Below are 54495 nucleotides of genomic sequence, written 5' to 3'. Positions count from 1 at the left end.
TGACCCAGGTTCTCCAGCTTCGACTCCTGCAGGCTGGTGGCGATCGAGATGACCGCGGCCCGCTCCGGCAGACCCGCCTTCTTCGTCGCCGCGATGATCGCCTTGGCGTTGCCGGTCTGCTCACCGTTCAGGGTGATCTTCGACTGGGCGCCCTGCACACCATGCGGAATCAGCTTGCCCTTGTCCACGCCCGGCTTGTCGGCCTGCACAGCGACCGGCTTACCGGCCACCGGGGTGGCGTCGGCGTGCGCGGCGACCGGACCGGCGAACACGCCACCGGTGAAAGCCAGACCAGCAATGCCCAGAACGCTCTTACGCATGATCGTGTTCATGGTGAAGCTCCATTCGGGGGTCGGCGCACACACCGGTGGGGGCCGGCACGTGCGCAAGCACCGTCAGGCGCTCAAAAAGCTGAGGGGGGAAAGTCTCTGCCCGGTGCCAGCCGCGGGGCGGGGCCTCTTCGCGGCGCCGGGACCATGTGTAACGACCGCCGGCCCGCCATCATTCCGGGGGCCCGTCCCATCGGCCCGCTCGAGCGGGCCAGGTACTCGGTCGTACGGGAGATGTAACGACCCCGAGGCCCCGACGATTCCGCCGCCAGGATGCCACCGGTCACACCCAGAAACGGACATCCGACACCAGACCGGCCGGCCCGGGCAGGGCCGGAACGGACAACCGGCACCAGATCCCCGATGTGGCGGTATCCACGCCCGATCGGACACCGCCACACCGGGGACGCGATGTGGATCGCGCCCACCCAGCACGCGGAAGCTCGACCTGGCGCCGACGGGCGGACCCCGCCCACGACGGGGGTGTGGCCCACCGTGACCGGCGCAAGGATCAAGCCTGACCGCCCGGAGCCGGGCACGGCGGCCACACCCCACGCAACAACGAACCCGGAAGACACGGAACCGGCCGGCCCCCATGAGACAGGGACCGGCCGGTCACGGAAAAGCTCAGCTCACCAGAGCTGCTGGACGATGTCCGCCGCCTGCTCCTCCCACTGCGCGTAGGCGTACGGGAAGGCGGAGACCTGGACGGTCTGCGCCGCCGCGGTCAGCGGCAGCTGCTGCCACCCACCCACGTTCTTCAGCGCGTTGTAGAACGCCTTGGCGGAGTAGTCGGGGTCGGTGACCTGCTCCGGCAGGCCCCAACCGGACGACGGACGCTGCTGGAACAGGCCCAGCGAGTCGTGGTCGTTGGCGTCACCGAGGTGACCCAGGTTGTACAGCTTCGACTCCTGCAGCGAGGTGGCCACGCCGATGACGGCGCCCCGCTCGCCCACGCCGGTTTCCTTGGCCGCCTTCACGATGGCCTTGGCGTTGTCGAGCTGCGCGTCGTCGAGCGGGATGCGCGACTGGGCGCCCTCCACCCCGTGCGGGATGAGCTTGTCCCGGCTCGGCTTCTCGGCGGCCGGCTGGTTCACCTTGTCGGCGCCGGTGGTCAGCCCGGACTCGACGGTTTCGGTCTTCTTGCCGGTTGCCAGGTCGGTCTTCTTGCCGGTTGCCAGGTCGATGGCAGCGACTGCGCCCGCATGGGGTCCGCTGGTCACCGGCGCGGCGATGGCGGAGGGGCCGAACGCCAGGGCGCCGATCGCGCCGACGCCCGCGATGCTCAGCGCGGCCTTGCTCTGCGGAATCTTCGCGATCTTGCTTTGCGTTGTCTCCACGATGGCGGGAAGCCGTCGAGAGAAGTCCTGCTTGGTCTTGGCGATGGCGGGGAGCCATCGGGTGAAGTGCTGCTTCACGATGGTTGCCCTTTCGATCGTTACGACGCGCTCCGGGGTGAGCGCCCCTCGGGGGAACTACCGGCCGGTACCGGGTTTGCGGTCCGGCGCTACGGGGGACACAACCAGCTACGCGTGTCGGTCATTCCGGAAATGCTGAGGGCCGCAGCAGCCGCGGCCCAGGTCACGAGGGGTATCGGACGAGCCGGCCGGAGGCGACCCTGGCGGGCGTGAAGCACCCATCCGGGGACAGACCGGCCAGGCGGCCACGAGCGGGGAAGTTCCGGGAGTCGGTCAGCGGCTGGCGGGCGTACCGAACCGGACCAGGACGTGCCAGAGCTGCTTGAGGTGCTGAAGGGTGACCTCCGTCGGACCGCGGTCCGCCCAGCGCCTGGGCTCCGCGACCACCGACGCGGCCGCCCGCCCGATCAGGGCGGCGTGCACCGGCTCCCCGGGCTGGGCGAACTCCGCGTGCACGCGGGCAGCCAGCGGTGGGATGGCCGGTCCGCGGAAGTCCGGGTCGATCCCGTCCACCGGCAGCTCGAAGCCGGTGTGCCAGAGCAGCGGGAATCCGTGCCGCCGGGCGATGCCGGCCAGCGTCCGTCCTGCGTCGGTGTCCCGGAACGACGGGTCGGCCACCAGCGCCTCCACGTCCCTCGCCAGGCTCAGCTCGCCGTGGATCTGCGCCTCGACGTAGTCGTCGAGCGCCCGCCCCGGGGCGCCGGGCCGCGCCGACTCCCGCTCCCGGCGCCGCACCAGGGTACGGAGCAGTGCGGCCGTGTCCATGCCCGCCACGCCGAGGCTGACGCCGGTCCCGGCGGTGGCCTCCAGCAGCGCCGCGAGCACCGGCTCGACCACGTCGACGGTGCCCAGGTCCTTCGGGCCGAGGTGGCTGTCCCCGAAGCAGAGGGTGGCCCGGCCGAGGACCTCGGGACGCAGCCGCAGGTGGCAGGAGCCGAACCGGGGGCAGGCGCCATCCGGGTGATCCAGCAGGTTCAGGCCGCCGTACTTGGGGCGGTCGGCGGGAAGTACGTCGCCGCTCTGGTAGGCGCCGCCGAACAGGGTCTCCTCCCAGCGGTCCCGGTCCCCGCCAGGAAAGGCGGTCAGGCCGCCGTTGGAGATGCCCGTCTCGAACTGGCTGCGGTAGACGTCCTCCTCGTCGAGGGCGGTCGCCACCGTGCGGCCGTCGCGCAGCAGGCGGTCCGGGTGGAAGTTGAGCGTCAGCCGGCCGTGCGCGGCGATCGCGGCGGTCACGTCCTCCGGCCGGTACGCGGCGCCGGAACCGGCCAGGTGCCGGGCGATGACGGCGAGCGCGGTCGGCCGGTCCCGCAGGGCGACCTGCCGGACATGCCGCAGGGCGGCGGTCTGCGCCGCGGTGAGGGCGCGTGGGTCGGCCTGTGCGGCACGGGGGATGGACACGGCCCGAGTATCGACAGCGTCCCCCTCGGGCGCACCTCAATTCCGGCCGTCCGGAGCGGTCAGGCCTCGCGGTCGGTACCGAAGCCGTCGAGACTGGCCCGCTCGTCCAGGCTGCGTAGCTCCTGGAAGACGGTGAGGTGCAGGCCCGCCGGGCCGTCGAGCCGGGCGTTGAGCGACTGCCACGGGGTGACCGTGGGCGGGGCCACCTCGGTGGCGCCCGCGGCGACCAGCCGCTCGGTGACAGCCGGACCGTCGTCCACTTCGAACGCGACCCGGATCCGCGGGGCGACCTGCCGGCCGACCTCCACCTCGTCGATCATCCGCTTCTGCGCAGGATTTGCGATCTCCAGCGTGGCCCGGCCCGCCTCGAGGATCACCACGCGGGCGCCGTCCCCACCGGAGAGCGCGGCCTGTTCGGGCAGGCCGAGGGCGTCGCGGAAGAAGGCGACCGCGGCGTCATAGTCGTCGGCCTCCACGACCAGGCGCAACTGCCGGACGGTCGGCGGCCGGTCGGCGGGATCATCGGTCATGCCACCCGATGCTAGTCCCGGGCCGGTGGGTCCAGCCGGGCGAGGAAGCGGTGGTTGTCCGGCGTGCCGGCGAGCCGACGGAGGAGTTGGTCGATGGCCTGGTGTCGGTCCAGTGCGGACAGCGCGGAACGCAGGCCACGCAACCGGTGCAGCTCGGCGCCGGTGACGAGCAGCTCCTCCCGGCGGGTGCCGGACGGTCGGACGTCGACGGCCGGGAAGGTACGCCGGTCGGCCAGCGACCGGTCCAGCCGCAGCTCGGCGTTGCCGGTGCTCTTGAACTCCTCGTAGATCAGCGTGTCGGCCGCGGATCCGGTCTCCACCAGGGCCGAGGCGAGCACGGTCAGCGAGCCGCCCTCCTCGACGTTGCGGGCAGCGGCGAGCAGCCGCTTCGGCGGGTTCAGCGCTGCCACGTCGACGCCGCCGGAGAGCGTACGCCCGCCCGAGCGGACGGCGAGGTTGTAGGCGCGGCCCAGCCGGGTCAGCGAGTCGAGCAGCACGACGACGTCGTGCCCCAGCTCGACCAGGCGCTTCGCCCGCTCGATCGCCAGCTCCGCCACCGTGGTGTGGTCCTGCGGCGGACGGTCGAACGTGGCCGCGATGACCTCGCCCTTCACCGACCGCTGCATGTCGGTGACCTCTTCCGGCCGCTCGTCGACCAGCACCACCATCAGGTGGCACTCCGGGTTGTTGCGGGTGATCGCGTTCGCGATCGCCTGCAGCACCATCGTCTTACCCGCCTTCGGCGGGGAGACGATCAGCGCCCGCTGGCCCTTGCCGATCGGCATGACCAGGTCGATCACCCGGGTGGTCAGGATGTGCGGCTCGGTCTCCAACCGCAGCCGCTCCTGCGGGTACAGCGGGGTCAGCTTGTAGAACTCCGGCCGCCGCCGCGCCTCCTCCGGCTCCATCCCGTTGATGGTGTCCAGCCGGACCAGCGCGTTGTGCCGGCCCCTTGGCGGCTCGCCGCTGCGTACGGCCCCGGTGACCAGGTCGCCGCGGCGCAGGCCGTACTTCCTGAGCTGGGACATGGGGACGTGGGCGTCGTCCGGGGAGGGCAGGTAGCCGCGGACCCGGACGTAGGCGTGGTCGCCGTCGGTGTCGACGATGCCGCTGACCGGGGTCAGGGCGGTGGATTCGGTGGTCATCGGGTGCCTCTCGGGTGAGGTGGCGGCAGCCGGCGACTGATGTCCGGCGGCGGGGAGCGAGTGACGGACCGGGCGAGTGCCGGTCAGGGGTTCGCGGTGATGGGCGGAGCGCAACGGGAAGGGACGGCCGGGCGGTGCGCCATACCCGGGAAGGGACGACTTCGCGGCGCGCCGGCGATCGGCGCGGCGGGAGGTGCCCACCGGGCGCGGGATGGCCCAGCCGGAACGGTCGGAGCAGCGGCGTCACGCCGAAGAAAATTGGAGCGGGACTCGCGGAATCGACACCCCGGGACGGTGGTGGACCGAGTGGAATGGAGTGAGGAGGACTCCGGGCGGCTTCGTCCGCCGGCATCCGGGTCCTCCTCGCAGGGTAACCGGGGGCGCCCTCCCCGGCAAGCAGGTGGCCCGACAGCGGCCCGTTGGGTCGACACCGGAGCCGGCGTTACGGAGACCACGTCTGCTGGACGCACCACGACGAGCGCCACGCGCTCGACGCCGTCACGCGCTTCACCGCCACCGGACTCCGGCTCGGCCACAAGGTCATCTGTTTCACCGACACCTTCACCCGCGAGCGCTACGGGCACACCTCGAGGACGCGGGGGTGCCGACCGAGACGGCTGTCGCCGTGGGCCAGCTGCGCATCGTGCCCGCGCTGGAGAGCTACGTGAGCCTGCTGTCGGGCGGCCGGCTCGCCACCGAGCCGATGATGGAATCCCTCGCCGACGCCGCCACACTCCCTGGCGGCGCGGTCCCGGCCGTAGGGCGGGCGGTCAGTGGCCCCGGGCCAGCCATTCGTCCAGGTGCGGCGCCTCGGCGCCGATCGTGGTGCTGTCGCCGTGGCCGGTGTGCACGACGGTCTCCACCGGCAGGGTGAGCAACCGGGTCCGGATCGACTCGATGATGGTGCCGAAGTCGCTGTAGGAGCGGCCGGTGGCGCCCGGTCCGCCGGCGAAGAGGGTGTCGCCGGTGAAGACCACGCCGAGGGCCGGGGCGTGGAAGCTGCACGCGCCGGGGCTGTGCCCGGGGGTGTGCAGCACCCGCAGGGCGGTGCCGGCCACCTCGACGGTCGCGCTGTCGGCCAGCTCGCCGTCGGGCGGCGTGTCCGGGTGGACCAGGTCCCAGAGCACCCGGTCGGCCGGGTGCAGCAGCACCGGCGCTCCGGTGGCCCGGGCCAGCTCCGGCGCGACGCGTACGTGGTCGTCGTGGGCGTGGGTGGCCAGGACGGCGACCACCCGGCGGTCGCCGACGACGCGCAGGACGGCCGCCACGTCGTGCGGCGCGTCGACGACGACGCACTCGGCGTCGTCACCGACCACCCACACGTTGTTGTCGACGTCGAAGGTCTGTCCGTCGAGGGAGAAGGTGCCCGAGGTGACGGTGTGGTCGACGCGGGCGGTCATGGGAAGACCACCACCGAGCGCAGCACGTCGCCGTGGTGCATCCGGGTGAACGCCTCCTCGACCTGGTCCACGGCGATCTCCTCGGTGACGAAGGCGTCCAGATCCAGGCGGCCCTGCAGGTAGAGCTCGGTGAGCACCGGGAAGTCCCGGCTGGGCAGGCAGTCTCCGTACCAGCTGGACTTGAGGGCGCCGCCCCGGCCGAAGACGTCCAGCAGCGGCAGCTCCACCTTCATCTCCGGGGTGGGCACGCCGACCAGCACCACCGTGCCGGCCAGGTCCCGGGCGTAGAAGGCCTGCTTCCAGGTCTCCGGGCGGCCGACCGCCTCGATCACCACGTCGGCGCCGAAGCCGCCGGTGGCGGCGCGGATCGCCTCGACCGGGTCGTCGTCGGAGGCGTTGACGGTGTGCGTGGCGCCGAACTTGCGCGCCCAGTCGAGCTTGCGGGAGTCGGTGTCCACCGCGATGATCGTGGTCGCCCCGGCGAGGGCGGCACCGGCGACCGCGGCGTCGCCGACGCCGCCGCAGCCGATCACCGCGACCGAGTCGCCCCGGGCGACCTGGCCGGTGTTCATCGCCGCGCCGAGCCCGGCCATCACGCCGCACCCGAGCAGGCCCACCGCGGCCGCCCGGGCCGCCGGGTCGACCTTGGTGCACTGCCCGGCGTGGACGAGAGTCTTCTCGGCGAAGGCGCCGATGCCCAGCGCGGGCGACAGCTCGGTGCTGTCCGTGAGGGTCATCTTCCGGGCGGCGTTGTGGGTGTTGAAGCAGTACCAGGGGCGGCCTCGGCGGCAGGCCCGGCACACCCCGCAGACCGCGCGCCAGTTGAGCACCACGAAGTCGCCGGGCGCCACCCCGGTGACCCCCTCCCCCACCTGCTCGACGACGCCGGCCGCCTCGTGCCCGAGCAGGAACGGGTAGTCGTCGTTGATGCCGCCCTCGCGGTAGTGCAGGTCGGTGTGGCAGACCCCGCAGGACTGGACGCGGACGACCGCCTCGCCCGGCCCCGGGTCCGGCACCACGATCGTGGTGACCTCCACCGGCGCGCCCTTGCGCCGCGACACGACTCCTCGGACTTCCTGGCTCACGGTGCCTCCTTCGTTCGCGACTGCGCGGCTCGCAGGCCCGGCTCACTCCTCGCGCTCACGTGCCCTCCTGCCTGCGACTGTGATCACGCTCCCCCGCGAACCTACCGCCGGGCGCCGTCGTCGGCCCAGCGCCGATCGGCGGGTTAGCACCGCCCGTACCGGGTAGGCCGGGGCACGGTTCTCCGGCACCGACGGGAGTGGTCATGAAGCTGACGCATGCGCCGCTGCGGGTCAGCATCGGCGCGTTTTTCCTGAATTCCGGGCTCAGCAAGCGCAGCCTGGAGGGTGAGGCCGCCGAGGCGATGCACGGCATGGCCGTGGGGGCGGTCCCGCAGCTGCGGCAGCTGGACGCCGCCCGGTTCGCCAAGCTGCTGTCCCGGAGCGAGATCGCCCTGGGTGCCGCACTGCTCACCCCGTTCGCGCCGTCGTTCCTGGTCGGGCTGGGGCTGGCCGCGTTCGGCGCCGGGCTGATGCAGCTCTACCTGAAGACGCCGGGGCTGCGGGAGCCGCGCAGCCTGAAGCCCACGCAGGCGGGCATCCCCCTCGCCAAGGACGTCTGGCTGGTCGGCGCGGGGCTGACCCTGGTGCTGGACTCGCTCACCCACCGACGCCTGAGCCGCTGACCGGGCCGGCCACCGACGGTCAGGTGCCCGCCACGGCCGGGACCGGCGAGGTCACCCGCTCGGCGGCGTACCGGCGGCGGGCGGCGTTGCGGTAGCGCAGCACCTGCACCGCCCCGAGGCCCCAGAGCAGGTACTGCACGGCGAAGGCCCAGCGGAAGGCGTCCAGCGGCGGGGCGGACCGCCCGGCGGGGGTGGCCAGGTCGAGGACCACGCCGACGGCCAGGATCAGGGCGATCGAGGCGACGAAGCCGCCCACGTTGACGATCCCGGTGGCGCTGCCCATGCGGTGCACCGGATTGGACGTGCGCGCGTAGTCGAAACCGATGACCGAGCCGGGTCCGTTCACCGCCAGGACAACCACCAGCGTCACCAGCAGCCAGTGCGGCGCGCGTCCCGGCCAGACGAGCACCACGGCCCAGACGACGGCGGTGGCCGCGGTGATCGCGAAGACCACGACCGAGCGGCGGAACGGGTGCCGGGCGCACAGGTGCGCGATGACCGGACCGCAGACCAGCGCGGCGACGGTCATCAGCGTGAGCAGGGCGGCGGCGGTGGTGGGTGAGAGGCCCTGGCCCTGCACCAGGAACGGGTAGCCCCAGAGCAGCGCGAAGACCGCGCCGGAGAACTGGGTGACGAAGTGGGTCCAGAGGCCGAGGCGGGTCCCCGGCTGGGCCCAGGCCGCGGCGAGCTGCCGGCGTACGGTGGCCAGGTCCGGGGCGGCGGTGGCGGCGTGCTCGGCATGCGGGGTGTCCCGTACCGCCACGAGCACCAGCAGCAGCACGGTCGCGCCGAGCGCGGCCGCGGTGAGGAAGGCGGGCGTCCAGCCGGCGTGGTGCAGCAGCGCCACCAGCGGTACGGCGCCGAGGACCGCGCCGAGCTGTCCGACGGTGCCGGTGAGCTGCACCAGCAGCGGGTTGCGCCGCCCGGGGAACCAGAACGCCACGATCCGCAGCACGCTGATGAAGGTCATCGCGTCGCCGAGGCCGACCAGGACCCGGGCGGCGACGGCGAGCCGGACATCGGTGGCGACGGCGAAGCAGAGCTGCCCGGCCACCATCAGCGCCCCGCCGGTGAGCAGCAGGCGGCGGGAGCCGAACCGGTCGAGCAGCACCCCGACGGGGACCTGCATGGCCGCGTACACGGCGAGCTGGGCGACGGAGAAGGTGGCCAGCGCCGAGGCGTTGATGTGGAAGCGGTCGGCCGCGTCCACCCCGGTCACGCCGAGTGAGCTGCGGTGGAACACCGCGGCCACGTACGCGGCGAGCGCCACCGCGAAGACCAGGACAGCGGGGCGGCGGGGCTGGGCGGCGGGGGTCACCGCAGCGTCCGCAGCACCGTGGCGGCGTTGTCGATGTGGGCGCCCACGGCGTCGAGCCAGGCCTGCGGGTCGTCGCCGTCGAGGGCGGCGAGCTGGCCGGCGTGCTCGGTGAGGACCACCTCGGCCCAACCGGGCGAGAGCCGGAAGCTGGCCTCGCCCATCCGCACCTGCCGGTCGCGCAGGCGGTGGTACAGCTCGGCGAGGATCTCGTTGCCGGCCGCCTCGACGACGGTGGCGTGGAAGGCCCGGTCGGCGGCCATCAGGGCGGTGACGTCGCCGGCGGCGTGCGCCTGGCGCATCTCGGTGAGCCAGCGGGCAAGGTCGGCCCTCAGCTCGGCGCGGCGCGGCCACACCCGCTCCGCGGCGTGCAGCTCGACCAGCCGGCGGGCCTCGATGACGTCCGCGATCTCGCGGGCGGAGACCGGCCGGATCAGCGCGCCGCGCTTCGGGTAGAGGGCGACCAGCCCTTCCGCCTCCAAGCGGAGCAGCGCCTCCCGGACCGGGGTGCGGGAGACCCCGGCCGCCTCGGCGATCTCGCCCTCGCTGATCAGCGAACCACCCGGGTAGACCTGCTCCAGGATCGCCCGCTTGAGGTGCCGGTAGGCCCGCTCGGCGGCGGACGGCGCGGCGGTGCGCGGCGAGGCGGTGGGATGCGTCATGTATCTATGATGCTTCCCAGCCGGCGTGGCCGTGGCGCCCGGCACCCGAAGGTGGCGCACGCCACGCGGCACCGGGTCAGCCGGGTCGCAGCGTGACCAGGCCGTCCTCGCCGAGGACGAACCGGGTCCGGTACGGCGCGCCCAGCCCGTCCAGCAGCTCGGCCAGCCAGCGGGCCTCCTCCCGCCCCGCAGGCTCGAGTCGCATGCGGCGCATCCGCACCGGGGCGAGCCGCAGCCGGCGCACCTCACCGGTGTCGGCGTCCAGCGTGGCCAGGTGCAACAGTCGCAGCTCCGGCCGGTACGACTCCTGCCCGCCGATCCCCTCGTAGTCGTCGATCAGGTCGCCGCAGCCGTACAGAACGAGCCGGCCCCGGTGCCGCTCGACCGGGCGTGGGTGGTGCGACGAGTGCCCGTGGACCAGGTGCACGCCGGACTCCACGAGCCGGTGCGCGAACCGGACATGCTCGTCCGGCACCGGATAGCCCCAGTTCGACCCCCAGTGCACGGAGACCACCACCAGGTCCGTCGGCCCCGCCTCCCGCCCGATCCGGTCGGCAAGCGCCCCGGCCGTCGCCTCCGATGCCTCGGGCAGGTACGCCACGCCGGGCCGCGCGCCGGTCGCCGCCCACTGCGGCGGGATACCGCTGGAGGGGACGCCCACCGACCAGACCAGCAGCCGGCGGCCGCCGTCGAGCGGCACCCGCGCCGGCTGCCACGCCTCGTCCTCGTTCCGACCCGCGCCGGCCGGCGCGATCCCGGCCCGCCGCAGGCCGTCCAGGGTGTCGGTGAGCCCCTCCGCGCCGAAGTCGAGGACGTGGTTGTTGGCCAGCGCGCAGACGTCGAGGCGGGCCGCGGTGAGGCAGCCGATATTCTCCGGCTGCATCCGGTAGTGGATGCCCTTGCCCGGGGCGTACTCGCCGCGCCCGGTCACCGCCGTCTCCAGGTTGACGATCCGCACGTCCGGGCGCAACTCGTCGAGGAGGCGCAGCGCCGCGCCCCACGGCCACTCCGGCGGAGCCGGGCGCGGGACGGGTCCGGCTACGGACTCGGCCAGCTCGACGTAGCGACGGGCGTCGGTGACCGCCTCCTCCCGCAGCCCGGGCGGGCCCGGCCGGGGCAGGATCTGGTCGACGCCGCGACCGGTCATCACGTCGCCGGCGAGCAGCAGGGTCACCTCGGCCACGGGGTTCGTCTTCCCCGTCCAGGCGGATCCCGCACCTGATCGGGCCCGGGAGTTGCGCCGGCCGCGGTCGAGTGCTGAGCGGGGCACCTCGTCGACCTGCCACCGCCGGGTACCGGAAACCCCGTGGGCGGACCCTGTCCTGCCCGCACTGCGCCTTCTCCGGCCACCGTGACCTCGTCGCGGCCGCCAACATCGCCACCGCCCGCGGAGGCCCGCCCCACCCACCCGGTGGGGAGTCGCCCGCCCGACGGGCGAGGATCCACAACACCCACCGCAAACCCGGTGAACGTCAGTGGACACCGCACTATCGTGTGGGCGCAACTGGCGGGCCTGCGGCGAGGAGCTGTCTCGTGACCACCAGCACCACACACGTCCGCTCCTGGTACCGGCCGATGCGGGCCCGCCGCCCGGACGAGGAGCACCGCGTCGCCACCCCGCTGGAACTCTTCTTCGACCTCTGCTTCGTGGTGGCGGTGGCCCAGGCCTCCGGCAGCCTGCACCACGACCTGGCGGAGAACCACCTCGGGCACGCGGTCAGCAGCTACCTGATGGTCTTCTTCGCGATCTGGTGGGCTTGGATGAACTTCACCTGGTTCGCCTCGGCCTACGACACCGACGACGACGTCTACCGAGTCACGATCCTGGTGCAGATCGCCGGGGCGCTGATCCTCGCCGCCGGCGTGCCGCGCGCGTTCAGCGAGGCGGACTTCACCACCATCACCTACGGCTACGTGGTGATGCGGCTCGCCGCGATCGTCAACTGGCTGCGCGCGGCGGCTGGCGACCCGGAGCGGCGGTCGACCGCCACGGCGTACGCGGCGGGTGTCTTCGTCGTGCAGCTGGGCTGGCTGCTGCGGCTCGCCCTGCCCGACGGGTTGACCCTGCCGGCCTTCTTCGTGCTGGTCCTCGCCGAAGTGCTCGTGCCGGTGGTGGCCGAGCGGCTCGGGAAGACCAGCTTTCATCCGCACCACATCGCCGAGCGGTATCAGCTGTTCACCCTGATCGTGCTCGGTGAGGCGATCCTGTCCATCTCGGTGGCGATCCAGAGCGGGGTGGACGCCGGTAACCCGGAGCTGTGGTGGCTCGCCGCGGCCGGCGCGGTGATCGTCTTCGCGCTCTGGTGGCTCTACTTCGACCGGCCGGGCCAGCTGCCACCCGGCTCCCTGCGCGGCTCGCTGTTCTGGGGCTACGGCCACTACCTGATCTTCGCCGCGATCGCCGCGGTGGGCGCCGGCCTCGCCGTCGCGGTCGACCACGACCTGCGCGTCGCCCACGTCTCCGGCCGGACCGCCGGGTACGCCGTGGCGGTGCCCGTCGCGGTCTACCTGCTCACCCTCTGGGCGCTGCACCTGCACTGGAAGCGGGGCATCGACCTGGTGCTCTTTCCGATCGCGGCCCTGCTGGCGCTGGTCGCGCCGTGGCTGCCGGCGCCGGTGCCGGTGCTCGCCGGCCTGCTGTTCGTCCTGGTGGCGGCGACGCTCCTGCTGCGGCACCGCGGGGCGGCCGACCGCACCGCCTGACCGGGCGGGCCGACTCGCGCGACGGCCGCCGGGGGGCCGACAGCGGCTCAGGGTCGGTCGGCGTCCGCCCAGAAGTCGCGGAGCAGCGTGTGGAACTCCTCGGACCGCTCGATCTGCGGCATGTGCCCGGTGTCGGCGAACAGGTGGGTCCGCGCCCGGGGCAGCCGGGACCGGGCGGCGGTCAGGTGGGCGGCGGGGAGGATCAGGTCCCGGTCGCCCCAGACCACCAGCGTGGGGAGGTCCAGCGCGGCGACCGCGTCGAGCAGGTCGGCCCGCCACTGTGGTCGTACGCCCCGCCAGGTGCCGAGGCTGCGGACCAGTTCCAGCATCACCCGGGCGGCGTGCGGCTGCCGGGCCACCGCGAGCGCGGTCGCGATCCGCTCCTCGGTGGCGTACGCCGGGTCGCGGAAGATCGCCAGCTCGGTGCGGCGGGCGATGGCCGGGTGGGGACGCAGCAGCAGCCGGCCGAGCGGGCGCAGGGCGAGCAGTCGCAGCGCGACGGTCACCTCGCGGCCGAACCCGGCGCTGTTGACCAGCGCCAGGCTGGCCGCCCGGGACGGCTCGTCGGCGGCCAGCCGCATCGCCACCGCCCCGCCGAGGGAGTTGCCGACCAGGTGCGCCGGCCGGTCGACCCCGGCCGCGTCGAGGAACTCCGCGACGGCCGCGGCGAGCGCCGGCAGGGTGTGCGGGGCGTCCAGCGGCGCGGAGCCGCCGTGGCCGGGCAGGTCGACGCTGACCACCCGGTGGTCGGCGGCCAGCAGCTCGTGCTGGGCGGTGAAGTCGTCGAGGGTGCGCCCGATGCCGTGCAGCAGCACCACGGCCGGTCCGGTGCCCGAGATCCGGCAGCGCACCCGCCGGCCGGCCACCGTCAGCTCGTCGGCGGGCGGCAGGGAGACCGTCACGCCTGCTGCCCGCCGGTGGCCTCGGGGGTCAGCGGTCCGACCGCCGGCCGGGGCGCGGGCACCGGGTCCGCCGCGGGCGTGGGCGCCGGGGCGGGCTCCGGCCGGGACGTCGACCGGGCCCCGGGGCCGCCCGCGCTCCGGTTGGCACCGGCGACCAGGACCCGGTGGTAGGAGGCGGGGGCGAGCCGGGCCAGCAGATCCGGCAGCTTCGCCGACCAGCCGATCAGCACCCGACCGCGGCGGCGTTCCACCCCGCGCAGGATCACCTCGGCGGCCTTCGCCGGGTCGATGGAGAGCAGCTTCTCGAACTGCCTGCGGCCGGCCTCGTACTCCTCCCGGGAGACGCCGCTGCCCACCCGGGCGCTCTGCGCGATCCGGGTCCGGATGCCGCCGGGGTGCACCGAGGTGACCCCGACCCCGTCGTCGACCAGCTCGTGCCGCAGCGCCTCGGTGAAGCCGCGGACGGCGAACTTGCTGGCCGAGTAGGCAGCCTGCCCGGCGGGGGCGATCAGTCCGAAGAGGCTGGAGACGTTGACCAGGTGGGCGCCCGGCTCGGCCTTCAGCGCGGGCAGCAGCGTGTGGGTCAACCGGACCACGGCCCGGAAGTTGATGTCGACGACCCAGAGGAACTCGTCGAGGGTGACCTGGTCGAACCGGCCGCCCAGGGCGACGCCGGCGTTGTTGACCAGCAGCCGGATCCGGGGGTGTGCCCGGCGGATCTCCGCGGCCACCCGGTCGGTCGCGTCGGCGTCGGCGAGGTCGACCAGATGGGTGTCGATCCGCCGGTCGGGGTGGGCGGCGCGGATCGCGGCGACCACCGCGTCGAGCCGTTCGGCGTCCCGGTCGAGCAGGACCAGGTCGGCGCCGCGCCGGGCGAGGGCGTGCGCCAGTGCCTCGCCGATGCCGCTGGCCGCGCCGGTGACGACGGCGGTGCCGCCGGGGAAGACGAAGTCACGCATCCGGTGCTCCTCTGGGTCAGGCGACGGTGGTGTCGGCGGGCATGCCCACGGCGGGATCGGCGACCGGCTCGGCCGGAGAGTCGTCGGTCGGCCCGACGGCGCGGGAGAAGCGGACGCCCTCGTCGGCGAGCCGGCCGTGCCGCATCAGCAGCACGTCGCGGGGATAGTTCTGGTGCAGCCGCCAGGGCGCCGTCGCGCCCTGCTTGGGCAACTGGTCGACCGCGCGCAGCACGTACCCGGACTTCAGGTCGATGATCGGCTCCAACTCGCCGGAGGTCGGGGCGACCGGGGTGACGATCTGCTGGCCGGTGACGTCGAGGTGGCGCAGCAGCCGGCAGACGTACGTGGCGACCAGGTCGGCCTTGAGCGTCCAGGAGGCGTTGGTGTAGCCGATGGTCATGGCGAAGTTCGGCACGCCGGAGAGCATCATGCCCTTGTACGCGACGGTTTCCGCGAGGTCGACCTCCTGCCCGTCCACCGCGAGGGTCATGCCGCCGAGGGCGAGCAGGTTGAGGCCGGTGGCGGTGACCACGACGTCGGCGGGCAGTTCCTCGCCCGAGGTGAGCCGGACGCCGTGCTCGGTGAAGGTGTCGATGGTGTCGGTGACCACCGCCGCCCGCCCGGCCTTGACCGCGTCGAACAGGTCGCCGTCGGGGACGACGCAGAGCCGCTGGTCCCACGGGTTGTAGCGGGGTGAGAAGTGCCGGTCGAGGTCGTAACCGACCGGGAGCCGGCCCTTGGCGGCGCGGCGCAGCAGCTTCTTGACCACGCCGGGGGCGCGCCGGCTGAGCTGGAAGTTGGCCACCCCGAGCAGCACGTTCTTCCAGCGCACCACCGAATACGCGGCCGTCGCGGGGAGCCAGCGCCGCAACGCGTCGGCCAGCACGTCGCGCGACGGCAGCGCGATGACGTACGTCGGTGAGCGCTGGAGCATGGTGACGTGGGCGGCCCGCTCGGCCAGCGCCGGCACCAGGGTGACCGCGGTCGCGCCGCTGCCGATCACCACCACCCGCTTGCCGGTGTGGTCCAGGTCCTCGGGCCAGTGCTGCGGGTGCACCAGCTGGCCGGCGTACCGGTCGACGTCCGGGAAGTCCGGGGTGTAGCCCTCGTCGTAGCGGTAGTAGCCGGAGCAGGTGAAGAGGAACGCGCAGGTGAGCACGACCTCCTCGCCGGTGTCGTCGCGGCGGGCGTGCACGGTCCAGCGGGCGCGGGCGCTGTCCCACGCGGCGCGGACGACCCGGTGGTGGAAGCGGATGTGCTGCTCGACGCCGTGCTCGCGGGCGGTGTCCCGGACGTACGCGCGGATCGAGTCGCCGTCGGCGATCGCCTTCGGGTTCGTCCACGGCTTGAAGGAGTAGCCGAGGGTATACATGTCGGAGTCCGAGCGGATGCCCGGGTAGCGGAACAGGTCCCACGTCCCGCCGATCGCCCCGCGGGCCTCGAGCAGCGCGTACGTCTTCTCCGGACAGTTGCGCCGCAGGTGCACGGCGGCGCCGATGCCGGAGAGCCCGGCACCGACGATGAGGACGTCGACGTGGTCGGAAGCCATGGCATCTCCCGTTCGCGGGGCAGTGGACCGGACACTATCCACCGCCGTCGACGCCAGTCAACACCCTGTCGAGTCGAATCGACAGGGTGTCGAGCGGGTGTAGCATCAGCCGTCATGACCGCCGCCCGCACGCCCGCCGGAGCCGCGCCGACGCGCGGGCGGCGACCGGGCCGCTCGACGGGCGACGACCGGGAGCTGGCCATCCTCGGCACCGCCGAACAGCTGCTGGAGCAGCGCGCCTTCGGCGACATCTCCATCGACGACCTGGCCCGGGGCGCCGGCATCTCCCGGCCGACGTTCTACTTCTACTTCCCGTCCAAGGACGCGGTGCTGCTCACCCTGCTCGACCGCGTCATCGAGGAGGCGGATGCGGCCGCGGGCGACGTGCTGGACCGCCTCGCCGAAGACCCCCGGACCAGGTGGCGGGAGGTGATCAGCCGGTTCCACGCCACCTTCGGCGGCCACCGGGCGGTGGTGCTGGCCTGCGCCCAGGTGCGCGGCACCAACGCCGAGGTGCGCCGGCTCTGGGCCACCGTGCTGGAGCGCTGGGTGCACGCCGTCGAGACCGCCGTCGAGGGGGAACGCCGGCGCGGGGCGGCCCCGGACGGGCTGCCCGCCCGGGACCTCGCCATCGCGCTGAACTCGATGAACGAACGGGTCTGGTACGCCACCTTCGCCGGCGACGGCCCGGCCGTGGCCGAGCGGGACGTGGTGGACGTCCTGCTCGACGTCTGGCTGACCGCGATCTACCGCACCACGACCCCGCCGCCGGCTCAGCCGGTCTGAGTTGGCTCAGCCGGTCTGCACCCGGCTGAAGTCCATGATCCAGTTCGTCTCCCAGGTGCGCTCGCCGTCGGTGGAGAAGGCCTGCTCCCAGCGGCAGGAGGTCGGCGTGATGCGGGACCAGATGAACCGGCAGCGGACCGGCCCCCCCTCGTCGGTGTCGTCGGCGTAGAAGGTGCCCACCCCGTCGACGAACCGGCCGACCACCGGCGGTAGCTCCAGGATCCCCCGCCGGCTGTGCATCCAGTAGATCGACCAGAGCCCGCTCGCCGGGTCGAGGATCCGCACGGTCGAGCCGGAGAAGCCCCGGGTGGCACACCGCATCTCGTCGAAGCTGCCGCCGCCGTCGAAGAACCGGTGCGCCACCGAGGTGCCCGGGAACTCGTCCCACTCGTCGCTGCCGACGTGCCGCTCGACCAGCCGCCGGTTGGCCACGTCCCAGGTCCCGACCAGGAAGTCGAAGTCGCCCATCACCAGCCCACCGGCCCCTCGACGCGGGTGTCGGCCAGGTAGCCGGCCAGGTCGGGCCGGTCGGGGGCGAGGAGGTGGCGGACCCAGGCGGTGCGCTCGTGCTCCAGGACCCCCAGCTCCCAGACGCAGCCCACGCCGGGGCGGGGCATCGGCACGAAGTGCGCCGGGTCGTCGTCCGGGCAGTCCAGGGCGGGCTGGCCGGCGACCGCGATCCGGCACTCCACCACGTTGTCCCAGAACCAGCTGTACGCCAGCAGGTAGGCGCCGCTGTCCGCGCCCCGGTGCAGCACCACCCAGCTCGCCGGCGGGGTGCTCCCGTCCGGCTCGGGCAGCAGCTTGGGCAGGAAGGCGTACGCGGCCTCCACCACCTCCGGTTCGAGCCGGCGGTCGGGCTGGTCGATGTGGTAACGCTTGACGTGCCGACCGGCGACCTCGACGGTCCCCGGCACGGTCAACTCCTTGTCGCGAAAAGCCATGCCGGGACGGTAGAACGTCTCCCCTGACAGCTACTGTCAGGGGATGCGGGCCAGTCGTCTCCTGTCGATCCTGCTGCTGCTCCAAGCCCACGGTCGGCTCACCGCCGCCGACCTGGCGCAGCGGCTGGAGGTCTCCGTCCGGACCGTCTACCGCGACGTGGAGTCGCTGCACGCCGCCGGGATCCCGCTCTACGGCGAGGCCGGACACGCCGGCGGCTACCGGCTGGTCGACGGCTGGCGGACGCGGCTGACCGGGCTCACCGCCGAGGAGGCGGACCGGCTGCTCTTCGCCGGGCTGCCCGGGCCGGCCGCCGAGCTGGGCTACGAGTCGGTCGTCGCCACCCTCCAGCTCAAGCTGCGGGCCGCGCTGCCGCCGCCGCTGGCCGACCGGGCCGCCCAGCTCCAGCAGCGTTTCCACCTGGACACCCCCGGCTGGTACTCCGACGGCGACCCCTCGCCGCACCTGGCCCCCACCGCCGACGCGGTCTGGCGGCAGCACCGGATCCAGGTCCGCTACCGGAGCTGGCAGGGCGAGGTGGCCCGCACGCTGGAACCGTACGGCCTGGTGCTCAAGGGCGGCCGCTGGTACGTGGTGGCCGCCCGCCCGGAGCGCGCCGAGCCGGCCACCTACCGGGTGAACCAGATCCTCGAACTGACCACCCTGGACGAAACCTTCGACCGGGCCGCCGACTTCGACCTGCCGGCCTGGTGGCGGGCGCACGTGGTGGAGTTCCGGGCCCGCCTGCACCGCGACGAGGCAACCATCCGACTCTCCCCCCGTGGGCGGGACCGGCTGCGGGAGATCTGCAGCGACGCGGTGGTCGCCGCGGTCGACGCCAGCGCCGGACCGCCGGACGACGCCGGCTGGGTGCGGGCGGTGGTCCCGATCGAGTCGCTCACCCACGCCCACGGTGACCTCCTCCGCCTCGGCGCCGAGGTGGAGGTGCTCTCCCCCGCCGAGCTGCGCGCCCGCCTCGCCGACACGGCCGCCGCGCTCGCCGCGCTCTACGCGCCGACGCACCCGCCGGCCGGCATGCCGGCCCCAGCCGCGGCTGCTGACCCATGGGTCGAGCCCCGCCGATCCGCCATGAACTGATCGGCCGGCCAGCGCGCGCTGCTCCCGGCGCCGCCGGGTGCCGGGAGCAGCCGAGGCCGCACAGCTCCGGCGGGGCCACCCAGGACCTGGTGAGACCGTCGGCGGAGAGCCAGACGCCCCTGCTGTCCGGCCAACCGGTCTGCACGTACCCGCCGGGCACCGGCTCGGCGGCCGCGCCGGGGCCGAGGGTGGTGGGGCGGACGGTCCGCCCACCGTCGCGGTGCCCGGGGTGCGCTGCCACGACTCGCCGGCGTCGGCCTGCGCGACGTCCTGCGCCTCGGCGTAGTCAACCGTCATCGCGTATACCTGGGCCACCAGGCGGGCCGCCGAGGCGGCGTACACCTGCCTGATCTGTTCCTGTGGGTCCACATCGTCCCCTCCCGTGTCCGATCGCTGCACCCGGTACGACCGGCCAGCGGGCGGCGAGGTGACATTCTCACCGGAACACCGATGAGTCCCCGACCGACCCGACGTTGTACGTCACGACAGCCGTTACCGAGGCCAGGGAGGCCGATCATGGACTGGAAGCTCGAACTCGTCGTGGTGCCCGTCTCGGACGTGGACCGGGCCAAGGCGTTCTACCTGGACCAGACCGGGTTCCGGCTGGACGTGGACCACTCCGCCGGCGAGGACTTCCGCGTCGTGCAGCTCACCCCGCCCGGCTCCGCCTGCTCGATCGCGCTGATGCGCAATCCGGATGCCGCCGGCTCGGTGAGCGGGCTGCACCTGGTCGTCGCGGACATCGACGCGGCGCGGACGGAGCTGGTGGACCGGGGCGCGAAGCCCGGCGAGGTCTTCCACTTCGCGGCGGGCGGTGTGCAGAGCGCCGGGCCGGACCCGGAGCGCCGCGACTACGGCTCCTTCCTGTCGCTGCGGGACCCGGACGGCAACGAGTGGCTGATCCAGGAGGTCGGCCGGGCCGGGGCGGCGGAAGCGTGACGGCCGACCTCGACACCGCGCCGACCGATCCCGACTTCGCCGCGCTGACCGAACGCCACCGGCGCGAGCTGCACGTGCACTGCTACCGGATGCTCGCCTCCTTCGACGACGCCGAGGACGCCGTCCAGGATACGTACCTGCGGGCCTGGCGGGGACGGGACGGCTTCGACGGCGCGCAGGTCCGGGCCTGGCTCTACCGGATCGCCACCAACGTCTGCCTGGACCTGCTGCGCCGGAACGGCCGGCAGCCGCGCGCCGCGCGGTCGTACGCGGAGGTGCCGTGGTTGCAGCCGTACCCGGACCGGCTGCTGGACCGGGTCGCGCCGGGTGACGAGCAGCCGGACGCGGTGGCGGTGACCCGGGAGACGATCGAGCTGGCGTTCCTCGCCGCCATGCAGGTGCTGCCGGCCCGGCAGCGGGCCGCGTTCCTGGTCCGTGACGTGCTCGGCTGGTCGGCGGCGGAGACGGCGGAGCTGCTGGAGACCAGCGTGTCGGCGGCGAACAGCGCCCTGCAGCGGGCCCGGGCCACCCTGCAGGCCCACCTGCCGGCCCGCCGGGCCGACTGGGCGGGCAACCCGGTCGACGAGCGGGAACGGGAGCTGCTGGCCCGGTTCATCGACGCCCACGAACGCTGCGACGCGGCCGCCGCGCTCGCCGCCGCGGCGCCGGACCTCCGGATCACCATGCCGCCGCAGCCGATGTGCTTCGACGGCGTCGCGGCCATCGCGCCGCTGCTGGAGCGGGCCTTCGGGCCGGAGCGGGAGGGCGACTGGCGGCTGCTGCCGACGTACGCCAACCGGCTGCCGGCCGCCGCGAGCTACCTGCGGCGGCCCGGCGACCCGGTGTTCCGCGCGTTCAAGCTGGACGTGCTGCGGGTGCGGGACGGGCGGATCGCCGAGATCACCACCTTCGGCCACGCGCTGTTCCCCGCGTTCGACCTGCCGGCGGTGCTCTGAAGCCGGTCGGAGCCACGCGTGCCCGACGAGCGGGCGAAGCCGGGCGTGCAGCAGCGGCCAGAGCTGCCTGCCGATCATGCGCAGGTACGCCCGGCGCGCGGGTCGAACCGCGTTCGGCAACCTGGCCGCCCGCTCCGACAATTCGCGCTGCGCCGGCGACCGGCGACGGCATGATCGAGGCATGGAGCGACGACCGCCGCGAGGGCACCGCATGGTGCCGCACACCGCCGACGTGCGGATCGAGGCGTGGGCGCCGGACCGGGAGGGCTGTGTGGCAGAGGCGGTCACCGCAATGGTCGACACCTTCGTGGATCCCTCCGGCGCGACCCCCGAGGCCGACGTCGAGTTCCACGTACCGCCCGGCGACGACCCGGACCTGCTGGTGGGCGTACTCGATGAGGTGATCTTCCGGATGGAGACGGAGGGCGAGCTGCCGCTCACCACCGAGGCGCGGTCGGCCGACGACGGCGGCCTGCTGGTGCGGTGGAGCATGACCGGCACCGACGCGGTGGAGCTGGTGGGCGCGGTGCCCAAGGCGGTGTCCCTGCACGAGTTGCGCTTCGGCCCCGACGGGGGCGGCTGGTCCTGCGCGGTGACGCTGGACGTGTGACGCCCCTCAGCCCTTGACCACGCCGAGCGGGACGAGCCGGGCCACCCGCCGGCACAGCCCCGCGCCCTCGGCCGCAGCCACCACGGCGGTGATGTCCTTGTATGCGGCGGGCATCTCCTCGGCCAGCCCTCGCCGGGACGCTCCGCGCACCGCGATGTCCTGCGCCTCCAGCTCGCGCCGTGGGTCGTGACCCCGCTCCGCCTTGGTGGCCTGCTTGCGGCTCTGCACCCGGCCCGCGCCGTGGCAGGTGGAGGCCCACGCCGGCGCGCCGGGGACGCCGGTGAGCACGTACGAGCCGGTCCCCATCGAGCCGGGGATGAGCACGGGCTGGCCGACCTCGCGCAGGTCGTCCGGCAGGTCATCGTGGCCGGGCGGCAGCGCCCGGGTGGCGCCCTTGCGGTGCACGCAGAGCCGGCGCGCCGCCCCGTCCACCTGGTGCGTCTCGATCTTGGCGAGGTTGTGCGAGATGTCGTACACCAGGTCCAGGCCACGGCCGGTGACCCGCTCGAACACCTGCCGGGCCGCGTGGGCGAGCAGCTGCCGGTTGGCCCGGGCGTAGTTGGCCGCGGCGGCCATCGCGCCGAGGTAGGCCCGCCCCTCGTGCGAGGAGACGGGCGCGCAGGCGAGCTGCCGGTCGGGCACGTGGATGCCGTACCCGGGCATCGCCTTCTCCATCTCCCGTACGTAGTCGGTGCAGATCTGGTGGCCCAGCCCGCGCGACCCACAGTGGATCATGACGCAGACCTGACCGGCACGCAGTCCGAAGGCGGTGGCCACCGCCTCGTCGTAGACCTCCTCGACGGCCTGCACCTCGAGGAAGTGGTTGCCGGAGCCGAGGCTGCCGACCTGGCGCGCGCCACGCTCCACCGCCCGCTCGCTGACCTGGGCCGGGTTCGCGTCGTCGACCGCGCCGTAGTCCTCGCAACGGTCCAGGTCCCGTTGGACGCCGTAGCCGCGCTCGACGGCGTACCGGGAGCCGCCGCGCAGCACCCCGTCGAGTTCGGCGCCGTCGGGCAGGTGCCACACTGCGCCCTTGCCCATGCCGCGCGGCGTCGCGTCGCCAAGGCCGTCCATCAGCGCGTCCAGTCGGGGCCGCAGCTCGGCGCGGTCCAGGTCGGCGGTGAGCAGCCGCACGCCGCAGGAGATGTCGAAGCCGACCCCACCCGGGGAGACCACCCCGCCGGTCTCGACGTCGGTGGCGGCGACGCCGCCGATCGGGAAGCCGTAGCCCCAGTGCACGTCCGGCATCGCGTACGAGGCGCCGACGATGCCGGGCAGGGTGGCCACGTTGGCCACCTGCTCCAGCGACTTGTCGGCTCCGGCGTCCGGCAGCAGCGACCCGGACGCGAAGACCACGCCCGGTACCCGCATCGGATCATGCCGATCGATCCGGAACCGGTACGTCGACTCCTCGACCAGCTCCATGCCGGGCGGGCTACCCGCCCCCTGGTGGATTACACCCGGTCCGGTTGAGTTCGTCCGGTCAGGTAGTGCGCCAGCATGCCCCAGCGATACGTGGACTACCCGAGCATCGCCGTCGTCACGGGCGCGGACTCCGGCATCGGCAAGGCCTCGGCGGCGGCGCTCGCCGGGGCCGGCTTCGACATCGGCATCACCTGGTACGGCGACCCGGAGGGCGCTTGATCCCTCCGCCGGGCACGGCGGGCCCCACCCCTCGGTGGAGGCCGGCTGGGTGGGTCGGTGGCGGGCCACCCCACCTGCGCGCTGCGGCGCGCTCTCCGACTTCTGACCGGTACGCGGCGCCCGCGCCCGCGCGGGCGCCGCCACCGTCCGATGCTCACCTCATCGGCGAGATGGAGGCCCGCTGGATGTACGCGACCTGCGCGCCGAAGGCCACCAGCGCCACCGCCACCCCGACCGCGATGCCGACCGTCGGGGTGGCGCCCGCCAGGCCGGTCAGCAGCGTGGCGCCCAGCCCGACCAGCAGCGCGTTGACCGCCCCGACCATCGCCGCCGTGGTGAGCAGCAGGTGCCAGTGGCCCGGCCGGCTGCCGACCGCCGCCCAGACGGCGCGCTGCGGGCCCCCGCCGACGACCGCGTCGGCGAAGAACTCGTGCTCGCCCGCGAACTGCCGGTGGTAGTAGGCGCGGATGCGCTGGATGCGCCGGAGATCCAGCGAGTTCTCCACCATGTTCTGCACCAGCCGGCCGAAGGTGAACAGACCGGTGATCACCAGGGTCGGCACCACCGCGCCGAGGTACGGCTTGAGCAACTGCCCGCTGGACGAGACGAAACCCAGCCCGATCAGCGCGGCGGAGAGCATGGTCAGGAACACCGTGGCCCGGCCGACCGACTCGGCGATCGTGGCGCCGCGAGAGGTCTGCAGCACGAAGTGCTCGGTGGTCAGGGCGGTGAGCAGCGCCTGCTCCCGTGCCTGCTCGTCCATTCCGCCGCCCTTCGTGCCGGTTACGGTCACGATACGAAGATCCGGGCTGCCGGCGTGGGCGAACGGGCGCGACGACGGCGCTGGCGCCCGGGCCGCCGGGACGGCCGCCGGCGGGTGGACGGACAATGGGTCCGGTCGCGGCCCTCGCCGCGCACCCTCAGCAACTCGGAGCAATGGGAGGCCGGTCCAGCGTGTCGGACACCGCGGAACAGCAGTCGGCGGCGCCCGTCGGCGGGCGGGAGCTGCGCGCCGACTGCACGCGCTGCTTCGGGATCTGCTGCGTCGCGCCGGCCTTCTCCGCCTCCGCCGACTTCGCCCTCGACAAGCCCGCCGGGCAACCCTGCCCGAACCTGCGTGCGGACTCCCGCTGCGGCATCCACCGCGACCTGCGCCAGCGCGGCTTCCCCGGCTGTACGGTGTTCGACTGTTTCGGCGCCGGCCAGCAGGTCGCCCAGGTCACCTTCGGCGGGCGGGACTGGCGGGCCGACCCGTCGACCGCGCGCCGGATGTTCGACACCTTCGCGGTGATGCGGCCGCTGCACGAACTGCTCTGGTACCTGACCGAGGCGCTGGCCCTGACCCCGCCCGGCCGGCTGCGCGACGACCTCACCCGGGCGCTGGAGGAGACCGGCCGGCTCGCCGACGGCACCCCGGAGGAGCTGCTCGCCCTCGACGTCGACGCCCACCGGGGGCGGGTCAACGCGCTGCTCTCCCAGGCCGGCGAGCGGGCCCGGGCCGGCCGAGCGGGCGCGGACCGGCGCGGGGCGGTGCTGATCGGGGCGGACCTGCGCCGGGCGGACCTGGCCGGGGCGAACCTGCGCGGCGCCTGCCTGATCGGCGCGGACCTGCGCGGCGTGGACCTCGGCGCGGCCGACCTGACCGGCGCGGACCTGCGCGGCGCGGACCTGCGCGGAGCCGACCTGAGCAGGTGTCTCTTCCTGCACCAGTCCCAGCTCGACGCCGCCCGCGGGGACCACCGCACCGTGCTGCCGGCGGCGCTGCGCCACCCCGCGCACTGGTCGCTCACCGTGACGCCGGCCCGCCCCCGGACCGGACGCCGGCGGGGCTGACCCCGGTACCGCCGCCGCGGGCGGTGACGTTTCGCCGCGGTGCCGTCGGGTAGCCGGAACTGCCGCCGCACCACCGTGTCGGCGGCCGGCGGCACCCAGGGAGGCGACCGTGGGATATCGGGCACGGCAAGGCAAGCAACCGGCCGATCCGGCGCACGCCGAGGACGAGGGCGGTCAGGCCCGGTTGGTCCAGGTGGGGGCGGACACCGACGTCCCGGCGCCGGACGACGGCGCACCGAAGCCGGACCTGGTCACCGAGGACGACGGTTCCGGGGTGGCCGGCGGGGCGTCGGGCAGCAGCTCGGGCGGCTCCGGCCTGCCCGGGCACCCGGACGCGCCCCGCTGAGCGGGCCCGGGCGGACGACGTTTGCCCCCGCCGGACACGGGCAGGAGTGCGACATGACGAGTGAGAAATCCCTCGGCCGCGCGGCGACCGACGAACCCGACGGCGCGACCGCGTACGAGGCGTCGCTGCGACCGCCGGGCGACTCCCTGCACACGACCGACGACACCGGCGACGACTTCGCCGACCTGCCGGCCGAGGAGGCGCGACCCGCTCGGGAGACCAGCCGGGCCGGCTACGACGTCGACGCCGTCTCGGGCACCGGCGAGCCTCCGAGTCCCGAGGAGTGACCCGGCGGCCGGCCGGCGGCGTCAGTCGAGGCCGATCGCGCCAGCCGGGCGGCGGCTGTCGGTAACAAGGTCGATCCGCTACGTTGTCCATCGATCGGGTTCGACACAACCCGTCTCCTCACCGGGCGGCGGCCACCTCGGCGCGGGCCTCGGTCATACCCCGGTTGGCCAGCGCGTCGGCCCGCTCGTTCTCCGGGTGGCCGTTGTGCCCCTTCACCCAGAGCCAGGTCACGTCGTGCCGGGCGCAGGCGGCCTCCAGCCGCTGCCACAGGTCGGCGTTCTTCACCGGCTGCTTCGCGGCGGTCAGCCAGCCGTTGCGCTTCCAGCCGGCCAGCCAGCCGGTGATGCCGTTGCGCACGTACGTGCTGTCGGTGTGCAGCCGGACGGTGACCGGTCGGGTCAGGCTCTCCAGCGCCCGGATCGCGGCGGTCAGCTCCATCCGGTTGTTCGTGGTCGGCGTCGCCTCCCCGCCGCACAGCTCCCGCTCGTGGTCGCCCCAGCGCAGCAGCACGCCCCAGCCGCCCGGGCCCGGATTGCCGCTGCACGCCCCGTCGGTCCAGATCTCCACGACCCTGCCGGCCGCTGCCTCCGCCATGCCGGCAACCTACCGGGTACGCCGGGCGGCGGGACCACCCGACCCGCGTGCGGTCGCTGTCGTGTGGTGCTGCTGCGCAACTGACAGGGCCACCTACCGGCCGGCCTGACCCCCCGTCGGAGATCCGACGCCCGGCGCGGGGGCGGGGGCCGGGTCGCGGCGGATCCGGGCGCGGAGCCGACCGACGGCGTCGCCGAGCACCGCGCCGGTCATCGGCAGCAGCGGGCTGGAGCGCATCACCGCCAGGTCCTCGGCCGGGGAGGTGGCCCCGTCGAGGAAGCGCAGCACCCGCTCGGGCGGGTTGCGGTCGAAGAGCCGGTCGAAGAACTCCGCCCCGCCGACGTGCCCCCGGTCCAGGGCGCGCAGCGCCACCGCGTCCATCCACAGGTGGCGCCGGGGGTACGCGGGCCGCGGCACCGGCGGCCGGCCCGCCGCGAGGGCCGCGGCCACCTGCGCTGCCTGCCGGTGCATGGCGGAGAAGGTGAACCCGGTGGACGGCCGGGTGGCGCCCCCGGCGGTGCCGAGGCGGACCACCCGGGGCGAGGGGCGGGCGACGAACGGAGCGTCGGTCATCGGGATCACCCCGTTCTCCACCTCCCGGACCGTCAGCGCCGCCGGGTCGATGCCGAGCAGGTCGAGGTAGCCGCGCAGCGCGGCGTCGTACCCGGAGTCGGTGAGCAGGTCGGGTGAGAACTCGGTGTACTCGACCAGGGCGTACCGGTCGCTGACCGGCAGCAGGTAGCCGAACGAGACGCCCCGGGCGGGCTGCGGGGTGCGGAAGTCCATCAGCACCGCCCGGTCGGGGTCGAACGTCGGCCCGTCGGCCGCCAGCCACCAGCCACGGAAGTGCTGCAACCAGCTGGTCCGCCCGGGCCGCCGGGGCGGGCGGGGCCGGGAGTCGAGCACCCAGCCGGCCCGCACCAACGCCCGGCCGTCGGTGTCGCGGACCGTCACCCGGTGACCGTCGTCGTCGAGGGTGCCGGCCGCCGCGCCGATCCGGGTCGCGCCGAGGCGGCGTTCGGCCTCGGCAGCCCGGTCGTAGACCGGGGCCGAGCGGAGCATGGCGTACCGCAGCGGGGCGAGCGACAGGACGCGGCGGCCGGCGGGCGTGACCACGTCGACCCGGGACCAGCTGGCGCTGAGCATTGGGTCGAGGTCGTTGCCGGGGGTGTCCCAGAACGCCCAGGTCCGGTCCTGGCCCCGCTTGTGCACCGGGTCGACCACGGCGACCCGCAGCCCGGACAGCCCATGCCGGTCCAGGGCGGCCAGGACCAGGGAGGCGGCGCCGCCGCCGCCCACCAGCGCCACGTCGACGTCGACCGGGGTTGGGTCCACCCCGCCACGCTGCCACATGCCCGGCCTGCCGCCCGCCGGGGGACCCGCCGCCACGCCCCGGGACGCCGCGTAGATTCGGGGGATCACCAAGGAACGGGGGACGGCATGGCGCAGGCACCGCTGCGGGTGGGGCTGCTGGGGTACGGGATCGCCGGGCGGGTGTTCCACGCCCCGCTGATCGCCGCGACCCCCGGGCTGCGGCTGGACGCCATCGTCACGGCCAACCCGGAGCGACGGGAGCAGGCCCGCCAGGAGCATCCCGACGCCCGGCTCCTCGACGACGCCGACCAGCTGTGGCGCGCCGCGGACCCGCTCGATCTGGTCGTGGTGGCGACGCCGAACCGGCAGCACGCGCCGATGGCCCGCGCGGCGTTGGCGGCCGGGCTGCCGGTCGTGGTGGACAAGCCGCTCGCGCCGACCGCCGCGGAGAGCCGCGCCCTGGTCGACGAGGCGGCCCGCCGGGGTGTGCCGCTGACCGTGTTCCAGAACCGCCGCTGGGACGGCGACTTCCTCACCGTCCGCCACCTCGTCGAGAAGGGCGAGCTGGGGCGGGTGACCCGCTTCGAGTCGCGGTTCGAACGCTGGCGGCCGGCGATCAAGCCGGGCTGGCGGGAGAGCGCCGCGCCCGGCGAGGCCGGCGGCGCGCTGTTCGACCTCGGCGCCCACCTGGTCGACCAGGCCGTGCAGCTCTTCGGGCCGGTGGAGCGGGTCTACGCGGAGGTGGACCGGCGGCGGCCCGGCGTCGAGGTCGACGACGACGCGTTCGTGGCGCTGACCCACACCGGCGGCGTCCGCTCCCACCTGTGGATGGGCGCGGTGACCCCGCAGCTCGGACCGCGGATGCGGGTCCTCGGCGACCGCGCCGGCTACACCACGTATGGGCTGGACGTGCAGGAGGAGGCGCTGCGCGACGGGGGCCGACCGGACGCGCCGGGCTGGGGCGAGGTCCCCGCCGAGCAGTACGGCCAGCTCGGCGTCGACGGTGACCTGCGGCCGGTGCCCACCGAGCCGGGCCGCTACCAGGACTTCTACGCCCAGGTCGCGGCGGCGCTGCGCGACGGCGGGCCGATGCCGGTCGACCCGCGCGACGCCGTCGCCACGGTCGGGCTGATCGAGCTGGCGCACCGCTCCGCTGCCGAGGGCGTGGTGCTGCCCGTCCCGCCGCTGGCCTGACCGGGGTCAGTACGGGAACGCCCGAGGGCGTCCTCCTTCGGTCGGCCCCACGCTAGGCGACGGTCGCCGGGCGGTCGTCCGTCGCGGGCGCGGGCTCGGCGTACGCGGCGGCGACCGTCGCCCGGTCGAAGACCCGCCAGGTCGCCGCGGTCACCGCGACGGCCACCACGAATCCCACCCAGTACGGCGCGGTCAACCCGAACCGGGCGGCGACCACCCCGCCGAGCAGCGCGCCCAGGCAGTTGCCGCCGGCGGCGATGAAGAGCGTGGTGCTGCCCACCCGGCCCTGCAGCGCGGACGGGGTCAGCCGCTGGCGCAGCGAGTTCGACACCATGTTCCACAGCGCGCCGTGCACCCCGAACGCGAACAGCGCGACCGCGATCACCACCGCGCTGCGGGACGCCGCCAGGGCCAGGTGCAGACCGGCCTCGATCAGCAGGCCGATCCGGATGGTCCAGGTGGCGGTGATCCGGGCGACCAGCCGGTCGCCGACCACCGAGCCGAGCAGCCCACCGACCGCCATGCAGGTGAAGAGCACGCCGTAGCCGACCGAGCCGAGGCCCAGCCGCCGGGTGGCGAGCAGCACCAGCACCGCGATGGCGGCGGTGAGGGTGAGGTTGAGCAGCCCGATCAGGAAGGTCATGGTGCGTAGCAGCCGCTGCGACAGCAGCCAGCGGAAGCCCTCGGCGACCTCCGCCCGCACCGAGCGGCGGCCACCCGTCGCGGGTGCGCCCCGGTACGACCCGCCGACCAGGCCGATGAGCACCGCGCTGAGCGCGTACGTGGCGGCGTTGACGCCGAACGGGATGCTGGCCGCCAGCACGAAGAGGAACCCGCCGAGCGGGCCGGCGATCATGCCCTGCGTCAGGGTCGTTCCGCCGCCCAGCCAGCCGTTGGCCCGTTCCAGCCTCGACCGGGGCACCACCGCCGGCAGCATCGCCTGGCCGGCGGCCCGGAACACCACCTCGCCGGCGTTGACCACGAACAGCACCGCGTAGAGCAGGGCCACCCCGGCCCGGCCGGTGACGATCGCGGCGGTCAGCACCGCCAGGGCGGCCACGCGTACCCAGTCGATGACGACCATCAGCCGCCGCCGGTCGACCCGGTCGACCAGAACGCCGCCGGGCAGCGCGAACAGCAGCCACGGCAGCCACGCCACCGCCGAGGCCGCCGACACGGTCAGCGGATCGTCGGTCCGCGACGCGACGAACAGCGGCGCCGCCACGGTCGCCATCCCGCTGCCCAGCGCCGACATCGTGCTGGCCGCCCAGAGCCGGGCGAAGCGCCCGTCGAGCCGTTCCCCCGCCGTCCCCGTCACGGCGAGCGAACCTACCAGGCGAATCTCCGTTGAGCCGGCCGTCGGGTCCGTGCGAGGGTCGGCGGGTGACCGACTACCGCACGATCAACCGGGCCAACTGGGACGAGCGCGCCCCCGCCCACGCCGCCTCGCCGGACTACGCGGTGGACCGTTTCCTGGCCGACCCCGGGTACCTCAGTGAAGTGGTCCGATTCGACCTGCCCCGGCTCGGTGACGTCGCCGGGCTGCGCGGGGTGCACCTGCAGTGCCACATCGGCACCGACACGGTGTCGCTGCACCGGCTCGGCGCCCGGATGACCGGCCTGGACTTCTCCGGCGCCTCCCTGGCCCAGGCCCGCGCCCTGGCCGACCGGACCGGCGCGGCCGTCGACTTCCTCGAGGCGGACGTGTACGACGCGCCGGAGGTGCTGGGTCGCGGCGGCTTCGACCTGGTCTACACCGGCATCGGCGCGCTGTGCTGGCTGCCGGACGTCCGCCGCTGGGCGGGGGTGGTAGCCGACCTGCTGCGGCCCGGCGGGCGGCTCTTCCTCCGCGAGGGGCACCCGATGCTGGGCACCCTCGACGACCCCCGACCGGACGGCACCCTCGCCGTCGCGCACCCGTACTTCGAGCGGCCCGAGCCGCTGGTGTGGGACGGGCCCGGGACGTACGTGCAGACCGAGGAGACCTTCCGGCACACCGTGAGCCACTCGTGGAACCACGGGCTCGGCGAGGTGGTCACCGCCCTGCTCGACGCGGGGCTGGACCTCACCATGCTGGCCGAACACGACAGCGCGCCCTGGGACGCGCTGCCCGGGGCGACGGTCCGGGACGCGGCCGGCGAGTGGCGGCTCGCGGACCGACCCTGGCGGCTGGCGCAGACGTACACCCTCCAGGCCCGCCGCCGGGGCTGACTTACGCCGTCCAGCTCAGCACGACCGGGTCGAGCGGGTCGTGCACGGGCTCGTCGAGGCGGTGGTCGTACGCGGCCGGCAGGTACCGTCCGTCCTCGTCGGGCCCGAGCGGGCGCAGGACCGAGTCCACAATGGTGTCCTGGTCGAAGGAGTCCCGGTAGTAGCCCTCGGCCGACAGGGAACCTCGACGCGACACCGACCGGTCCCGCAGGTGCTCGGCCAACCGGGTCAGCACCCGCACACGCCCGGCCGGAGTCACCCGCCGCTCGGTCGGGCTGGGTCGAACAGTTCGCTCACCGCCACCCGGTCGAAGGCGTTCAACAGCGCTTCCGTGCCCTCGGTGAGCTTCAGCCGCACCTCGGCGGGGTGCAGCGGCACCAGGGCGAGCAGGGAGATCTCCTTGCCGCTGTCGGTGGTGACGGTCCGCGCCTCCGGCGCGCAGCGGAGCATCGGGGTGACGACGACGCCGACGAACGGGGTGTCCGGCGCGTAGGGCTGGGCCGGGTCGCCGTTCGGGACCGAGTGCCACGCGCCGATCCAGGTGTCGTACTCGTGCGGCAGCCGCGCGACCGTCTTCAGCACCCGGATCGGCCAGTACGCGCTGTCGTCCCGGAACGCCTCCGCGGTCATCGGCCAGTCGGCCGGCAGGCACATCATCAGCTCGGCGTAGGGGCTGACGCCCGCCTCCGGCGGGACCGTCATCGGTCGGTCGCTCATGCCGGAGGTCACCAGGGTGTGGAACGGGCGTTCCGGGGTGGGTGCGACCACGTGCACGTCGACGTGGACGAGGTCGGAGGCCAGCTCGTGCCAGACGAACGCGATCGGTCCGAAGTGGCGCTCGATGTGCCGCTCGATCGCCTCGGCGGTGTCCGGGTCACCGGGGACGGCCGGCTCCCAGCCACGTTCCCGGGCGGCGTGCCGCAGCACTCCCGACCCCCGAGGCCCTGCCCCGTCCGAAGATCCCATGCCGGGCAGCCTAGCCGTCGCCGCCGGTCACGGCGGCCGGGCCGGAGCCCATGCCATGATCACGCATGCCCGTCACCAACCCCTGGCCCCCATGGGCGTCTTCGCGCCACTGGTCGGGCAGGCCAGCAGCCGGGGTGCGCAGGTCTTCGGGCGGGCGCGGGTGCTCAGCCCGGACGACCCGGACTTCGACCACCACTGGCCCGCCTACCGATGGCAGTCCGACCACGTGGAGCGAGCCCGCCCCCTGAACGAACCGCCGACCGGGCCGCTGGTCGTGGTGGCCGCCGACCGGATCGTCTACACCGAACACTGGCTGCGCCGCGACGGCTACGCACCCCGCCAGTTCTGGCGGGCCTGACCGCACTCCTTCAGCGAGGGGAGGCTCTCACCGACGTCCCGGCTGCGGTCAGTAGGCGTCGGCCAACTGTGCGCGCAGCTTGGTCAGCGCCCGGGCCAGCAGCCGGGAGATGTGCATCTGCGAGACGCCGATCTGCTCGGCGATCTCGCTCTGGGTGAGGTTGCCGTAGAAGCGCAGGGTGACGATCTTCTGCTCGCGCTCGTCCAGCAGAGCGAGCGCCGGGCCGAGGGCCACTCGCAGGTCGGCGAGGGCGAACTCGCCGTCCTCGCCGCCGAGGGTGTCGCCGAGCTCGGTCGCCCGGGCACCATCGCCGATCGGGGTGGACAGCGACACCGCGTTGTAGGCGCGGGCGCCCTCCAGGCCCTCCAGGACCTCTTCCTCGGTCAGCTTGAGGTGGGCGGCGATGTCGGCGACCGTCGGTGAGCGGCCGAGGGTCTGCAGCAGCGAGCTGTTGGCGTCGGAGATGGCCAGCCGCAGCTCCTGGAGGCGACGCGGCACGCGGATGTCCCAGGTGCGGTCGCGGAAGTGCCGCTTGAGCTCGCCGATGATGGTCGGGATGGCGTAACCGGCGAAGTCCACACCTCGCGTCGGGTCGAACTTGTCGATCGCCTTGATCAGCCCCATCGCGGCGGTCTGCACCAGGTCCTCGCTGGGCTCGCCGCGCCCGCAGTAGCGGCGGGCCAGGTGATTGGCCAGTGGCAGCCACGCCTCGACCGCCCGGTCACGGAGAGCAGGGCGGGACGGGTGGTCGGCGGGCAGCGCGGCCATCGCGTTGAGCAGCTGGGTCGCGGGCGAGTCCGGCGAGGTGACGTGGTTTGGGCGACCAGCGTAGGCCGGTCGGTCGGTGATGATCATGGTGGCTCCTCCGGAACTCCCCGGCAGCGCTTGGCGTGTGCGGCACCGACCGTAGGAGCCGAGACTAGACTAACGGTCACCGGAAGGCTAGCCGAAAGGCTGATACCGAAAGTGTCGTCGGCCCGTCCCGCCGACGGCGGATAGCGGCGGGCGAGTCTGGCCGGATCCCTGCTCCTCCTCGTGACCGAGGGCGAGACGGCCGCCGAGGCCGCCGGCGGCGAACAGGAACGCCGGCGCCCATCCGGGGGGAATGTGACGTGGCCGGGCGGGTAGGCGGTTGCTGTTCCGGTCGTGTCGTGGGCCGGGAACCCGAGGAGGGAGCGGGCTATGACGGCAACCAACCAGGGCCGGCCGCCGGGCGGCACCGGGGAGCAGGCGCGGCGGGGGGCGTCGCAGGTCGGCCAGCACGCTGCACAGGCCGGCGGTCAGGTCGCCCACGCCGCCGCCGAACAGGGCGGCCAGGTGACCGCGCAGGCGCGGGAACAGGCCCGGAACCTGACCGCGGAGGCAGGCGATCAGCTGCGGGACCAAGCCCGTACGCAGCAGCACCGGGCCGCCGATGGGCTGCGTGACCTGGGCCGGGAACTGGGGTCGATGGCCGATCGAGGTGCCGACTCCGGACTGGCCGGGGAGGCGGTCCGCCGGGCGGCGGACGCCGCGCAGCGGGCGGCCGGGTGGCTCGACCAACGCGAGCCGGGCGACGTGCTGAACGAGGCGCGCGGGTACGCCCGGCAGCACCCGGGCACGTTCCTCGCGGGCGCGGCGGTGGCCGGCCTGCTGCTCGGTCGGCTCACCCGAAACCTGACCGCCTCCGGCGACGGCGCGGGGACCGGCGCTCAGCCGCCCCAGCCCGCGCCGGCGCCGAGCGGGCAACAGCAGCGGCGTGCGGTCGAGGCGCCCTCCGCCGGCGAGCAGCCCTACGCCGGGGCCGCCCGGGCGCAGAACGTGTCACCGGCCGGCCGCCCGGAGCCGGACGTACCGGGCCGGGTGGCACCGTGAGCGCCCCCGAGAAGGAACGGACCCAGGCGTCGGTCGGCGAGCTGCTGGGCGAGGTGACCCGGGACCTCTCCACTCTGGTCCGTCAGGAGGTCGAGCTGGCCAAGGCGGAGCTGCGGGAGGAGGCGAGCCAGGCCGGCAAGGCCGGCGGGATGTTCGGTGGGGCGGCACTGGCCGGCTTCCTGGCCGTGCTGTTCGTGTCCTACGCGGTGTGGTGGGGTCTGTCCAACGTGATGGACCAGGGCTGGGCCGCGCTGATCGTGGCGGTCGTGTGGGCGGTCGCCGCCGCCGTCCTGCTGGCCAGGGGGCGGACGAAGATGCGGCAGCTCCGTACGGTGCTGCCGCGCACCCAACAGACCGCACGGGAGATGCCGAACGCCCTGCGGGGCCGGTGAACGACCCGGAAGGGAGCAGATCATGTCCAATGATCCGAACCGGATCCGGTCAGAGATCGAGAACACCCGAAGCGAGTTGAGCAGCGACGTCGACGCGCTGACCGACAAGGTCAACCCGCGCCGGATCGCCGGTGAGCGCGTCGGGCAGGCCCGCGGGGCGTTCGCGCGGGCCAAGGAGAAGGTGATGGGCGCCCCGATGGACGGACAGAGCGCCGGCCAGCGGATGTCCCACACCGCGGGCTCGGCGCGACAGATGGGGAGCCAGGCCGGCGAGCGGATGTCCCACGCCGCCGGTTCGGTGCGGGAGGAGGCCCGTTCGCTGGGGCAACAGTCCCGGGAACAGGCACAGGGCAACCCCCTCGCGGCCGGCCTGATCGCGTTCGGCGCCGGGCTGCTGGTCTCCTCGCTGATGCCGCCCAGCCGCCCGGAGCGGCAGTGGGCCGGCCAGGCCCGCGGGATGGTCACCGAGCACTCCGCCGGGCTGCGCGAGCAGGCCAGCGAGGTCGGTCACCAGCTCCGGGACAACCTGCGCGAGCCCGCGCAGCAGGCCGCACGGTCGGTGGGGTCCACTGCCGCCCAGGGCGCGTCCGCCGTCCGCGAGCAGGGCCGGTCGGCCACCCACCAATTGCAGGAGCAGGGGCATCAGGCCGCCGACGACATCCGACGCCGTTGAGCCGGTCCGGGATCGCGGAGCGGATCAGCGTGATGGTGTCCAGCGTCGACGCGCTCCCCGCCCGGAACCGCCGGCGGGTGGGGCGGTCCGGGCGGGAGGCTGGGCGGGTCAGGCCTCGCCGGCCGCCCCCAGGCCGGCGCGGCGCAGCTCCACCTTGCGGACCTTCCCGCTGACCGTCATCGGGAAGGCGTCCAGCACCCGCACGTACCGGGGGATCTTGTAGTGGGCCAGCCGGTCCCGGCAGAACTCCGCGACCTCCTCGACGGTCAGGGTGTCGTGCCCGTCGCGCAGGATCACGCAGGCCAGGATCTCCTCGCCGTAGCGCTCGTCGGGGACGCCGACCACCTGCACGTCGGCGATCTTCGGGTGCCGGTAGAGGAACTCCTCGATCTCACGCGGGTAGACGTTCTCCCCGCCCCGGATGATCATGTCCTTGATCCGGCCGACGATGGTCAGGTAGCCGTCCTCGCGCATCACCGCCAGGTCGCCGGTGTGCATCCAGCGGGCCGGGTCGATCGCCTCAGCGGTCTTCTCCGCCTCCTGCCAGTAGCCGAGCATTACCGAGTACCCCCGGGTGCACAGCTCCCCCGGCTCGCCCCGGGGCACGGTCACCCCGGTCGCCGGGTCGACCACCTTCACCTCCACGTGCGGCATCACCCGCCCCACCGTCGCGGTACGCCGGTCCAGGTCGTCGTCGTGCCGGGTCTGAGTGGAGACCGGCGACGTCTCGGTCATGCCGTAACAGATGGACACCTCGGCCATGTTCATCTCCGCGATGACCCGCTTCATCACCTCCACCGGGCAGGGTGAGCCCGCCATGATCCCGGTCCGCAGGCTGGACAGGTCGTAGCTGGCGAAGTCGGGCAGACCCAGCTCGGCGATGAACATGGTCGGCACCCCGTACAGCGAGGTGGCCCGCTCGGCCGCGACCGCGCGCAGCGTCGCGGCCGGGTCGAAGGTCGGCGCCGGGATGATCATGCAGGCGCCGTGGCTGGTCGCCGCCAGGTTCCCCATCACCATGCCGAAGCAGTGGTAGAACGGCACCGGCAGGCAGATCCGGTCCTGCTCGGTGTAGCGGACCAGCTCGCCCACGAAGTAGCCGTTGTTGAGGATGTTGTGGTGCGACAGCGTCGCGCCCTTCGGGAACCCGGTGGTGCCGGAGGTGTACTGGATGTTGATCGGGTCGTCGCAGGACAGCTGCGCCGCCCGCTCGGTCAGTCGGGCCGTCGGCACCGCCACCGCGCCACCGACCAGGTCGTCCCAGCTCGACTCCCCGATGTAGACGACCCGCCGCAACCCCGGGCAGGCATGCCGGACCTGGTCGATCATGGAGCGATAGTCGCTGGTCCGGTAGCTCGGCCAGGAGACCAGCACGCTCACCCCGGACTGGTTCAGCACGTACTCCAGCTCGTGCCGCCGGTAGGCCGGGTTGATGTTCACCATGATCGCGCCGATCGCCGCCGTCGCATACTGGACCAGCACCCACTCCGGGCAGTTCGGCGCCCAGATGCCGACCCGGTCACCCTTGGCCACGCCGGCCGCGAGCAGGCCGCGCGCCAGCTCGTCCACCGCCCGGCCGAATTCGGCGTACGACCACCGCCGGCCGGTCGGGCAGTCCACCAGGGCCTGCCGGTCCGGGTACGCCTCGACGGCGCGGGCCAGGTTCGCGCCGATGGTGTCGCCGAGCAGCGGCGCGTCGGAGATTCCGCTGGCGTACGAGGGGAGGCTCATCGGAAGTCCTCCTCGCGGTACTCGCCGGCCGGGCGCGACTGCGCGTCGGCGTGCTTGTCCCGCTCGGCCGAGCGCAGCTCGGTCCGCCGGATCTTGCCGGAGATGGTCTTCGGCAGCTCGGCGAACTCCAGCCGCCGCACCCGCAGGTACGGCGCCAGCCGCGCCGTCGAGTGCGCGAAGATCGCCGCCGCCGTCTCCGGGTCCGCCGCCCACCCGGGCGCGAGGACCACGTACGCCTTCGGCACGGCCAGCCGCACCGGGTCGGGCGACGGCACCACGGCCGCCTCGGCCACCGCCTCGTGCTCCAGCAGCACGCTCTCCAGCTCGAACGGCGAGATCCGGTAGTCCGACGCCTTGAACACGTCGTCGGTGCGACCCACGTAGGTGAGATATCCCTCCGCGTCCCGGGCGGCGATGTCCCCGGTGTGGTAGTAGCCGCCGCGCATCGCCGTGCCGGTCAGCTCGTCGTCGCCGTGGTAGCCGACCATCAGCGCGGTCGGCCGGTGCGCCAGGTCCAGGCAGACCTCGCCGTCGTCGCCGGACTCGCCGGTCACCGGGTCGACCAGAGTCACCACGTACCCGGGCAGCGGACGCCCCATCGAACCGGGCTTCACCGGCGCCCCGGGCGGGTTGCCGATCTGCGCGGTGGTCTCGGTCTGCCCGTACCCGTCCCGGACGGTCACCCCCCAGCCCGCCTCGACCTGCTCGATCACCTCCGGGTTCAACGGCTCCCCCGCGCCCACCACGGTCCGGGGCGGGGTGCGCAGCTGGGTCAGGTCGGCCTGGATCAGCATCCGCCACACCGTCGGCGGGGCGCAGAAGCTGGTCACCCCGCACCGGTCCATCGCCGCCATCAGCCCGGCCGGATCGAAGCGGGAGTAGTTGTAGACGAAGACCGTCGCGCCGGCGTTCCACGGCGCGAAGACGTTGCTCCAGGCGTGCTTCGCCCAGCCCGGCGAGGAGATGTTCAGGTGCACGTCGCCGGGGCGCAGCCCGATCCAGTACATGGTGGACAGGTGCCCCACCGGGTACGACGCGTGGGTGTGCTCGACCAGCTTCGGCCGGGCGGTGGTGCCCGAGGTGAAGTAGAGCAGCAGCGGGTCGTCCGCCCGGGTCACCCCGTCGGGCGTGAACGCGTCGGACTCGTGGTACGAGTCGGCGTAGGGGTGCCAGCCGTCGACAGGGGCGCCGACCGCGATCCGGGTGTAGTCGCCGGGAACCTCGGCGAACTTGCCGGTGTGCTCCGCGCCGACCACCACGTGCCGGGCGGCGCCCCGCTCCAGCCGGTCGGCCAGGTCGGCGGGGCCGAGCAGCGGCGTCGCCGGGATGATCACCGCGCGCAGCTTGGTCGCCGCGAGGATCGTCTCCCAGAGTTCCAGCTGGTTGCCGAGCATCAGGATCAGCCGGTCCCCGGCGCGCACCCCCCGGCCGCGCAGCCAGTTGGCCACCCGGTTGGAGCGGCGCGACAGCTCCGCGTACGACCACCGCCCCTCGCCCCCGTCGGCCTCGACGATCCAGAGCGCGGGGGTGTCGTTGCCCGCGGCGAGCAGGTCGAACCAGTCCAGTGCCCAGTTGAACTCGTCCAGCCGGGGCCAGCGGAACTTCTCGTACGCGGTGTCGTGGTCCTCGCGGTGCGCGAGCAGGAAGTCGCGCGCCTCGCGGAAGGCGTCGGTGCCGGCGGTGGCCATGGGGTGTCCTTCCTGTCACCGGGCGCGCGGCCAGGCGGGGACGGACGCCGCGCGCAGTACCCTGATCCTCGATCGGGTGACGCAGGTCTCACCACCCCCGGACGGGGGTGGCCGCGAGACGCCCGGAGGCCCGGGGAGGTGAGGACGTTGGACCCGCTGTATCCGCACGACGACGGCGACCAGATCCGCGGCGGCCTGCTGACCCTGCTGCGCGGCACCGGGCTGCCGGTCGCCTTCGGCGGCATGGTCCAGCCGGGCGGGCCGCCCCGGATGACGATCACCGAGCTGGCCGGCACCACCACCGCCGCGCTGCGGGGCCTGGCCATCAACGCCGGCGCCGGCCTCGGCGGCAAGGCCCTCGCGCTCGGCCTGCCGCTGCGGGTCGACGACTACCCGGTGGCCCGCTCGATCAGCCACGAGTACGACGGCCCGGTCGCCGCCGAGGGGCTGCGCTCGGTCGTCGCCGTGCCGGTGGTGGTGCACCGGGAGGTCCGCGCGGTCCTTTACGGCGCCGTCCGCCAACGGCTGGCCCTCGGCGACCGTCTCGTGGCCGCCGCCGTCGACGCCGGCCGTGAGCTGGAACGACGGCTGACGGACCGGGATGCCGCCCGGGCCGCGCTCACCACCCTGCGGACGGCCGCCCCCGGGCCGGTGGGCAGTCGCCGTTCCCCCGACACGGTCCCGGCTCCGGGTGCCGCCGGGCCGGAGTGGGAGGAGGTCCGGCAGGCCCACGCCGAGCTGCGCGGGCTGCTGCGCCGGATCGACGACCCGGAGCTGCGGGACCGGCTCGACGCGGTGGCCGACCGGCTCGCCGGCGCGGTGACCCGGCCCGAGGGCGGCCCGCCGGGCCCGGCGAATCCGCTCTCCCCCCGCGAGACCGACGTGCTGGCCTGCGTGGCGTTGGGCTGCACGAACGCGGACGTCGCCGACCAGCTCGGGCTGCGTCCGGAGACGGTGAAGAGCTACCTCCGGTCGGCGATGCGCAAGCTCGGCGCGCACACCCGACTGGAGGTCGTGGTCGCCGCCCGCCGCGCCGGCCTCCTCCCCTAGACGGCCGTGATCGACGGCCACACGGCTGTTCCGGAGCGCTGACCGTCTCCTATCCGCTGTGGACGGGTGCCCTGTTCGACCGTTGGGGGAGTCACCACCTCTAAGGCGTCCTAGGAGGCTAGCTTCGAGGAACTTCCGCTGAAGTACTGCGGCGGAGTGGACAAGCAGCCTTATGGCTGCCTATTGTCAAGAGTGCAGCCGCACGGCTGCCTGTTCGAGGGCGGTGGCGGGATGGACGAGGTGTTCCGGGCGCTGGCCGATCCCAGCCGCCGCCGGCTGCTCGACAGCCTGAACCGCCGCAACGGGCAGAGCCTGCGCCAGCTGTGCGCCGGGCTCGACATGGCCCGGCAGTCGGTGAGCAAGCACCTGGCGGTGCTGGAGGCCGCCGGCCTGGTGACCAGCACGCGGCGGGGCCGCGAGAAGCTGCACCACCTCAACGCGGCCCCGATCAACGCCGTCGCCGACCGCTGGATCGGTCGGTACGACCGGGAGCGGGCGCGCGCCCTCGCCGACCTGCAGACAGCATTGGAGCGGGAGCCCATGCAGAACCCCACGTTCGTCTACACGACCTACATCAGGACCACCCCCGAACGGCTCTGGCGGGCGCTGACCGAGCCGGAGTTCACCCGCCGCTACTGGGGCGGCGTCACGCTGGTCTCCGACTGGCAACCCGACTCGCCCCTGCTGTGGCAGGACGCGCCCGAGGCGGAGGCGACGGACCTCGGCCAGCGAGTGCTGGCGGCCGATCCGTATCGCCGGCTCTCATACACCTGGCACGGCTTCCAGCCGGAGCACGCCGCGCACTTCGGCTGGTCCGACGAGGAACTGGCCGCCCGACTCGGCGAACGCCGGTCCAAGGTCACCTTCGACCTCGAGCCGCACGGCGACGCGGTCCGGCTGACCGTGACCCACGACGACTTCTCCCCCGACAGCGAGATGCACCGGGCGATCAGCGGACAGCTCGACGGCAGCGGCGGCTGGCCGGCGCTGCTGGCCAGCCTCAAGACCCTGCTGGAGACGGGCGAGCCGCTGCTGGAGCCCTCCCCCGCCGCCCCGGCCGGCTGAGGACGACCGGGGCGGCGGGGTCAGCGCGCGAGCACCGACAGGTGGCCCGCGGCGTCACCGGGCGGCGGCGGTGCGGCGCAGCCCCGGGATGACCAGGGCGGCGGCGAGGTGCATCAGCGCCAGGGTGAGCTTCGCCGCCGCACCCACTCCCCCACCGAGCGGGGCGAGCATCGACGCCAGCAACACGGCGAGGGCCACGCCGGTCCAGATCGACCTGGCCCGACGGGAGAACCGCTCCAACACGGCGAGCAGCGCCCAGGCGGCCAGCCCCGCCAGCAGCGCGGCGACCGCCACGGCGCCCGGGCCGACCGGCTGCTCGGTGGCGCCGCTACGGACGGCCAGGTCCACCCCCGCGAGCGGCACGGCGACCACCCAGACGGCGAGGGCGGCGGCCGTGGCGACGAGGACGGCCAGGGCACGAGCGCCCCGCCGCGCCGGCCGCACGACGCTGGCGGTGCGCGGCTGTCCGGTGGTAACGGTGTTCATGACGTACCTCCACAGTGGCTCAGGGGACGACTTCTGAGGGCACGGTAGGCGCGGTCGGGCCGCCGGCGGATCGCGCCGCGGACCGGTTCCCGGGTACGTCGGGCGGACCAGGGCGCGCCCGGATCTCCGTCTCGCGACCGATGAGACCGGCCCCGGTGGACGCCTAACATCCGGGTCATGCGCCGCTGGTCGAAGTCAACCTTTCTCTTGCTGATCGACGGCGGGATCGCCGCCGTGGTCCTCGCCGTCACGGTGACGTTCGTGGCCGCCCCGGGCCAGGGCCCGGCCACCCAGACCGGGACCGCCGCCGCCATCGGGCTGGCTGCCGTCCAGGCCAGCTGCCTGCTCTGGATCCGGCGGGAACCGGCGTACGCCCTGGCGGTGGCCGCGCTGGCCGGTGTCGGGCTGGAGGTGCTCTGCCCCCAACTGGGCTGGCTCGGGCTGGTCGCGGTCCCGCTGACGTACGTCGCCCGACTCCGCCCACCACGGTTCTCCCTGGTCGCGCTGGGGCTGCTGCTCGCGCCCACGCCCTGGAAGCTGGTCACCGGCGGCTGGCGGGACCTGCTGCTCGCGGTGATCGGGCTCGGCCTCGGCTGGGCCGTCGGTGAGCTGCAACGCGGCCACGCCGAGCGGCGGTGCGCCCAGCGGCGGCAGATGATCGCCCGGGAACGGGAGCGGATCTCCCGCGAGCTGCATGACGTGGTGGCCCACCACGTCGCCGTGATCGCGGTGCAGGCCGCCGCCGCCGAGGACGTCTTCGACCAGCGCCCCGACCAGGCCCGGGCGGCGCTCGGGTCGATCCAGGTGGCCGCCCGGTCGGCCCTGACGGAGCTGCGCGCGATGCTGCACGCGCTGGCCACCGCCGCCGGGCCCGAGCCGGCCGGGCCGCAGCCGGGACTGGCGCAGCTCGACGCCCTGGCCGAGGCGGTGCGGGCGGTCGGTTTGCAGGTGACCATGAGCCGGCACGGCGTCGCCGACGCGCTGCCCGGTGGGGTGGAGCTGTCGGCGTACCGGATCGTGCAGGAGTCGCTGACCAACGCCCTGAAGCACGGCCACGCCACCCGGGCCGAGGTCAGCCTCCGGTACGACGACGGCGTGCTGCGCCTGGAGGTCGTCAACGACGGCGTCGCGGCGGCCCGGCGGCCGGGCGCCGGCGAGGGCCACGGCATCCTGGGCATGCGGGAGCGGGCCCGGCTGCTGGGCGGCACGCTCGACGCGGGCCCGTTACCCAGCGGCGGCTTCCGGGTGCACGCCCGGCTCCCGGTGCAGGTGTCCCGGTGACGATCCGGGTGGTGGTCGCGGACGACCAGGACCTGATCCGCGCCGGACTGCGGATGATCATCGACGCCCGACCCGACCTGACCGTCGTCGGCGAGGCGGCCGACGGGGTGGAGGCGGTCGCGGTGGCGAAGCGGACCCGGCCGGACGTGGTGCTGATGGACGTGCGGATGCCCCGGCAGGACGGCATCGCCGCCACCCGGGAGCTGGTGGCCGCGGGCAGCCCCGCCCGCGTCATCATGCTCACCACCTTCGACCTGGACGAACCCGTCTACGCGGCGCTGCGCGCCGGGGCCAGCGCCTTCCTGCTCAAGGACACCCGTCCGGCAGATCTCGCCGAGGCGGTGCGGGTGGTGGCGCGCGGCGAGGCGCTGCTGGCGCCCACCGTGACCCGGCGGTTGCTGGACCGGTTCGCCGACCGGCTCCCCGGCCCGGCGGCCTCCTCCCGGGAACTGGGCGCGCTCACCGCCCGCGAGGTGGAGGTGCTCACGCTGACCGCGCGGGCGCTGTCCAACGCGGAGATCGCGGAGCGGCTGTACCTGAGCACCGCCACGGTGAAGACCCACGTCTCCGCCATCCTCACCAAACTCGGCCTGCGCGACCGGGTCCAGGCGGTGGTCTTCGCGTACGAGGTGGGGCTGGTCCGGCCCGAGCCGCCGGCCCGGTAACGACGCAGCCGGTGGCCATCCTGAGCGTGGTCACCGGCTGCGCGTACGCCGCGCGTGGCGGCGTTACGGCTGGAACGGTGGCGGGTTCGAGTTACCGGGGTTGGCCAGGTCGTGGATCTCCTGGCCGTATCCACGCGGACCGTCCTTCGCCTGCCCTTGCACGTAGGTCCCCCGGTTGCTATCTCCCGGGTAGCAGTTGGGCAGGTGGTTGCAAGCCTTGACCTCCTGCCCCCAGTTGTCGGGCGCCTGAGCCATTGCGGGGGCAGCGCCGGTCATCCCGATGCCGAGAGCGAATGTGGAGACGACGACGGCTCGTTTGATGGATCGCTTCACGAGTTCCCCTTCGTGTCACATGGGACGAGGGCGGTTGTCCTCGCCTCGGACGACCCGAAAAGGAAAGCACGTAGCAGGCCCCTCACGTAAGAGCACGGCCGAATCGACGGGCGGGATCGTCACCCGAGGGACGATCCCACCCGTCGAGAGGGATCAGGGCACCATCCAGCCCAGGATCGACGAGCCCTGCAACGCGACCAGCACGCACATGAACAGCAGCAGGAGCAGGCTCCAGCCGAACACCTTGCGGAAGATCTCCCCCTCCCGGCCGGCCATCCCGACCGCGCCGGCGGCGATCGCCAGGTTCTGCGGGCTGATCATCTTGCCGAGCACTCCGCCGGAGGAGTTGGCCGCCGCCAGCAGCACCGGGTCCAGCCCGGCGCGGGCCGCGGTCTGCACCTGCAACGCGCCGAACAGGGCGTTGGCCGAGGTGTCCGAGCCGGTCACCGCGACCCCGATCCAGCCGAGGATCGCCGAGAGGAAGACGAACGCCCCGCCGGCCGCGGCGAGGAACGCGCCGAGGGTGTTGGTCTGCCCCGACTGGTTCATCACGTACGCCAGGGCGAGCACCGCCATCACGGTGACGATCGCATACCGCAGTTCCACGTAGGTGCGGCCGTACGCCCGCAGCGCCCGGCCGGCGGAGACCCGCAGCACCAGCGCGGTGAGGATGCCGGCGAGGATCATCAGCGTGCCGGCGGCGGGCAGCCAGTTGAGGGTGAACGTGGCCGACGACAGCGGCTTGCCGTTGCCGCCCAGGATGTCCAGCCCGGGCCAGCCGAACTTCACCGTCCACGGCTCCTTCGCCAGGGCCGCCTTCACCGGCCCGAGGTTGGCGACGGAGAAGATCGCGATGATGATCAGATACGGGGCGTAAGCGCGGGCCACCTCGGCCGGTGTGTCGGCGAGCCGGCGCCCGTCCGCCGTGGCGGCGCGAGCCTGGTCGGCGGGCCGCGGCTCCAGGTCGTCGCCGCCGGTGCGGTGCCGACCGACGGGAGCCGTCTCGTCGATGCGGGGATCACCCGGCGGGGTCTCCCCACCCGGTCCGTCCAGGGCGGGCGCGGCGGTGGTCGTACCGGAGCGGCTGGCCGCGGCGGCGCGGACCGTGCCGGGACCGGCCAGCTCGGCCTCGACGGGCCCCCTGGCAGCGGGCACGGCCGCCGGCTCGCGGCCCAGGTCTGCCGGGGTGACCGGGCGCCAGACGCGGACCAGCAGCACCACGGCGGCGGCCGACACCAGCGCGGCGACGATGTCGGTCAGCGGCACGGAGATGTAGTTCGCGGCGACGAACTGCGCCAGCCCGAAGCTCACACCGGCGACCAGCGCGGCCGGCCAGGTCTGCCGGATGCCGCGCCGTCCGTCGACCAGGGCCACCAGCATCAGCGGTACGACCACCGCGAGGATCGGGGTCTGCCGGCCGACCATCGCGCCGAGGGTGTCCACGGTGAGCCCGGAGTCGTCGTTGGCGCCGCTGGTGACGCTGGCCAGGGTGACGATCGGGGTGGCGAGCGCGCCGAAGGCCACCGGCGCGGTGTTGGCCAGCAGCGCCACCGAGGCGGCGTGGATCGGGCGGAAGCCGAGCGCCATCAGCATCACCACGGTGATGGCGACCGGGGTGCCGAACCCGGCGAGGGCCTCCAGCAGCGCGCCGAAGCAGAACGCGATGATGATCGCCTGGATCCGCATGTCCGGGCTGACCCGTTCGAAGGAGCGGCGCAGCACGTCGAAGTGTCCGCTCTCGACGGTGAGGTTGTAGACCCAGATGGCGTTGATGACGATCCACAGGATCGGGAAGAAGCCGAAGGCCGCGCCCTCGGTTGCCGACAGCAGGGCCTGCCCGACCGGCATGGCGTAGACGGCGATCGCCACGACGAGGGCGACGGCGAGGGAGATCAGGCCGGCCAGCCAGGCCTTGACCTTCAGCACGCCGAGCAGGACGAAGAGGGTGAGCAGGGGCAGGACCGCGAAGATGGCCGAGAGCGCGACGGAGTCACCGACGGGATCGGTGACGACTGTGAACTGGTCGAACATGGGTCACCTCGACGCTTGGGGACGGTGGCGGGTGGGTTCGGCCCTACAGCAGCTCCTCCACCGGGCGGGCGCGGAGGGAGGCGTCGAGGACCTGGGCGGTGTGGGCCAGGGCGATGTCGCCGCCGGCGCGGGCCACCGAGGCGGCGACCTGCATGAGGCAGCCGGGGTTGGCGGTGACGAGCAGCCGCGCCCCGGTGGCCAGTACGGTGCGGGCCTTGCGGTCGCCGAGTTCGGCGGCCGGCCCGGGGTGGAGCACGTTCCAGATCCCGGCGGAGCCGCAGCAGATCTCCGGGTCGGCGATCTCCCGCAGCTCCAGCCCGGGGATGTCGCGCAGCAGCCGGCGGGGCTGGGCGCGGACGCCCTGGGCGTGGGCGAGGTGGCAGGCGTCGTGGTACGCGACGGTCACCGGCAGCGGGTGCCGGGTGGCGACCGGACCCAGTTCGTCGAGGAGTTCGGACAGGTCGCGGACCCGGCCGGCGAAGTCGGCGGCGAGCGTGGCGTAGCGGGGGTCGTCGCGCAGCAGGTCGCCGTACTCCTTGAGGGTGGAGCCGCAGCCGGCCGCGTTGACCACGAAGAAGTCGATGCCGGCGGCGGCGAACGTGTCCAGCATCCGGCGGGCGAAGCCCCGCGCTTCCTCCTCGCGTCCGTTGTGCACGCTCAGCGCGCCGCAGCAGCCCTGCCGGTCGGGCAGGATGACCACGTCGCAGCCCTCGGCGGCGAGCACCCGGGCGGTGGCCGCGTTGACCTCGGGGAAGAACGCGGACTGCACACAGCCGGTGAGCATGCCGACCACGGCCCGCCGGGCCCCGACCGCGGGCACCCGCTGCGGCGGGCGCGCCGCCCGGCCGAGCCGGGGCGCGAGCGACTCCAGCGCCGCCAGGGTGGGCGCCAGCCGCGGCAGCAGCCCGGTCCGCGCGACCAGGCGGCGCAGCCCGCTGGCCTGGTAGGCCCGCAGCGGGCCGCGCAGCACCCGCAGCCGTCGCGGGTACGGGAAGAGGGCGAAGATCGCCGCGCGCAGCGCCCGCTCCCGGGGACCGCGGCTGTGCCGGCGTTCCACCTGCTGCCGGGTGTCCTCGATCAGCCGGTCGTAGCGCACCCCGGAGGGGCAGGCGGTGACGCAGGACATGCAGCCGAGGCAGCGGTCGAAGTGGGCGACCATCGAGTCCGACATGGGCTCGCCCTCCAGGCCCTGCTTCATCAGGTAGATCCGGCCGCGCGGCGAGTCCATCTCCTCGCCCCACAGCACGTAGGTGGGGCAGGTGGGCAGGCAGAAGCCGCAGTGCACGCAGTCGGCGATCAGCTCGGCGGCGGGCGGGTGGTGGGTGTCGAAGGCGCCCTCGCCGGGCGGCCGGGCGGCGAGGCCGAGCACGTCGCGCGGTCCGCTGGCCGGGAAGGTGCCGCCGGGCGAGGTGACCGGGGCCGGGCGGCCGTCGGGCTGCTGGGGGATGGCCATCAGATCCCTCCCACGAATCGGCCGGGCGCGAGCCGGGCGTCCGGGTCGAAGCGCTGCTTGACCCGGCGCATCAGCGCCAGGCTGTCGACCGGCCCCCACAGGTCGACCCGGTCCCGCACGGCCGGGGGCGCGGTGAGCACCACGGCGTGCCCGGCGACGGCGGCGGTCGCCGCCCGCAGCGCGTCGACGAGGCCGGCGACCCGCTCCGGGTCGGCCGTGCCGGGCACCCCGGCGTAGAGGACGCCCACGCCGGCCGAGCCGCGCAGCGCGACGGGCACGCCGTGCCGGTCGGCGGCCGCGCGGGCGTCGGCCAGCAGTCGCGGTACGCCGGAGAGCGCAGCGGTCAGCTTCAGCCCGCTGTCGCCGTCCCGCCACGGGTACCGGCCCCAGCCGTCGGGCGCCTCGTCGGAGGCGGTGGCGTCGGCGCCGAGCAGTCGCCGGGCGGCCTCGGCGCGGGCGGCCACCCCGGCCGGGGTGCCCTCCAGCAGCACGGTCACCGCCGCCGCACCGCCGGCCGGCGCATCCACCTCCAGCGCGGCGGGCACGAGCTGCGCGGCCCGTACCGTGCCGGCCACCCGGCCCGCCTCGGCCGGATCGCCGACCCGGCGGGTGACGTACGCGACGGCGGCCGGCAGCGGGTGCAGCCGGAACGCGCACTCGGTGACCAGCCCGAGCGTGCCGTACGCGCCGGTGACCAGCTTGCCCAGGTCGTAGCCGGCGACGTTCTTGACCACCTTGCCGCCGGCGTGCGCGACCACCCCGTCGGCGCGGACCAGGGTGACCCCGATGAGCAGGTCGCGCGCGGTGCCGTAGAGCATCCGGCGGGGTCCGCTGGCGTTGGTGGCGACCGCGCCGCCGACGGTGCCGTCCGGCAGCGGCGCGTCGAGGGCGAGCTGCTGGCGGGCGCCGGCCAGGGTGGCGGCGAGCGCGTCGAGGCGGGTGCCGGCCCGGACCACGGTGATCAGGTCACCGGCGGCGTGCTCGACCACCCCGGTCAGCGCGGTGGTGTCGAGGATCAGGTCGAGCCGACTCGGCGGGCTCCCCCACGACTGCCTCGTGCCGCCGCCGCGGATGGTGACGGCCAGGTCGAGGGCGGCCGCCGCCCGCAGCAGGGCCGCCGCCTCGGCGGTGTCCCGGGGCGCGGCGACGTAGCGGGCCGGCATCCCGGCGATCGAGTCGTGCTCTTCGGCGGGCCGGACCGGCTCGGGGCCGGCCGGGGCGTCGGCCCGGCCGGCCGCCGCCTGCGACGGCAGGCCGTCGGAGTGCCGGCCGTCGGTCGCGGTCTCCCGGGCGGCGTCGCGGAGCTGGTCGAGGATCCCGTCGGCCGGCATCAGAACACCTCCGCCAGGCCGGCCTCCTGGGCGGGATGGACCCCCTTGCGCCGGCCCGGGACCTCGCCGCAGAGCCGGGGCGTCGGGAAGACCTTGCCCGGGTTGGCCAGCCCGGCCGGGTCGAACGCGCACCGCAGCAGCTGCATGGTGTCCAGGTCGTCGGCGGTGAACATGCGCGGCATGTACTTCGCCTTGTCCATGCCGACCCCGTGCTCGCCGGTGATCGACCCGCCGTGGCTGACGCAGAGGTCGAGGATCGCACCGGAGACCTCCTCGGCGCGCTCCGTCTGCCCGTCGACGGACCCGTCGAACAGGACCAGCGGGTGCAGGTTGCCATCGCCAGCGTGGAAGACGTTGGCGACCCGGATGCCGCGTTCGGCGGAGAGCTCGCCGATGCGGCGCAGCACCTCGGGCAGGGCGGTACGCGGGATCACCCCGTCCTGGACGATGTAGTCGGGGCTGATCCGCCCGACGGCGGCGAACGCGGACTTGCGGCCCTTCCAGAACAGCGCCCGCTCGGCGTCGTCGGCGGCGATCCGGATCTCGAACGCCCGGTTGTCCCGGCAGAGCCGCTCGACCTGGTCGAACTGGGCGGCCACCTCCGGTTCCGGCCCGTCCAGCTCGACGATGAGCACGGCCCCGGCGCCGGGCGGGTAGCCACAGTGCACGGCCGCCTCGGCGGCGGAGATGGCGAGCGCGTCCATCATCTCCACCGCCGCCGGCACCACCCCGGCCGCGATGATGGCCGAGGTCGCCGCCCCGGCCTGATCGGTGGTCTCGAAGGCGGCCAGCAGGGTCCGCACCGACTCGGGCAGCCGGGTGAGCCGCACGGTGACCTCGGTGGCGATGCCGAGGGTGCCCTCCGAGCCGACGAACGCGCCGAGCAGGTCGTAGCCGGGGGCGTCGGGGGCGGGGCCGCCGAGGCGTACCCGGTCGCCGTCGGGGGTGACCAGCTCGACGCCGGTGACGTGGTTGGTGGTGAAGCCGTACTTGAGGCAGTGCGCGCCGCCGGAGTTCTCCGCCACGTTGCCGCCGATGGAGCAGATCTGCTGGCTGGACGGGTCGGGCGCGTAGTACCAGCCGTGCGGGTTCGCGGCCCGGCTGACCGCCAGGTTGATCACGCCCGGCTGCACCACGGCCCGCTCGTCGTCCGGCGCGACCTCGAGGATGTCCCGCATCCGCGAGGTGACGATCAGGACGCCGTCGGCGTGCGGCAGCGCGCCGCCGGAGAGCCCGGTGCCGGAGCCGCGGGCCACGAACGGCGTACCGGCGGCGACGCAGGCCCGGACCACCGCGGCGCACTGCGCGGCGTCGGCGGGGAGCGCCACCAGCGCCGGCACGACCTTGTACTGGGCCAGCCCGTCGCACTCGTAGGTGCGCAGCTCCTGCCGGTCGCTGATCACCCGGTCGGCGCCGATCGCGGCGCGCAGCGTGCCGGCGAGAGCGTCGATGTCCGTCGTGGTCGTGCTCATCGCCCACCTCCGCGTCGGGTCGTCGGTCAGGGCATCCGTTCGTAGGCCGGCACGGTGAGGAAGTCGACGAAGTCATCGGCGACGGCAACCTCCATGAACAGGGCCCGGGCCTCGGCGTAGTCGCCCGGGTCGCCGGGCAGTTTGCCGATCTCGTCGGCGGCGATCCGCTCGACCAGCTCCTTCGTGACCCGCTCGCCGGTGTCGTCGAGGATGACGTCGTTGTGCAGCCACTGCCAGACCTGGCTGCGGGAGATCTCCGCCGTGGCGGCGTCCTCCATCAGGTTGAAGATGGCCACCGCGCCGGAGCCGCGCAGCCAGGTGGCCAGGTACTGCACGCCGACGCTGACCGCGTTGCGCAGGCCCGCCTCGGTGTGCTGCCCGGGGGTGGACCGGACGTCGAGCAGCTCGGCGGCGGTGACCCGGACCTCGTCCCGGGTGCGGTCGAGCTGGTTGGGGCGGTCACCGAGCACCTTGTCGAAGACCTCCCGGCAGATCGGCACCAGGTCGGGGTGGGCCACCCAGGAGCCGTCGAACCCGTCGTTGGCCTCGCGGGTCTTGTCGTCGCGGACCTTCGTCAGGGCGGTCTCGTTGACCTGCGGGTCGCGCCGGCTGGGAATGAACGCGGCCATCCCGCCGATGGCGTGCGCGCCGCGCCGGTGACAGGTCCGCACCAGCAACTCGGTGTACGCGCGCATGAACGGCACGGTCATCGTCACGGCGTTCCGGTCCGGCAGCAGGAAGTCCGCGCCCCGGGTGCGGAACTTCTTGATCACGCTGAACATGTAGTCCCACCGGCCGGCGTTCAGCCCGGCGGAGTGCTCGCACAGCTCGTAGAGGATCTCGTCCATCTCGAACGCGGCCGGGAAGGTCTCGATCAGCACCGTGGCCCGGATCGTGCCGCGCGGGATGCCGAGCCGTTCCTGGGCGGCCAGGAACACGTCGTTCCACAGTCGCGCTTCGAGGTGGCTCTCCATCTTCGGCAGATAGAAGTAGGGCCCGGCGCCCCGGTCGAGCTGCCGGCGGGCGCAGTGGAAGAAGTAGAGCCCGAAGTCCACCAGGCTGCCGGAGGTGCGCTCGCCGTCGACCAGGATGTGCTTCTCGGTGAGGTGCCAGCCGCGCGGGCGTACCACGATGGTGGCCAGCTCGCCGTCGTGCAGCGCGTACTGCTTCCCCTCCGGGGAGGTGAAGTCGAGCTTGCGGTCGATGGCGTCGCGCAGGTTGAGCTGACCGCCGACGACGTTCTCCCAGAGCGGGGTGTTGGCGTCCTCATGGTCGGCCAGCCACACCTTCGCACCGGAGTTCAGCGCGTTGATGGTCATCTTCGCGTCGGTCGGGCCGGTGATCTCGACGCGGCGGTCGACCAGGCCGGGCGCCGGCTCGGCGACCCGCCAGTCGGCCTCGCGGATCTCCCGGGTCTCGGGCAGGAAGTCCAGCAGCCCGCCATCGGCCAGTTCGGCCCCGCGTCGCCGCCGGCGGTCGAGCAGGTCCCGGCGGCGCGGGTCGAAGGCGCGGTGCAGATCGGCGAGGAAGGCCAGCGCCTCCGGGGTGAGGATCTCGTCGTACCGGGGGTGCATCGGTCCCGTGACCTCGACGCCGGCGGGACTGGTCATCGGCTCGCTCCTCACCGTGATATGTGTCGCGATCTATCCGGTGTGCTCCTGCCGACTGTAGTTCTCGCTGGTCGGGGCCGCGACCTGAGTGACGGCACAGCCGCCGGGAGCGGTCGTCCCGGTGCGGCGAACGGCGCCTCAGGGACGGCGAGCGGCAGGTCGGGGGTGGCTCTGCCTCCACTCTGGAGACACCAGCCCCGAGCCCTGGGCGGCACCCGCGCACGGTCGCCCTCCTGACGATCACGCCCGGCGGGAGCGCGGCGACTCCGCCCGGGGCACCGGCCTGCGGTGTGGCATCGCCCGTGGCCGGACCCGTCGACCCGGTTTCCGACATCGGGGACACGAACGGTCGCACCGGGCGCATGGCCGCGATGGCCCCAGCGAACGCAGACCGGACGGACGACCCCAGGCGGATCCCCGGCTCCCGGGCGTTACGGGCGGTCCTGGGTGGGCATTTCCGCAGCTCCCCGGCGGGAGGGGGAACACGTGACGGCAACGAAGATTTCTCATTTACGCCGGATGGGCACCCCAACCCACCTAGTGTTGGCCACACCGGTGCTAGTCACGGAGTTGGCCACCCGAACGACGTCCCACGCAGACAGCGGACGAAAAGTGAGGGAAGACGCGCATGAAGGCACAGTCAATTCTCGGATCGGCGGCGGTCGGCGTGGGCCTCGGCACACTCCTGCTCCCGGCCGCCGCGCTCGCCGACACCACCGTCTCACCAGCCACCACCCCGGTCGGCGGCACGGTCGTGCTCACCACGACCACCTGCAACCCGAAGGCGGGTGACGCGATCTTCCGGGTCACCGGGCCCAACCGCGACGAGAACGTCCGGTCCACCACCGCGGCGGCGGGCGGCGGCCTGAGCGCCGAACTCTTCACCGCCGGGTTCACCCTCGGGACGTACACGGTCACGACGACCTGCGGCGACGGCACCTCCGGTGGCACCGCCCAGTTCACCGTCACCCCGATCGGCGGCGCGCAGGCCGGCGGCGGCGGCAAGGACGGGGACACGGGCGTGCTCGTCGCCGGCGGCGCCCTGGGCGCCGCGGCCGTCGCCGGCGGGGCGTACGTGCTGGTCCGTCGCCGGCGCCGCGCCACCTTCGTCGCCTGAGGCGTCGCCACACACCATCCCTGTGCGAGGGTGCCCGCGCCGGCCGCGAGCGGTGCGGGCACCGCGCCCACGTCGGACGGAGGTGGGAACCTGGCCCCCCAGCGCAAACCCGAGGACAGGTCGTCGCGGGCCCGCACCGCCGCGGTGGTCGCGGCGGTCACCCTGACCGGCGCGGCCGGGGCCGGCCTGGTCGCCGCCGGCCTGGGCACCACGACCGACCGGCCGCCGCAGCCCGGAGCCTCGGCCGCCCCGACCACCGAACGGTCCGAGTCGCCGGGGCCGGTGCTCCCCCGGTCCGAACCGGTCCGGATCACCATCCCCCGCATCGGCGTCCTGGCGGACGTCGTCCCGGTCGCCACCGACGACAACGGCGCCCTGGAGGTGCCGCCGCTGGACCATCCAGAGATTGCCGGCTGGTACCGCCGCGGTCCCACCCCGGGCGAGGCCGGCAACGCGGTCCTGGTCGGGCACGTCGACTCGCAGACCGGTCCGGCCGTCTTCTTCGACCTCGGCCGGCTCCAGCCCGGCGACACCGTCCAGGTCACCCGCGCCGACGGTCGGGTCGCGACGTTCACCGTGGACGGTGTCGGGGCGTACCCGAAGGAGCGGTTCCCCACCGAGGGGGTGTACGGCGGCGACGCGGCGGCCCGGCTGCGGCTGATCACCTGCGGCGGCCGGTTCAACCCCCGCACCGGCAGCTACCCCGACAACATCGTCGTCTTCGCCACGGCCACGCGCTGACCGGACCGCCGGCACGTGCCGTACGGTAGGCCGTCGATTCCCGGCGGGGCGGAGGTGCGCGGTGGACCGGTCGGCGGTACGGACCCGGCGGCGCCTGCGACTCCCCGCCCTGCTCGGTCGGCTGCTCGGCCGCCCGGCCGACGCCTCGGCCACGCCGACCGCCCGACGGTCCAACCCGGACGCCGTGGTGGACTGCGCCGTCTACGTCAACGGCCGGCGGGAGCCGGGGCGCCCGCACTACGCCGACGCGTACGCGCGCAGCCGCCGCACCCGGCGCTCCTTCGTCTGGCTGGGCCTGCACGAGCCGGGGGCGGCGGTGATGGCGGCGGTCGGGCGCACCTTCGGGCTGGACGAGCTGAGCGTGGCGCAGGCCCTCGCCGACGGGCACCGCCCCACCATCCAGCGGCACGGTGACGTCACCCTGCTGGTGCTGCGCACCGCGAGCTACGTCGAGCACACCGAGCTGACCGAGACCTCCGAGGTGATCGACACCGGGGACGTGATGGTCTTCCTCGGCGACCGCTTCGTGATCACCGTCCGGCACGGCGCGAGCGGCGCCCTCGCCCCGGTCCGGGAGGGCATCCAGCGTCGCCCGGGCGTGCTGGCCGCGGGACCGTGGGCGGTGGCGTACGCGGTCTGCGCCCGGATGGTGGAGCTCTACCTGGAGGTCTCCGGCCACCTGGAGCGGGACCTGGAACGCGTCGAGGAGAGCGTCTTCGCCCGCGACCGCGGCGCCGACATCCAACAGATCTACCAGCTCAAACGCGAGGTGGTGGAGTTCAAGCGGGCGGTGCTGCCGTTGCAGGCGCCGCTGCGTACCGTCGTCGAGCAGCGCGACGCCGGGCCGCCGCCGGCGTTGCAGCGCTGGTTCGTCGACGTGGAGGGCCGGCTGACCCGGGCGGTCGACCGGATCGGCGGGTACGACGACCTGCTCAACTCGATCCTGCAGTCCCGGCTGACGCAGCTCGCCGTGGAGCAGAACAACGACATGCGCAAGATCGCCGCCTGGGCGGCGATCGCCGCCACCCAGACCGCGGTGGCCGGGATCTACGGCATGAACTTCGCCCACATGCCCGAGCTGGGCTGGCGCTACGGCTACGCGGCGGCCCTGCTGGTGATGGCCCTGGCCGCGGTCACCCTGTACCGGTTGTTCCGCCGCTCCGGCTGGCTCTGACGCTCGTCCCGCTCGGGCCGGCTCAGTCGGGGCTCCCCCGTCCGGCCGGCCATTGCAAGGACGTTGCCGGCCCTGAGACCAGGCTGAATGGCGACTTCCGTGGCGCTGTACAGCCTCCCCCGCTCCTGCGGAGGGCCTAGCATCGCTGCGTGCCTCTGGACCGCCGCAGCGCCCTGACCGCCGCCGCCGGTGTCGCCGCCGGGCTTGTCGGAGTTGGCGCATGCGACTCGCCGAGCCGACCGTCGGCCGCC

The 54495-nt window shown here is 74.1% G+C and carries 55 protein-coding genes and 2 pseudogenes (2 of these 57 running past the window's edge); 25 read left to right on the top strand and 32 right to left on the bottom strand.

Going from position 1 to position 54495, the window contains the following annotated elements:
* The 7 genes and pseudogenes from GA0070613_RS24045 to GA0070613_RS24015 all read right to left on the bottom strand — a co-directional run.
* Positions 1 to 332 carry the 5' portion of a hypothetical protein gene (locus GA0070613_RS24045; protein ID WP_089014365.1) on the bottom strand. The gene continues 259 nt to the left of window position 1, outside the view, so only the first 332 of its 591 coding nucleotides appear in the window; the start codon lies at positions 330 to 332; its stop codon lies off the left edge, out of view.
* A 629-nt stretch (positions 333 to 961) separates the two neighbouring features.
* Positions 962 to 1747: a hypothetical protein gene (locus GA0070613_RS24040; protein ID WP_089014364.1), complete on the bottom strand. Its 786-nt coding sequence runs from the start codon at positions 1745 to 1747 to the stop codon at positions 962 to 964.
* A gap of 273 nt (positions 1748 to 2020) precedes the next feature.
* Entirely contained in the window at positions 2021 to 3145 is a 1125-nt protein-coding gene (locus tag GA0070613_RS24035) for a DUF3626 domain-containing protein (protein WP_231929428.1), read from the bottom strand.
* 59 nt (positions 3146 to 3204) lie between these two features.
* A complete protein-coding gene (locus GA0070613_RS24030) occupies positions 3205 to 3675 on the bottom strand; it encodes a VOC family protein (protein ID WP_089014363.1) in 471 nt (156 codons plus the stop codon).
* A gap of 11 nt (positions 3676 to 3686) precedes the next feature.
* Positions 3687 to 4829 (bottom strand): annotated as a pseudogene (gene rho / locus GA0070613_RS24025) (transcription termination factor Rho); the annotation flags it as partial.
* Between the two features lie 761 nt (positions 4830 to 5590).
* A complete protein-coding gene (locus GA0070613_RS24020; protein ID WP_089014361.1) occupies positions 5591 to 6220 on the bottom strand; it encodes an MBL fold metallo-hydrolase in 630 nt (209 codons plus the stop codon).
* A complete protein-coding gene (locus tag GA0070613_RS24015; RefSeq protein WP_089014360.1) occupies positions 6217 to 7305 on the bottom strand; it encodes an S-(hydroxymethyl)mycothiol dehydrogenase in 1089 nt (362 codons plus the stop codon). Before GA0070613_RS24015 ends, GA0070613_RS24020 begins: the two co-directional genes overlap by 4 nt.
* 203 nt (positions 7306 to 7508) lie before the next feature.
* On the opposite strand from GA0070613_RS24015, the gene GA0070613_RS24010 reads away from it, so the two are divergent.
* Positions 7509 to 7928 carry a hypothetical protein gene (locus GA0070613_RS24010; protein WP_089016154.1) on the top strand — a complete coding sequence of 140 codons (420 nt, stop codon included), beginning with the start codon at positions 7509 to 7511 and terminating at the stop codon, positions 7926 to 7928.
* Between the two features lie 19 nt (positions 7929 to 7947).
* Here the strand turns inward: GA0070613_RS24010 and GA0070613_RS24005 are convergent, their stop codons facing one another.
* From GA0070613_RS24005 to GA0070613_RS23995, 3 genes are all read right to left on the bottom strand, one after another.
* Positions 7948 to 9246 (bottom strand): MFS transporter, encoded by a 1299-nt coding sequence (locus GA0070613_RS24005; protein ID WP_089014359.1) that lies wholly within the window; start codon positions 9244 to 9246, stop codon positions 7948 to 7950.
* The gene (locus GA0070613_RS24000) at positions 9243 to 9905 is read right to left on the bottom strand and encodes a GntR family transcriptional regulator (RefSeq protein WP_089014358.1); all 663 of its coding nucleotides are present in this window, start codon (positions 9903 to 9905) and stop codon (positions 9243 to 9245) included. The genes GA0070613_RS24005 and GA0070613_RS24000 overlap by 4 nt, the downstream gene beginning before the upstream one ends.
* 76 nt (positions 9906 to 9981) lie before the next feature.
* Positions 9982 to 11088, bottom strand: coding sequence for a CapA family protein (locus GA0070613_RS23995; RefSeq protein WP_089014357.1), 1107 nt, complete (start codon positions 11086 to 11088; stop codon positions 9982 to 9984).
* Positions 11089 to 11438: 350 nt separating this feature from the next.
* On the opposite strand from GA0070613_RS23995, the gene GA0070613_RS23990 reads away from it, so the two are divergent.
* Positions 11439 to 12608, top strand: coding sequence for a low temperature requirement protein A (locus GA0070613_RS23990; protein WP_231929427.1), 1170 nt, complete (start codon positions 11439 to 11441; stop codon positions 12606 to 12608).
* Between the two features lie 47 nt (positions 12609 to 12655).
* Here GA0070613_RS23990 and GA0070613_RS23985 read toward each other — a convergent pair whose 3' ends face one another.
* The 3 genes from GA0070613_RS23985 to GA0070613_RS23975 are packed head-to-tail and all read right to left on the bottom strand — an operon-like array spanning position 12656 to position 16018.
* A complete protein-coding gene (locus tag GA0070613_RS23985) occupies positions 12656 to 13510 on the bottom strand; it encodes an alpha/beta fold hydrolase (protein ID WP_089014356.1) in 855 nt (284 codons plus the stop codon).
* Positions 13507 to 14469, bottom strand: coding sequence for an SDR family NAD(P)-dependent oxidoreductase (locus GA0070613_RS23980; protein WP_089014355.1), 963 nt, complete (start codon positions 14467 to 14469; stop codon positions 13507 to 13509). The genes GA0070613_RS23985 and GA0070613_RS23980 overlap by 4 nt, the downstream gene beginning before the upstream one ends.
* Positions 14470 to 14485: 16 nt before the next feature.
* A complete protein-coding gene (locus GA0070613_RS23975) occupies positions 14486 to 16018 on the bottom strand; it encodes a flavin-containing monooxygenase (protein WP_089014354.1) in 1533 nt (510 codons plus the stop codon).
* Positions 16019 to 16132: 114 nt separating this feature from the next.
* On the opposite strand from GA0070613_RS23975, the gene GA0070613_RS23970 reads away from it, so the two are divergent.
* Positions 16133 to 16804 carry a TetR/AcrR family transcriptional regulator gene (locus GA0070613_RS23970; protein ID WP_089014353.1) on the top strand — a complete coding sequence of 224 codons (672 nt, stop codon included), beginning with the start codon at positions 16133 to 16135 and terminating at the stop codon, positions 16802 to 16804.
* 6 nt (positions 16805 to 16810) lie between these two features.
* Here GA0070613_RS23970 and GA0070613_RS23965 read toward each other — a convergent pair whose 3' ends face one another.
* Together GA0070613_RS23965 and GA0070613_RS23960 are read right to left on the bottom strand one after the other, a co-directional pair.
* On the bottom strand, positions 16811 to 17272 hold the full coding sequence (locus GA0070613_RS23965; RefSeq protein WP_089014352.1) for a hypothetical protein: 462 nt from the start codon (positions 17270 to 17272) through the stop codon (positions 16811 to 16813).
* Entirely contained in the window at positions 17272 to 17748 is a 477-nt protein-coding gene (locus GA0070613_RS23960; RefSeq protein ID WP_089014351.1) for a hypothetical protein, read from the bottom strand. The genes GA0070613_RS23965 and GA0070613_RS23960 overlap by 1 nt, the downstream gene beginning before the upstream one ends.
* A 43-nt stretch (positions 17749 to 17791) precedes the next feature.
* Between GA0070613_RS23960 and GA0070613_RS23955 the strand changes: the two genes are divergently transcribed.
* The 4 genes from GA0070613_RS23955 (at position 17792) to GA0070613_RS23940 (ending at position 21349) form a co-directional block, all read left to right on the top strand.
* Entirely contained in the window at positions 17792 to 18844 is a 1053-nt protein-coding gene (locus GA0070613_RS23955) for a helix-turn-helix transcriptional regulator (RefSeq protein ID WP_089014350.1), read from the top strand.
* Positions 18845 to 19360: 516 nt separating this feature from the next.
* Positions 19361 to 19783: a VOC family protein gene (locus GA0070613_RS23950; protein ID WP_089014349.1), complete on the top strand. Its 423-nt coding sequence runs from the start codon at positions 19361 to 19363 to the stop codon at positions 19781 to 19783.
* Entirely contained in the window at positions 19780 to 20739 is a 960-nt protein-coding gene (locus GA0070613_RS23945; protein ID WP_089014348.1) for an RNA polymerase subunit sigma-70, read from the top strand. Before GA0070613_RS23950 ends, GA0070613_RS23945 begins: the two co-directional genes overlap by 4 nt.
* A gap of 181 nt (positions 20740 to 20920) precedes the next feature.
* Positions 20921 to 21349, top strand: coding sequence for an archease (locus tag GA0070613_RS23940; protein ID WP_089014347.1), 429 nt, complete (start codon positions 20921 to 20923; stop codon positions 21347 to 21349).
* A gap of 6 nt (positions 21350 to 21355) precedes the next feature.
* Here the strand turns inward: GA0070613_RS23940 and GA0070613_RS23935 are convergent, their stop codons facing one another.
* Positions 21356 to 22774 (bottom strand): RtcB family protein, encoded by a 1419-nt coding sequence (locus GA0070613_RS23935; RefSeq protein WP_089014346.1) that lies wholly within the window; start codon positions 22772 to 22774, stop codon positions 21356 to 21358.
* A 75-nt stretch (positions 22775 to 22849) separates the two neighbouring features.
* Here GA0070613_RS23935 and GA0070613_RS32330 point away from each other — a divergent pair, with 75 nt between their 5' ends.
* Complete coding sequence (locus GA0070613_RS32330) at positions 22850 to 22993, top strand: hypothetical protein (protein WP_231929425.1); 144 nt, start codon at positions 22850 to 22852, stop codon at positions 22991 to 22993.
* 154 nt (positions 22994 to 23147) lie between these two features.
* Here the strand turns inward: GA0070613_RS32330 and GA0070613_RS23930 are convergent, their stop codons facing one another.
* Complete coding sequence (locus GA0070613_RS23930) at positions 23148 to 23786, bottom strand: hypothetical protein (protein WP_157746484.1); 639 nt, start codon at positions 23784 to 23786, stop codon at positions 23148 to 23150.
* Positions 23787 to 23929: 143 nt separating this feature from the next.
* On the opposite strand from GA0070613_RS23930, the gene GA0070613_RS23925 reads away from it, so the two are divergent.
* From GA0070613_RS23925 to GA0070613_RS23915, 3 genes are all read left to right on the top strand, one after another.
* Positions 23930 to 24826, top strand: coding sequence for a pentapeptide repeat-containing protein (locus GA0070613_RS23925; protein WP_089014344.1), 897 nt, complete (start codon positions 23930 to 23932; stop codon positions 24824 to 24826).
* Between the two features lie 109 nt (positions 24827 to 24935).
* Positions 24936 to 25172, top strand: a complete 237-nt coding sequence (locus GA0070613_RS23920; RefSeq protein WP_089014343.1) for a preprotein translocase YidC — start codon at positions 24936 to 24938, stop codon at positions 25170 to 25172.
* A gap of 53 nt (positions 25173 to 25225) precedes the next feature.
* Entirely contained in the window at positions 25226 to 25459 is a 234-nt protein-coding gene (locus GA0070613_RS23915) for a hypothetical protein (protein WP_089014342.1), read from the top strand.
* A 118-nt stretch (positions 25460 to 25577) separates the two neighbouring features.
* On the opposite strand, the gene rnhA is transcribed toward GA0070613_RS23915, so the two are convergent.
* Both rnhA and GA0070613_RS23905 read right to left on the bottom strand, forming a co-directional pair.
* Positions 25578 to 26054: a ribonuclease HI gene (gene rnhA, locus GA0070613_RS23910; RefSeq protein ID WP_089014341.1), complete on the bottom strand. Its 477-nt coding sequence runs from the start codon at positions 26052 to 26054 to the stop codon at positions 25578 to 25580.
* A 93-nt stretch (positions 26055 to 26147) separates the two neighbouring features.
* Positions 26148 to 27407, bottom strand: coding sequence for a lycopene cyclase family protein (locus GA0070613_RS23905; protein WP_089014340.1), 1260 nt, complete (start codon positions 27405 to 27407; stop codon positions 26148 to 26150).
* 87 nt (positions 27408 to 27494) lie between these two features.
* Here GA0070613_RS23905 and GA0070613_RS23900 point away from each other — a divergent pair, with 87 nt between their 5' ends.
* Positions 27495 to 28562, top strand: a complete 1068-nt coding sequence (locus tag GA0070613_RS23900) for a Gfo/Idh/MocA family protein (RefSeq protein WP_089014339.1) — start codon at positions 27495 to 27497, stop codon at positions 28560 to 28562.
* A 52-nt stretch (positions 28563 to 28614) separates the two neighbouring features.
* Here the strand turns inward: GA0070613_RS23900 and GA0070613_RS23895 are convergent, their stop codons facing one another.
* On the bottom strand, positions 28615 to 29880 hold the full coding sequence (locus GA0070613_RS23895; RefSeq protein ID WP_231929423.1) for an MFS transporter: 1266 nt from the start codon (positions 29878 to 29880) through the stop codon (positions 28615 to 28617).
* Between the two features lie 65 nt (positions 29881 to 29945).
* On the opposite strand from GA0070613_RS23895, the gene GA0070613_RS23890 reads away from it, so the two are divergent.
* A complete protein-coding gene (locus GA0070613_RS23890) occupies positions 29946 to 30773 on the top strand; it encodes a class I SAM-dependent methyltransferase (RefSeq protein ID WP_089014337.1) in 828 nt (275 codons plus the stop codon).
* A 1-nt stretch (position 30774) separates the two neighbouring features.
* On the opposite strand, the gene GA0070613_RS23885 is transcribed toward GA0070613_RS23890, so the two are convergent.
* Both GA0070613_RS23885 and GA0070613_RS23880 read right to left on the bottom strand, forming a co-directional pair.
* The gene (locus GA0070613_RS23885) at positions 30775 to 31008 is read right to left on the bottom strand and encodes a nucleoside/nucleotide kinase family protein (protein WP_157746483.1); all 234 of its coding nucleotides are present in this window, start codon (positions 31006 to 31008) and stop codon (positions 30775 to 30777) included.
* Between the two features lie 20 nt (positions 31009 to 31028).
* Positions 31029 to 31739: a suppressor of fused domain protein gene (locus GA0070613_RS23880; RefSeq protein WP_089014335.1), complete on the bottom strand. Its 711-nt coding sequence runs from the start codon at positions 31737 to 31739 to the stop codon at positions 31029 to 31031.
* Between the two features lie 79 nt (positions 31740 to 31818).
* On the opposite strand from GA0070613_RS23880, the pseudogene GA0070613_RS23875 reads away from it, so the two are divergent.
* Positions 31819 to 32097: pseudogene (locus GA0070613_RS23875) on the top strand (pyridoxamine 5'-phosphate oxidase family protein); the annotation flags it as partial.
* Positions 32098 to 32145: 48 nt separating this feature from the next.
* Here the strand turns inward: GA0070613_RS23875 and GA0070613_RS23870 are convergent.
* On the bottom strand, positions 32146 to 32865 hold the full coding sequence (locus tag GA0070613_RS23870) for a SigB/SigF/SigG family RNA polymerase sigma factor (RefSeq protein ID WP_231929868.1): 720 nt from the start codon (positions 32863 to 32865) through the stop codon (positions 32146 to 32148).
* 414 nt (positions 32866 to 33279) lie between these two features.
* On the opposite strand from GA0070613_RS23870, the gene GA0070613_RS23865 reads away from it, so the two are divergent.
* Genes GA0070613_RS23865 through GA0070613_RS23855 form a run of 3 tightly spaced genes read left to right on the top strand, consistent with a single transcriptional unit; the run spans position 33280 to position 35016 of the window.
* Positions 33280 to 33951: a hypothetical protein gene (locus tag GA0070613_RS23865; protein WP_089014333.1), complete on the top strand. Its 672-nt coding sequence runs from the start codon at positions 33280 to 33282 to the stop codon at positions 33949 to 33951.
* Positions 33948 to 34343 carry a phage holin family protein gene (locus GA0070613_RS23860; protein ID WP_089014332.1) on the top strand — a complete coding sequence of 132 codons (396 nt, stop codon included), beginning with the start codon at positions 33948 to 33950 and terminating at the stop codon, positions 34341 to 34343. Before GA0070613_RS23865 ends, GA0070613_RS23860 begins: the two co-directional genes overlap by 4 nt.
* A 22-nt stretch (positions 34344 to 34365) precedes the next feature.
* Positions 34366 to 35016 (top strand): DUF3618 domain-containing protein, encoded by a 651-nt coding sequence (locus GA0070613_RS23855; protein WP_089014331.1) that lies wholly within the window; start codon positions 34366 to 34368, stop codon positions 35014 to 35016.
* Positions 35017 to 35124: 108 nt separating this feature from the next.
* On the opposite strand, the gene GA0070613_RS23850 is transcribed toward GA0070613_RS23855, so the two are convergent.
* Positions 35125 to 36747 carry an AMP-binding protein gene (locus tag GA0070613_RS23850; protein ID WP_089014330.1) on the bottom strand — a complete coding sequence of 541 codons (1623 nt, stop codon included), beginning with the start codon at positions 36745 to 36747 and terminating at the stop codon, positions 35125 to 35127.
* Positions 36744 to 38435, bottom strand: a complete 1692-nt coding sequence (locus GA0070613_RS23845; RefSeq protein ID WP_089014329.1) for an AMP-binding protein — start codon at positions 38433 to 38435, stop codon at positions 36744 to 36746. Before GA0070613_RS23845 ends, GA0070613_RS23850 begins: the two co-directional genes overlap by 4 nt.
* Positions 38436 to 38582: 147 nt before the next feature.
* On the opposite strand from GA0070613_RS23845, the gene GA0070613_RS23840 reads away from it, so the two are divergent.
* Together GA0070613_RS23840 and GA0070613_RS23835 are read left to right on the top strand one after the other, a co-directional pair.
* The gene (locus tag GA0070613_RS23840) at positions 38583 to 39485 is read left to right on the top strand and encodes a helix-turn-helix transcriptional regulator (RefSeq protein ID WP_231929422.1); all 903 of its coding nucleotides are present in this window, start codon (positions 38583 to 38585) and stop codon (positions 39483 to 39485) included.
* Between the two features lie 192 nt (positions 39486 to 39677).
* Positions 39678 to 40550, top strand: a complete 873-nt coding sequence (locus GA0070613_RS23835) for an ArsR/SmtB family transcription factor (protein WP_231929867.1) — start codon at positions 39678 to 39680, stop codon at positions 40548 to 40550.
* 54 nt (positions 40551 to 40604) lie between these two features.
* Here GA0070613_RS23835 and GA0070613_RS23830 read toward each other — a convergent pair whose 3' ends face one another.
* Positions 40605 to 41036 carry a DUF6069 family protein gene (locus GA0070613_RS23830; protein WP_089014328.1) on the bottom strand — a complete coding sequence of 144 codons (432 nt, stop codon included), beginning with the start codon at positions 41034 to 41036 and terminating at the stop codon, positions 40605 to 40607.
* 177 nt (positions 41037 to 41213) lie between these two features.
* On the opposite strand from GA0070613_RS23830, the gene GA0070613_RS23825 reads away from it, so the two are divergent.
* Both GA0070613_RS23825 and GA0070613_RS23820 read left to right on the top strand, forming a co-directional pair.
* Positions 41214 to 42317, top strand: coding sequence for a sensor histidine kinase (locus GA0070613_RS23825; protein ID WP_089014327.1), 1104 nt, complete (start codon positions 41214 to 41216; stop codon positions 42315 to 42317).
* Entirely contained in the window at positions 42314 to 42982 is a 669-nt protein-coding gene (locus GA0070613_RS23820; RefSeq protein ID WP_089014326.1) for a response regulator, read from the top strand. Before GA0070613_RS23825 ends, GA0070613_RS23820 begins: the two co-directional genes overlap by 4 nt.
* A 63-nt stretch (positions 42983 to 43045) precedes the next feature.
* Here GA0070613_RS23820 and GA0070613_RS32325 read toward each other — a convergent pair whose 3' ends face one another.
* The 6 genes from GA0070613_RS32325 to aceB form a co-directional block, all read right to left on the bottom strand.
* Complete coding sequence (locus tag GA0070613_RS32325; RefSeq protein ID WP_157746482.1) at positions 43046 to 43315, bottom strand: hypothetical protein; 270 nt, start codon at positions 43313 to 43315, stop codon at positions 43046 to 43048.
* 153 nt (positions 43316 to 43468) lie between these two features.
* Positions 43469 to 45346, bottom strand: coding sequence for an L-lactate permease (locus GA0070613_RS23815; protein ID WP_089014325.1), 1878 nt, complete (start codon positions 45344 to 45346; stop codon positions 43469 to 43471).
* Positions 45347 to 45389: 43 nt separating this feature from the next.
* On the bottom strand, positions 45390 to 46799 hold the full coding sequence (locus GA0070613_RS23810; RefSeq protein WP_089014324.1) for a heterodisulfide reductase-related iron-sulfur binding cluster: 1410 nt from the start codon (positions 46797 to 46799) through the stop codon (positions 45390 to 45392).
* Positions 46799 to 48130: an FAD-binding oxidoreductase gene (locus GA0070613_RS23805; protein WP_231929421.1), complete on the bottom strand. Its 1332-nt coding sequence runs from the start codon at positions 48128 to 48130 to the stop codon at positions 46799 to 46801. Before GA0070613_RS23805 ends, GA0070613_RS23810 begins: the two co-directional genes overlap by 1 nt.
* The gene (locus tag GA0070613_RS23800; RefSeq protein ID WP_089014323.1) at positions 48130 to 49602 is read right to left on the bottom strand and encodes an FAD-linked oxidase C-terminal domain-containing protein; all 1473 of its coding nucleotides are present in this window, start codon (positions 49600 to 49602) and stop codon (positions 48130 to 48132) included. The genes GA0070613_RS23805 and GA0070613_RS23800 overlap by 1 nt, the downstream gene beginning before the upstream one ends.
* Before the next feature lie 26 nt (positions 49603 to 49628).
* Positions 49629 to 51212, bottom strand: coding sequence for a malate synthase A (gene aceB, locus GA0070613_RS23795; RefSeq protein WP_089014322.1), 1584 nt, complete (start codon positions 51210 to 51212; stop codon positions 49629 to 49631).
* 628 nt (positions 51213 to 51840) lie between these two features.
* Here aceB and GA0070613_RS23790 point away from each other — a divergent pair.
* The 4 genes from GA0070613_RS23790 to GA0070613_RS23775 form a co-directional block, all read left to right on the top strand.
* Entirely contained in the window at positions 51841 to 52329 is a 489-nt protein-coding gene (locus GA0070613_RS23790) for a hypothetical protein (RefSeq protein WP_089014321.1), read from the top strand.
* Positions 52330 to 52419: 90 nt separating this feature from the next.
* Positions 52420 to 53070: a class F sortase gene (locus tag GA0070613_RS23785; protein WP_089016149.1), complete on the top strand. Its 651-nt coding sequence runs from the start codon at positions 52420 to 52422 to the stop codon at positions 53068 to 53070.
* A gap of 61 nt (positions 53071 to 53131) precedes the next feature.
* The gene (locus GA0070613_RS23780; RefSeq protein WP_089014320.1) at positions 53132 to 54244 is read left to right on the top strand and encodes a magnesium and cobalt transport protein CorA; all 1113 of its coding nucleotides are present in this window, start codon (positions 53132 to 53134) and stop codon (positions 54242 to 54244) included.
* A gap of 149 nt (positions 54245 to 54393) precedes the next feature.
* Positions 54394 to 54495, top strand: partial view of a polysaccharide deacetylase family protein gene (locus GA0070613_RS23775; protein WP_269459009.1) — the 5' portion only. It continues 684 nt past the right edge of the window; 102 of the gene's 786 nt are visible here — the first part of the coding sequence; its start codon is at positions 54394 to 54396; its stop codon lies beyond the right edge, outside the window.

This window comes from Micromonospora inositola, from assembly GCF_900090285.1.
Taxonomy (GTDB): Bacteria; Actinomycetota; Actinomycetes; order Mycobacteriales; family Micromonosporaceae; genus Micromonospora; species Micromonospora inositola.
The sequence above is the reverse complement of the archived record's forward strand: the minus strand, read 5'-3'. Positions and strand labels throughout refer to the sequence as shown.

What these genes read in the sequence shown, in the direction of transcription:
- GA0070613_RS23955 (WP_089014350.1), top strand. Translation starts at nt 17,792, where the DNA reads ATGCGGGCCAGTCGTCTCCTGTCGATCCTGCTGCTGCTCCAAGCCCAC.
- GA0070613_RS23950 (WP_089014349.1), top strand. Translation starts at nt 19,361, where the DNA reads ATGGACTGGAAGCTCGAACTCGTCGTGGTGCCCGTCTCGGACGTGGAC.
- GA0070613_RS23940 (WP_089014347.1), top strand. Translation starts at nt 20,921, where the DNA reads ATGGAGCGACGACCGCCGCGAGGGCACCGCATGGTGCCGCACACCGCC.
- GA0070613_RS23935 (WP_089014346.1), bottom strand. Translation starts at nt 22,774, where the DNA reads ATGGAGCTGGTCGAGGAGTCGACGTACCGGTTCCGGATCGATCGGCAT.
- GA0070613_RS23970 (WP_089014353.1), top strand. Translation starts at nt 16,133, where the DNA reads ATGACCGCCGCCCGCACGCCCGCCGGAGCCGCGCCGACGCGCGGGCGG.
- GA0070613_RS23815 (WP_089014325.1), bottom strand. Translation starts at nt 45,346, where the DNA reads ATGTTCGACCAGTTCACAGTCGTCACCGATCCCGTCGGTGACTCCGTC.
- GA0070613_RS23900 (WP_089014339.1), top strand. Translation starts at nt 27,495, where the DNA reads ATGGCGCAGGCACCGCTGCGGGTGGGGCTGCTGGGGTACGGGATCGCC.
- GA0070613_RS23865 (WP_089014333.1), top strand. Translation starts at nt 33,280, where the DNA reads ATGACGGCAACCAACCAGGGCCGGCCGCCGGGCGGCACCGGGGAGCAG.
- GA0070613_RS23980 (WP_089014355.1), bottom strand. Translation starts at nt 14,469, where the DNA reads ATGCGTGACTTCGTCTTCCCCGGCGGCACCGCCGTCGTCACCGGCGCG.
- GA0070613_RS24010 (WP_089016154.1), top strand. Translation starts at nt 7,509, where the DNA reads ATGAAGCTGACGCATGCGCCGCTGCGGGTCAGCATCGGCGCGTTTTTC.
- GA0070613_RS23915 (WP_089014342.1), top strand. Translation starts at nt 25,226, where the DNA reads ATGACGAGTGAGAAATCCCTCGGCCGCGCGGCGACCGACGAACCCGAC.
- GA0070613_RS23855 (WP_089014331.1), top strand. Translation starts at nt 34,366, where the DNA reads ATGTCCAATGATCCGAACCGGATCCGGTCAGAGATCGAGAACACCCGA.
- GA0070613_RS23790 (WP_089014321.1), top strand. Translation starts at nt 51,841, where the DNA reads ATGAAGGCACAGTCAATTCTCGGATCGGCGGCGGTCGGCGTGGGCCTC.
- GA0070613_RS23805 (WP_231929421.1), bottom strand. Translation starts at nt 48,130, where the DNA reads ATGCCGGCCGACGGGATCCTCGACCAGCTCCGCGACGCCGCCCGGGAG.
- GA0070613_RS24000 (WP_089014358.1), bottom strand. Translation starts at nt 9,905, where the DNA reads ATGACGCATCCCACCGCCTCGCCGCGCACCGCCGCGCCGTCCGCCGCC.
- rnhA (WP_089014341.1), bottom strand. Translation starts at nt 26,054, where the DNA reads ATGGCGGAGGCAGCGGCCGGCAGGGTCGTGGAGATCTGGACCGACGGG.
- GA0070613_RS23850 (WP_089014330.1), bottom strand. Translation starts at nt 36,747, where the DNA reads ATGAGCCTCCCCTCGTACGCCAGCGGAATCTCCGACGCGCCGCTGCTC.
- GA0070613_RS23880 (WP_089014335.1), bottom strand. Translation starts at nt 31,739, where the DNA reads ATGGGATCTTCGGACGGGGCAGGGCCTCGGGGGTCGGGAGTGCTGCGG.
- GA0070613_RS24020 (WP_089014361.1), bottom strand. Translation starts at nt 6,220, where the DNA reads ATGACCGCCCGCGTCGACCACACCGTCACCTCGGGCACCTTCTCCCTC.
- GA0070613_RS23975 (WP_089014354.1), bottom strand. Translation starts at nt 16,018, where the DNA reads ATGGCTTCCGACCACGTCGACGTCCTCATCGTCGGTGCCGGGCTCTCC.
- GA0070613_RS23845 (WP_089014329.1), bottom strand. Translation starts at nt 38,435, where the DNA reads ATGGCCACCGCCGGCACCGACGCCTTCCGCGAGGCGCGCGACTTCCTG.
- GA0070613_RS23960 (WP_089014351.1), bottom strand. Translation starts at nt 17,748, where the DNA reads ATGGCTTTTCGCGACAAGGAGTTGACCGTGCCGGGGACCGTCGAGGTC.
- GA0070613_RS23825 (WP_089014327.1), top strand. Translation starts at nt 41,214, where the DNA reads ATGCGCCGCTGGTCGAAGTCAACCTTTCTCTTGCTGATCGACGGCGGG.
- GA0070613_RS32330 (WP_231929425.1), top strand. Translation starts at nt 22,850, where the DNA reads ATGCCCCAGCGATACGTGGACTACCCGAGCATCGCCGTCGTCACGGGC.
- GA0070613_RS23965 (WP_089014352.1), bottom strand. Translation starts at nt 17,272, where the DNA reads ATGGGCGACTTCGACTTCCTGGTCGGGACCTGGGACGTGGCCAACCGG.
- GA0070613_RS23830 (WP_089014328.1), bottom strand. Translation starts at nt 41,036, where the DNA reads ATGAACACCGTTACCACCGGACAGCCGCGCACCGCCAGCGTCGTGCGG.
- GA0070613_RS23800 (WP_089014323.1), bottom strand. Translation starts at nt 49,602, where the DNA reads ATGAGCACGACCACGACGGACATCGACGCTCTCGCCGGCACGCTGCGC.
- GA0070613_RS23870 (WP_231929868.1), bottom strand. Translation starts at nt 32,865, where the DNA reads ATGGCCGCGCTGCCCGCCGACCACCCGTCCCGCCCTGCTCTCCGTGAC.
- GA0070613_RS24030 (WP_089014363.1), bottom strand. Translation starts at nt 3,675, where the DNA reads ATGACCGATGATCCCGCCGACCGGCCGCCGACCGTCCGGCAGTTGCGC.
- aceB (WP_089014322.1), bottom strand. Translation starts at nt 51,212, where the DNA reads ATGACCAGTCCCGCCGGCGTCGAGGTCACGGGACCGATGCACCCCCGG.
- GA0070613_RS23905 (WP_089014340.1), bottom strand. Translation starts at nt 27,407, where the DNA reads ATGTGGCAGCGTGGCGGGGTGGACCCAACCCCGGTCGACGTCGACGTG.
- GA0070613_RS23925 (WP_089014344.1), top strand. Translation starts at nt 23,930, where the DNA reads ATGGGAGGCCGGTCCAGCGTGTCGGACACCGCGGAACAGCAGTCGGCG.
- GA0070613_RS23810 (WP_089014324.1), bottom strand. Translation starts at nt 46,799, where the DNA reads ATGGCCATCCCCCAGCAGCCCGACGGCCGCCCGGCCCCGGTCACCTCG.